This is a genomic window from Curtobacterium sp. MMLR14_002 (assembly GCF_001864975.1).
Taxonomy (GTDB): domain Bacteria; phylum Actinomycetota; class Actinomycetes; order Actinomycetales; family Microbacteriaceae; genus Curtobacterium; species Curtobacterium flaccumfaciens.
This window is the reverse complement of the sequence record NZ_MJGT01000051.1, coordinates 1-57,671: the sequence shown is the minus strand read 5'-3', so window position 1 is coordinate 57,671 and position 57,671 is coordinate 1. Positions and strand designations below refer to the sequence as shown.

The window sequence follows — 57,671 nt, the reverse complement described above, 5'->3', positions numbered from 1 at the left end:
TCGACACCGTGAAGTGCTCGACGAGCAGCCGGTGCAGCGAGGCGTCGTTCGGGTCCGGCAGCGCCTTGCCGTAGATGTCGCGGTGCGTCGTCACGTGCTCGACGACGGCGTTGATGCCGCGCCGGGTGATGGCCGCGAGCTCATCGGCTCCGGCGCCCCGATCGGCGGCGGCCCGGCGCTCGTCGGCGTCGTCCTGCCGGATGCGGTCGAGTTCCGGCGTCAGGACGTCGGCGAGCAGCGACCCGGGGGAGACGGCGTGCGAGTAGAACGTGGCCCGGTTGATGCCGGCGGCACGCGTGACGTCGGCGACGGTGATCTCCGAGACCGGTCGGTCCGCGGCGAGTCGCAGGATCGCCTCGCGCAGCGCTGCAGTGGTGTGCAGGATCCGGGCATCCACCATGACGCCCACCCCCTTCTGATCCGCTTCACCCGGAAGGCCCCCGAGCAACCCGACGCTACCGCATGGTCCGCGCCGGGCCGAGGGGCAGCACGAGCCGCTTCACGCGGGCGGCCGGCACCGGCGGCGCCGAGCAGGCACCGGCGACCGTAGGATGGTTCCGCGGACGAATCGATTCGATCGACCCGCGATCACCCCCGCCCCCTCATCGTCGAAGGACTCCTGTCTCGTGACCGCGCCCGCCACCACCGGTTCGCTCCGGGTCGTCCTGCACCCGGGAGACTCGCTCTCCCGCGGGCAGCGACTCGTCTACGTCTTCGTCCTGGGCGCCCTCACGGCGCTCGGGCCGTTCACGATCGACCTGTACCTGCCGGCGTTCCCGGCGATCAAGGACCAGTTCAGCGTCACCGACGGCGCGGTCCAGCTGACGCTCACCGCGACGACGCTCGGCTTCGCCATCGGGCAGCTCCTGGTCGGCCCGTGGAGTGACAAGGTGGGCCGCCGACTGCCGCTGATCATCGCGACGACGGTGCACATCGCCGCGTCGATCGGTGCCGCGACCGCGCCGGACATCGAGCTGCTCGCGGTGTTCCGCGTGCTGCAGGGCATGGGCGCCGCAGCCGGTGGTGTGGTCGCGATGGCGACGGTGCGTGACCTGTTCGGCGGCAAGCCGCTGGTGCGCATGTTGTCCCGCCTGGCGATGGTGAACGGCCTCGCGCCGATCCTCGCGCCGCTCATCGGTTCGCAGATGCTGCAGTTCACCAGCTGGCGCGGCATCTTCGTCTTCCTCGCCTGTTACGGCCTGGCGGTGGTCATCGCCTCGATCCTGCTCATCGTCGAGACCCTGCCGCCGGCCCGCCGGCACGAGGCGGGGCACTCCACCATCGGCCAGCGCTACAAGGCGCTGTTCTCCGACCGGATCTTCGTCGGCGTCGCGCTCATCGGCGCCATGGTGTTCAGCGGACTGTTCTCGTACCTCAGCGCGTCACCGTTCCTGTTCCAGCAGGTCTACGGGCTCGACGCGCAGCAGTACGGGCTGCTCTTCGCCGTCAACTCCGTCGGGGTCGTCCTCGGCGTGCAGATCTCGTCGCGGCTCGCCCAGCGGGTCGGTCCGCAGTGGATCCTGGCGTGCTCGACCGCGACCCTGCTGCTGGCGTCGCTCGCGATCATCGTCCTCGACCAGCTCGGGGCCGGTCTGGTCGGCGTGCTCGTCCCGCTGTGGTTCTTCATCGCCGCGTGCGGGTTCTCGTTCCCGCTCGTGCAGGTCATCGGTCTCGCCGCCCACGGGAAAGAGGCGGGAACAGCCGCCTCGGTGCTCGGCGCCCTGAACTTCGGCGTCGCCGGGCTCATCTCGCCGGTGGTCGGTTGGCTCGGCATCACGACGGCCACCCCGATGGCGATGGTGATGGCGTCGACCGCCGCCGTCGCGATCCTGATGCTCTGGTTCGTGGTCCGCCCCCGGACGGTCCCCGCGCTCACGCACTGACGACCCGGACCGCCGCGCGCTCCGGTCCCTAGGCTGTGCCCATGAGCGACGCGACGGAGCGGGCACGGGCGGCTGCCGAGGCAGCGAGACAGGCCGCCGACGAGGCACGTCGGCTCGCCGACGAAGCGGCGCGGCGAGCCGAGGAGCTCGCCGCCGCACTGGCGGCGGAGGAGCAGGCGGTCCTCACCGCGGACGCGGAACCCGCGGTCGTCGGGTCCCCGCCACCCACCGGCCTGGAGGCGCGGCTCGCGCCCGACGCGGAGCCCGCCCCTGCGGCCGCACCGGCTCCCACCACCCCTGCCGCGGCGGTCGACGCGACCGCCCCGGATCCGGTGGCGACGGCGGCGACCGGCACCGTGCCTCCCGTCCGTGCAGAAGCCGGCCCGCTCGGACCGGACGCGGTCGCGGCCATCCGTGACGGCTACGCCGTCGACGGCGGCGCGATCGAACTCGGTGCCCTGGTCAACGGCGCAGCGGTGCCCGAGGTGCAGGTCCGGATCCCGCTCGCGATGCTGAACCGGCACGGGCTGGTGGCCGGGGCGACCGGCACCGGCAAGACCCGCACGCTGCAGGTGCTCGCCGAGCAGATCGCGGCGAACGGGGTGCCGGTGTTCGCCGCCGACGTGAAGGGCGACCTGTCGGGTCTGGCCGTCGCGGGACAGGCGAACGACAAGCTGCTCGACCGCACCGCGGGCATCGGCCAGCAGTGGCAGGGTGTCGCGAGCCAGGCCGAGCTGTTCTCACTGGGCGGGCAGGGCACCGGCGTGCCGATCCGTGCCACCGTCTCCGGGTTCGGGCCGCTGCTGCTGTCGAAGGTGCTCGGCCTGAACGACACGCAGGAGTCCTCGCTCGGGCTGGTGTTCCACTACGCCACGCAGCAGGGTCTCGCGCTGGTGGACCTCGACGACCTGCAGAGCGTGCTGACGTTCCTGGTGAGCGAGCAGGGCAAGGGGGAGCTCGCCGAGCTCGGGGGCCTGTCGAAGCAGACCGCCGGGGTGATCCTGCGGGAGCTCGTCACCTTCGCCGACCAGGGGGCCGACCAGTTCTTCGGCGAGCCCGAGATCGACACGCAGGTGTTCCTGCGGACGGCGGCGGACGGGCGCGGGATCGTCAGCCTGCTCGAGGTGCCCGGTGTGCAGGACCGGCCGGAGGTCTTCTCGACGTTCCTGATGTGGTTGCTGGCGGACCTGTTCAACGAGCTGCCGGAGGTGGGCGACCAGGACGAGCCGAAGCTGGTGTTCTTCCTGGACGAGGCGCACCTGCTGTTCACCGGGGCGTCGAAGGACTTCACCGAGCAGATCGTGCGGACCGTGCGGCTCATCCGGTCGAAGGGCGTCGGGGTCTTCTTCGTGACGCAGACCCCGAAGGACGTGCCGAACGACGTGCTGGCGCAGCTCGGGTCGCGCATCCAGCACCAGCTCCGCGCCCACACCCCGGACGACGCGAAGGCGCTCCGGGCGACGGTGTCGACCTACCCGACGAGCGACTACGACCTGGGCGAGGTGCTCACGTCGCTCGCGACCGGCGAGGCGATCGTCACGGTGATGAACGAGCGGGGCGCGCCGACCCCCGTCGCGTGGACCCGGCTGCGCGCACCCCAGGGGTCGATGGACCCGATGCCGGCCGACGAGATGGCCGCACGGGTGCAGGCCTCACCGCTCCTGTCGACCTACGGCACCCGCGTCGACCCGGACTCAGCGCGCGAGGTGCTCGCGCGCCGGATGGAGTCGGCGGCCGCTGCGGCCGACGCCGCTGCCGCAGCCGACGAGGCCGCTGCTACCGCGGCGGACGCGTCGGCGGATGCCCAGCAGGAGTACGAGCGGCAGCAGCGGGAGTTCGAGCGGGCCGAGCGAGCGTCGGAGGCGCGGCGTTCCGATCGGTCCGGCGGCTCCGATCGGTCGGGCGGGACGCGGCGATCCGGGACGCAGCGGTCCGGGACGCGGCGAACCGCGGGTGACCCGCTGTCGGACCTGCTCGGCTCCGGGCTGGGCGGGACCATCGCGAAGGAAGTGGTGCGCGGGATCTTCTCGACGCTGCGGCGTCGGCGCTGACGGGTGCCGCGTCGACGGGTGCCGTGCTGACGGGTGCCGCGTCGACGGGTGCCGTGCTGACGGGTGCCGTGCGGTGGCCGCTGGCCGGTCCGCCGGTGGGTCAGCGGGCTTTGAGGCCGGCGAACTCGACGGCGAGCAGCCCGCCGACGACCAGCACGACGAGGCCGCCGACGAGCAGGAACGCCGACCGCTGCTCGTACCAGGCGCGGCTCGTCGGGTAGCGCTTCGCGAAGGTGCGGGCGGAGACCGGCCGCGACTCTTCGACGACCTGCACGCCGAGCGCGTCGACGACCCGGTCGAGCCCGTCGTCCCCCCACACGTCGGCGCGGAGCCGGAAGAGGTGGGTGCCGGTCCGGTCGAAGGCGACGAGTTCCCGGACGGTCCGGTCCACCGACGAGCCGAAGGTCGTGGCGAGCACCAGGCTGTGCACGCGCTCGCGGGGGATCCGCCGGTGCGCCGTGAGGACCCCGCGGATCGTCAGGCCGTCGTCGTCGATCCCGATGAACGCGGTGTGCAGTCGCACGAACACGATGCCGACGGCCGCGGCCATCGCGACGACGATGCCGGCGAACACGGCCCACGTGCGGAACGGGAACGAGACCCAGACCAGGGCGACGGCGAGCGGCACGGCCGAGAAGGCGATGCTCAGCGCGGTGGAACGGACGAGGGACCGGCGCGGACGGAGGACCGTGTCGAAGACGGCGGGCCGCACGGGCACTGCGGGCACGGTGGTGTCCCCCATGGCGCGTCTCCTCGTCCCCTCGGGTGTTCCGGGCACGCTGATCAGCACGCCCTCCGAGCGACGCCCCTGCCGCTCGATGCACCGCGGTCGGCTCGTCCCGGAGCCGTTCGCTCGGCCAGCATAGGCGACCGGCGGGTACCGGGGACAGCCCGTTCCACCCCTGGTCGGCGTTTCCCGGCCAACCGAGGGGGAACAGGGCACGCGCTCGTCCGCAGGGTGGGGGACCGATCGACTGTGGAACGACGAAGGACCCGCACCGACCGGTGCGGGTCCTTCGTGGTGGTTCGGTGTTGCTCGCTGCGGAGAATGGGGGATTCGAACCCCCGAGGGCTTGCACCCAACACGCTTTCCAAGCGTGCGCCATAGGCCACTAGGCGAATTCTCCTGACACCGTCTCGCGACGGCGACACCCAATGGTACAGGTTCTGCGCGGTGCTCACGACCGCGTGTCGTCGGCACCGGTGCTCCCAGATGTCGTGACATGTCCGGCGACTACCCTGGGCCTCGTGTCGACCCGCATCTACATCACGTCAGCAGAAGGGCACACGGGCAAGAGCACCGTCGCCCTCGGTGTCCTCGAGACCCTCGCCCGGTCCGTCGGCCGCGTCGGCGTGTTCCGGCCCGTCGCCCGCTCGGTCGTCGAACCCGACTACGTGCTCGAGTTGCTGCTGCAGCACACGGCCGTTGGCATCTCGTACGACGACGCGGTCGGGGTCACCTACGACGACGTGCACGCCGACCCCGAGGCGGCGCTCGGCACCATCGTCACCCGGTTCGCCCAGGTCGAGCGGCAGTGCGACGCCGTCGTGGTGCTCGGGTCCGACTACACCGACGTGGGCAGCCCCACCGAGCTGTCCTTCAACGCGAAGGTCGCCGCGAACCTCGGCGCTCCGGTGCTCCTCGTGCTCGGTGGCCGCGACGCCGCCGAACGAGCGGCCCGCACCCCCGAGGGCATGGCGCAGGTGGCGGACGTCACGACGAGCGAGCTGCGGGCGGCACACGCGCAGCTGTTCGGCGTCGTGGTGAACCGTGCCGACCCGGACGCCCTCGCCGCCATCGTGACGAGCGTCGAGCAGGCCGTGCACGACGACCACCCGGACGTGCCGGTGTGGGCGATCCCCGAGGACCGCGTGCTCGTCGCCCCGACCGTCCGCGCCCTGCTGCAGGCCACCGGCGCCACCCTGGTCCGCGGTGACGACGCCCTGCTCGACCGCGAGGCCCTCGGTACCGTCGTCGCGGGCATGAGCATGGAGAACGTCCTGCCCCGGCTGATCGAGGGCGGCATCGTCGTCGTCCCCGGTGACCGGAGCGACGTCCTCATCGCCACGCTGCTCGCCAACCAGTCCGAGACGTTCCCGAGCCTGGCCGGCGTCATCCTGAACGGCGGGTTCGAGATCGCCCCGCAGGTGTCGCGGCTGCTCGAGGGCCTGTCGAGCTCGCTGCCGATCGCGCAGAACGACCTCGGCACGTACGACACCGCCCTCCGGATCACCCAGACCCGTGGCCGCCTGGCAGCCGACTCGCCACGGAAGGCCGACCTCGCGCTCGCCCTGTTCGAGCAGCACGTCGACGCCGAGGCCCTGCGCGACCGCCTGCAGCTCGCCCCGTCCGGGGTCGTCACCCCGCTCATGTTCGAGCACGGCCTGCTCGACCGGGCGCGCAGCTACGGCAAGCGCATCGTCCTGCCCGAGGGCGAGGACGACCGCATCCTCCGTGCCGCCTCCACCCTGCTGCAGCGTCAGGTCTGCGAGCTCACGATCCTCGGCGACCCCGCCGCGATCCGGACGCGGGCGACCGAGCTCGGCCTCGACCTCGAGGCCGCGCAGCTCGTCTCGCCGTTCGACCCCGAGCTGCGTGAGCGCTTCGCCGAGGAGTACACCCGGCTCCGCGCCCACAAGGGGATGTCGATCGAGCTCGCCCGCGACACCGTCACCGACGTCTCGTACTTCGGCACGATGATGGTGCAGCTCGGGCTCGCCGACGGCATGGTCTCCGGCGCGAAGCACACCACCGCGCACACCATCCGGCCGTCGTTCGAGATCATCAAGACCCGTCCGGACACCTCGATCGTGTCGAGCGTGTTCCTGATGGCGCTCGCCGACCGCGTGCTCGTCTACGGCGACTGCGCGGTGATCCCGGACCCGACGAGCGAGCAGCTCGCCGACATCGCGATCTCGTCCGCCGAGACCGCGACCCAGTTCGGCATCGACCCCCGCGTCGCGATGCTCAGCTACTCCACCGGCGACAGCGGCTCCGGCGCCGACGTCGACAAGGTGCGCGCCGGCACCGCGTTCGTGCGGGAACGCCGGCCCGACCTGCTCGTCGAGGGCCCGATCCAGTACGACGCCGCAGCCGACCCCACGGTCGCGTCGACGAAGATGCCGGACTCCCCGGTCGCCGGGCGGGCGACGGTGTTCATCTTCCCGGACCTCAACACCGGCAACAACACGTACAAGGCCGTGCAGCGCTCGGCCGGCGCCGTGGCGATCGGCCCGGTCCTGCAGGGCCTGCGCAAGCCGATCAACGACCTGTCGCGCGGCGCCCTGGTGGGCGACATCGTGAACACCGTCGCGATCACCGCGATCCAGGCCGGCACCGCGACCGACGCGGCCTGACCGCCCGACCCGCACCGCGCCTCCAGGCCCGACAGAAAGTGACCACCCCGTGACCGCAGCCCTCGTCGTCAACTCCGGCTCGAGTTCGTTCAAGTACCAGCTCATCGAACTCGAGGACGAGCGCACGCTCGCCTCCGGGCTCGTCGAGCGCATCGGCGAGTCCGCCGGGGCCTGGAAGCACACCAACGCGCTGACGGGGGAGTCGTCGTCCAACGACGCCGCGTCGGTGCCCGACCACGCGGCCGGGTTCCAGGCGATGATCGACGCGTTCGCGAAGGTCGGGCCGTCGTTCGACGAGCACCCGCCCGCCGTCGTCGGCCACCGCGTCGTGCACGGCGGCACCACCTTCGACCGCGCGACGGTCGTCACGGACCAGGTCGAGCAGCAGATCGAGGACCTCAACAGCCTCGCGCCGCTGCACAACCCCGCGAACCTCGAGGGGATCCGCGCCGCGAAGCAGGTCTTCTCGGACGTCCCCCACGTCGCCGTGTTCGACACCGCGTTCCACCAGACGATGCCGCCGCACGCGTACACGTACGCGATCCCCGCCGACCTGGCCGCCGAGTACGGGATCCGCCGCTACGGCATGCACGGCACCAGCCACAAGTACGTCTCCGAGCAGGCCGCGGAGTTCCTCGACCGGCCGCTCGCCGAGCTCAAGACGATCGTGCTGCACCTGGGCAACGGCGCCTCGGTCGCGGCGATCGACGGCGGCAAGTCCATCGAGACCTCGATGGGGCTCACCCCGCTCGAGGGGCTCGTGATGGGCACCCGCTCCGGTGACCTCGACCCCGCGGTGCTCATCCACCTGCACCGCGAGGCCGGGATGACCTTCGACGAGCTCGACACCATGCTCAACAAGCGGTCCGGCCTGCTCGGCCTGACCGGCAACGGTGACATGCGGGACGTGCAGGACGCCGCCACCAAGGGCGACGAGCAGGCGGAGGCGGCGCTCGCCGTGTACCGCCACCGCATCCGTCGATACGTGGGTGCCTACACGGCGCAGCTCGGCGGGCTCGATGCGGTCGTGTTCACCGCGGGGGTCGGCGAGAACAACGCGCTGCTGCGGCGGCGCGTGCTCGCGGGGCTCGAGCACCTGGGCATCGAGATCGATCCGGACCGGAACGAGCTGGCATCGCGGGACGCCCGCCGCATCTCCACCGACGGCTCACGGGTCGCGGTGCTCGTGATCCCGACGAACGAGGAGCTCGAGATCGCCCGGCAGGCGGCTGCGGTCGCGCTCTGACGCGTGGCGCCGTGCCGCCGCGCGGCGCGGCGCGTCGCGGCGTTGCGGGGGCACGGTGCGGTGTTCGTGGGCTGGTGCGGGGTTGCCTGGTGGGTGCGCGCTTGTGGCGCGGCACGGGGCGTGGAAGTCCGCACGGGGTGAGTAGGTGCGCACGGTGCGCGGCCCGGCACCTTCGGCGAGGAGCTCGCACGGGGTGGCGAAGCGCGCACGGTGCGGGCGGCACCGACGGGTCAGGTGAGCGCGTTCAGCGCCGCGGGGATCGGGGTGTCGCCGCTGGTGACCTCGAACTGCACGCCGACCGCGGCGTCGTCGAGCAGGGCGTGCAGCACGACGGTCGCGACGTCCGCGCGGGGGATCGAGCCGCGCGGGACCGTCCTGCCGACGTGCACGGTGCCTTGCGGCGGCGTGTCGAGCAGGCCGCCGGGACGCACGATCGTCCAGCGGAGGCGTCGGGCCCGCAGGTTCGCGTCCGCCTCGGCCTTCGCCCGCAGGTAGACCTGGAACACCGCGGCGTCGTCCTGCGCGGGCACGACGGCGAGCTCGGGGTCGTAGGTGTCGGCCGCCATCGCGGAGATCATCACGTACCGCTCGATGCCGGCACGCTCGGCGGCGTCGGCGAGCAGGATCGCACCGTCACGATCGACGGTGAGCTTCCGTTCGGCGCCGCTGTTCGGCCCGGCACCGGCGGCGAAGACCACGGCATCGACACCGCGCAGGCGGAGCGCGAGGTCGTCGTCGCCGAGCTGCTCCAGGTCGGCGACGATCGCACGCGCCCCCTGTTGCTCGACGTCGGCCACGTGCGCGGGGTTGCGGACGATCGCGACGGCGTCGTGGCCGGCGTCGGTGATCTGGCGGGCGAGGAGCAGGGCGATCTGGCCGTGTCCTCCGGCGATGGCGATCTTCATGTGTTCGAGTCTGCCCGTCGCGTCCGGTAGACTTCTCGGCGGCTCCTCACGTGACGCCATCCAGGCCAAATCCCCCAGGGCGGAAACGCAGCAAGGGTAACCAGGCTCTGGCGGGTGCGTGAGGAGTCTTCTTCGTTCCGGGTCGAGTCGGCTCCCCGGTGTCGCCCCCCGTTCGGGAGGTCTCGCGTCCTTTTTCGTCGATGTTTGCGGACAGCTTCCTGATCGTGTGTAAAGATCTGCCTCAGGAATCCCCAACCAGGATTCCGACACTCCACCGCCTCACCAGCGGAGGAGCCTCCGCCGCCTCACCAGCGGTGGATTCCGAGGATCAGGTGGCGGGTGCGCCCGCCAGGAAAAGAGACACGCATGCGCAGGCACGCGTCGCTGCCCGGTACCCCCGTACCCTCCGCAGCGGACGAACGGACACGACGGATCACCCGCGCCGACGGCCGAGCTCGAGGACGAGCGACGGACGGTCGGCGGCTCCTCCTGCGCGGCGGCGTCGTCGCCACGGTGACGGCGCTCATCGCCGCCACCGTGGCGATCCAACCCGCTGCGGCCGCCCAGACCGACGTCGCCGAGGCCGAGGGGCTGCTGCTCAGCGGCTCCGGCATCGTGAACGCCGACGCGGTCGCCCAGCTCGGCGGCGCGTACTCCGCGCGGGGCGCGACCTCGGGCGGCGGCACCACGAACCAGCCGCTCAACCTGACGGCGCTCAACGCGGTCGGGGTGAACCTCGGCAACGACGTCAACCTGCTGGGCCCGAACGGCATCCTGACCCTCGGCGTCGACGGCCAGTACGCCACGACCTCGGCCACGGGTGCGACCGCGTCGTCGGGGCTCCTGACGAACGACGGCGGCATCGGGGTCGGCACGGGGTCCGGCACCGGCGCCGCGACGCTCGACCTCAACCCGCTGTTCTCGCGCGTCGGCGCCGACACCACGGTGCTGTCGAACGCGCAGCTGCGGGTCGGGGCCCTGGCGTCCCGGATCCAGGCGACGCGCGGCACCACGGTCGGGACGACGACGGACTACCGGATCGCCGGCGCGGACCTGAACCTGACGAGCCCGGCGGTCGCCGGACTCAGCACCGCGCTCCGGAGCGACCTGCGCACCTTCTCGGGCACGGTGAACTCCGCGGTCGGCGCGAACGGCGCCCTCGCCGGCACCACGACCGCCCTGACCGCCGAGATCCAGCGGCTGCTCCGTGGCACGACCCTCGGCCTGGTGAACGTCAACGGCACGAACGTCACCGCGGCCGTGGACCTGAACCTCGACGACACCCTGACCCGGGTCCTGCAGGAACCCCTGACCGACGGCGCCGTGACGATCACACCGGCGACGGGCGCGATCACGGTCGACCTCGACCAGCTGACCACGCTGAACGGCCAGCCGGCGAACACGCCGGTGCTGACCGAGGCGGCCGTGAGCTCGATCAACCGGAGCATCACGACGATCCTCGGCACGCAGCTGCCGACGTCCCTGCAGACCGCGGTCGTCAACACGATCAACTCGACCGCCGTGCGGGTGAACGTCACCGCGAACGTCAACGCGGCCGGCCTCCCGCTCGCCGGACTCGCGCTGCGCGCGGACACCACGCTCGGCGCCCTCGCCGGCACATCGCCCGCCACCGCGACGGTGACCGCGACCGGTGGCCCCCTCGGGCTGAACGCGCTCGGCACCCTGCTCGCCCCGGCGGTCAACACCGTGGTCATCCCGGCGCTGCAGACCATCGTGCGTCCCCTGGTGACGGGCACGGCCCTGACGAACCTCGGCACGACGCTCACGGCGACGACCTCGGCCGTCTCCACCCTGCTGAGCCCCGTCGTGCTGCTGCTCCGCCAGGTCATCGACCTCACCGTGAACGCGCAGGACACCACCGGCTTCCGCGAGCCCCGCGGGTACGACACCGGATCGCGAAGCGTGCACGCCCTGCGGCTCTCCGTGCTCCCCGGGGCGAACGTCGCCACCGTGGACCTCGCCACCTCGACCGTGCGCGCCGCGGCGTTCGCGGCTCCGACCATCACGGCACCCACGGCCGGACAGCAGTTCACCGTGCCGTCGGCGACCTCGACCCGCAGCGTCGTCGTGAGCGGGGCCGGCGAGCCCGGCGCCGCCGTGGCCGTCAGCCTCGGCGGCACCCTGACCGGCACCGCGACCGTCGCTGCCGACGGGACCTGGACGACGACCATCGCCGACGTCCCCACCGGTGCGTACACCGCGACCGCGACCCAGACGGTCGGCGGCACGGCAGCAGGCACCGCGACGCAGGACTTCTCCGTCGTCGCCCAGCGCGCACTGACGATCACCACCCCCACGGCCGGTCAGACCTTCACCACCACGGGGGAGACCGCCCCGGTCACCCTGACGGGCACCGCGACGGCGAACGCGCGCATCAACGTCGACCTCGGCGGCGGCGTGACCGCGACGGGCACGGCGGACGACGCCGGCGCCTGGAGCGTCACCGTCCCCGAGCTCCCGGTCGGCGAGCAGACGGCGAGCGTCACGCAGACCGTCGGCGACACGACCTCGGCACCCGTGACCCGGTCCTTCCGGGTCGTGGCCGCAGCCGGCCTGACCGTCGACACCCCCACGGCGGACCAGGACTTCCCGCTCGCCGGCGACACCCGGTCCGTCCCGTTCTCCGGCAGTGCCCAGGCCGGTGCCCGCGTGGACGTCGACCTCGGTGACGGCCTGACCGCCACCACCCGCGCGAACGCCGACGGCACCTGGTCGACGAGCGTCACGGACGTCCCGGCCGGGGAGTACTCGGCCGAGGTCACCCAGACCGTCGGCGGCACCACGAGCGCCGCGGTCACCCGGGACTTCACCGTGACGGCGGCCCCCGCGCTCACCATCGACGAGCCGGCCGACGGCAGCACCATCACCGTCGCCGACGAGCGCTCGACCACCCCGGTGACGGTGTCCGGCTCGGCCGCCCCGAACGCCCGGGTCACCGTCGGCATCGGTGGTTCCTTCACCGCCGCGGTCACCGCGGACGAGGACGGCGCCTGGACGACCACGTTCGTGGGGGTCCCGGTCGGCGACCGCACCGCCACGGCGCGTCAGAGCGTCGACGGCACCACGTCCGGCCCGGTGGAGACCACCTTCACCGTCGAGGCGGGCGACCCGCTCGCGATCACCGCGCCCGAGGACGGCGACGTCATCACCGTCCTCGACGCCGACACCACCACCGACCTCGACCTGGCCGGCACGGCCGAGGCCGGCGCCGAGGTGCGGGTCTCGCTCGGCGACGGGCTGACCGCCACCACGACGGCCGACGACGACGGCACCTGGACGCTCACCGTCACCGACGTCCCGGTCGGTCGGTACACGATCTCGGCGACGCAGACCGTCGGCGGGACCACCTCGCCGGCCGTCCGCCAGGTCGTCACGGTGCAGGCGGGCGCCCCGCTCGCCGTCACCGCTCCGGCGCAGGACGCCACCGTCACGGTCGCCACCGACGACTCCGTCGTCGACGTCACCGTGCGGGGCACCGCGCAGCCCGGCGCCCGCATCGAGGTCGTCCTGGACGACGGCGACGTGGTGTCCACCACGGCGAACCCGCAGGGCGCCTGGTCGGTGGTCCTCAGCGACGTCGGCACCGGCGACCACACCGCGACGGTCACCCAGACCGTCGACGGTGCGACCTCGGCACCGGTCGACCGTGACTTCGCGGTCGAGGCCGGCGACGAGCTCGTCATCGTGGCACCGGGTGACGCCCAGCAGGTCCCCGCCGGCACCGGCGGTCAGGCCAACGTGGTCGTCCGCGGCACCGCGGAGCCCGGCGCGACCGTCGCCGTCACGATCGACGAGGGCGCCCCCGTCGAGGTCGTCGCGGACACGGCCGGCAACTGGGAGCTCCCGACCACGCAGCTCGGCATCGGTGAGCACACCGTCGAGGCCGTGCAGACCGTGAACGGCACCGACGGCCCGGTGGTCACGCGTGACTTCACCGTGGTCCCCGGCAACGCCATCGTCATCGACACCCCGGCGAGCGGCGCACGCTTCGTCGTGGTCGACGCCGACGCCACCGCGACCGTCCGGATCACCGGCACGGCCGAGCCCGGCGCCGCGGTGACCGTCTCGGTCGGCCCCGGCACCCGGTTCACCACCACGGCTGACGACGACGGACGCTGGGCGGTCGACGCCACCGGTCTCGCCCCGACCGGCGTGTACACGGCGTCCGCGAGTCAGGAGGTCGAGGACGTCGTGACGAGCGCCGTCCCGATCACCTTCGAGGTCGTCACGGCCAACGCGCTGACGATCACCGGTCCGGCCACGGACCCGATCACGGTCGCCGGACCGGACGTCGTGCGCGACGTCACGGTCACCGGCACCGGCCAGCCCGGCGCCGCGGTCACGGCGACCCTCGCCGGCTCCGAGGACCAGGAGACGACGGTCGGTGCCGACGGCACGTGGTCGGTCACGTTCCCCGACCTCGGCGTCGACGAGCACAAGGTCGAGGTCACGCAGACCCTGGCCGGCACCGTCTCCGACCCGCGCACCTCCGACCCGGTCGAGCGCACGGTCACGATCGAGGCCGCCGACGCCGTCACGATCACCGCACCGGGGACCGACGCGGTCCTGCTCGTGCCGGACGCGGACGCGACGCGCGACGTCGTCGTCACGGGTTCGGCCGAGCCGGGCGCGCCGGTGACGGTGCGACTCGGCGACGACGAGGCGACCACCACCGCGGACGCGGACGGCGACTGGACGGTCACGTTCGGTGGGGTCGGTGTCGGCACCCCGACGCTCACCGCCAGCCAGACGGTCGGCGGGACCACCGCCTCCAGTCCGGACCAGACCGTCACGGTGCGGGCCGGGACCGCGCTCGCCATCGTGACCCCGGAGGACGGCGACGTCCTGACGGTCGCCGACACGTCCGGCACCGCCGACGTCGAGGTGACCGGTCGGGCGCAGCCCGACGCCGAGGTGACGGTCCGGATCTCGACCGGCGAGACCGAGACGGTGACCGCGGACGAGGACGGCCGGTGGGAGACCACCTTCCAGGACGTCCCGGTCGGTGACCACCGCGTCACCGCGACGCAGGTCGTCGGCGGGCAGACCTCGACGCCGGTGACGGCGGCGGTGTCGGTCCGTGCCGGAGCCCCGCTCGTCGTGTCCACCCCGCGGGGTGCCACCACCGTCACGGTGGCGGACGACGACGCCACCACCGGGGTCGACTTCGCGGGCACCGGTGAGCCGGGCGCGACCGTCACGGTCGACCTCGGCGACGGCGGGACCGCCACGGCGACCGTGGACGAGGACGGCCGCTGGGCGACCACGGTCGAGGACGTGCCCACCGGTTCGTTCACGGCCTCGGTCACGCAGGCCCTGAACGGCACCACGAGTGCGGCGGTCGAACGACCGGTGTCCGTGGTCGCCGCCGCGGACCTCACCATCCGTGAGCCCGGCGACGACCCGATCACGGTGGCCGACGGCGACGCGACGACGACCGTGACGGTCGCCGGTGACGCCCAGCCCGGCGCCACGGTGACGGTCACCGTCGACGACCGCGACCCCGTCGAGGTCACCGCCGGTGACGACGGCTCGTGGAGCGTCGACGTGCCGGACCTCGGTGTCGGCGAGCACACCGTCGAGGTGACGCAGACCGTGGACGGCTCGACCTCGACCACGCCGGTCGAGACGACCTTCGAGATCGAGGCGGGCGCGCCCGTCGTCATCACCGAGCCGACGGCCGACCAGGAGTACACGGTCGCCGACGGGGACGGCACGACGACGGTCGACGTCGCCGGCACCGCCGAGCCGGGCGCGACCATCGTGGTCGACCTGGGCGACGGTCGCACCGAGTCGACCACCGCGGACGACGACGGCGCGTGGAGCGTCTCGGTCCCCGGTGTGCCGGCCGGCACGACGACCGTGAGCGTCACGCAGCGCATCGACGGCACCGAGTCCGCGCCGGTGACGGTGGACGTCCGCGTCCTCGTCGCCGACCCGATCACGATCGCCACCCCGGCGGACGGCACCACGATCCGGGTCGCCCAGCGTGACTCCGTCGCGACCCTCACCGCCGCGGGGGCTGCCGAGCCCGGTGCCGAGGTCCGTGTCACGATCGACGGCGGCGACGCCCGGACCGTGACCGCGACCGACGCCGGTACCTGGAGCGTCGACCTGCCGGACACCACCGTCGGCGAGCACACGATCCGTGCGACCCAGACGGTCGACGGCTCGACGTCCACGGCGGTGCGCAGCACCTTCACCGTCGCCCCCGGTGCGGCGCTGACGGTCACCGCCCCGGCGGACGACACCACGTTCACCGTGCCGAGCACCGAACCCACCGCGACCGTCCCGGTCGGCGGCGAGGGCCAGCCCGGCGCGTCGGTCCGCGTCGTCCTCGACGACGCCGACCCGGTCGTGGTGCGTGTCGGCACCGACGGGCGGTGGGAGACCACGCTGACCGACGTGCCGGCGGGCGAGCACACGCTCGTCGTCACCCAGGTCGTGAACGGCACGACGTCCGACCCGATCGAGCGCGACGTGACCGTCGTGGTCGCCGCCGCGGACGCGATCGTTGTGACCAGCCCGGCCGACGGCACCGACTACCGGGTGCTCGGCGGTTCGACCGACGTGCGCGTGACCGGTACCTCCGCACCGAACGCCGCCGTCTCGGTCCGCATCGACGACGGCACCGCGGTCACCACGACCGCGGACGACGACGGTACGTGGTCCGTGACGGTGCGGGACGTCGCCGAGGGATCCCACACGGTCGCCGCCAGCCAGACGGTCGACGGTGCCACCACCGACGCCCCGCAGGTCGGCTTCACCGTGACGGCCGCGACGCCGGTCGTCATCTCGAGCCCGACCGACGGCCAGGCGTTCCCGACCACGGGGTCGACGACGTCGGTCCCGGTCAGCGGCACCGCCGAGCCCGGCGCGACCGTCACGGTCGACGTCGACGGCCGGACCGCCACGACGACCGCCGGCGACGACGGTTCGTGGACGGTCACGATCGGTGGTGTCCCCCTCGGGGACCACACGGTGTCGGTGACGCAGACGGTCGGCGGTCGGACCTCCGACCCGGTGACCGCCGACGTCACGGTCGTCGCCGCGCAGGAGACGGGCATCGTCATCACGAGCCCCGACCCCGGGCAGCTGATCCAGGCGGACGGCTTCGGGGACACCGGCTCGTTCACGGTGACCGGTCAGGCCACCCCCGGCGCCGCGGTGACGGTGACCCTGTCCACCGGGCAGGTCCGCACCACCACCGCCGACGACGAGGGTGCGTGGAGCGTCGTGTTCGAGCGCGTCCCCGAGGGGGAGTGGACGATCAGCGCCACGCAGTCGGTGAACGGCACGACCTCGGCAGCGCCGCAGGTGCCGATCGTGATCGACACCCTGGAGCCGCTCGCGGTCACCTCGCCCACCCCGGGTGAGCAGCAGATGGCGGACGAGGACGGCGGGGTCGACTGGATGGTCACTGGAACCGCCGAGCCCGGCGCGACCGTCACCGTGCAGCCGATGGGGCGCGACGCGGTCGCGACGACGGTCGACGACGACGGCGAGTGGGCGACCACCGTCTGGTTGCCGGTCGGCGTGCACATGCTGCGGGTCACCCAGTCGGTCGGCGGGTTCACCTCGCAGGCGCAGATGGTCCGCGTCATGGTGATGGACGACGCCGTCGACCCGGAGGAACCGGGCACGCCCGGCACCCCGGGGACGCCCGGAACGCCCGGAACGCCCGGAACGCCGGGTGCACCCGGTCTGCCCGGGACGCCGGGGACCGGCGGCGGCTCCGGCACCGGGACCGGCACCGGCATCGGCGGTGGCTCCGGGAACGGCTCCGGCACCGGGATCGGTGGCTCCGGCAACGGCACCGGTGCCCTCGCCTGGACCGGCGCGGACGTCGTCCCGATCGCCGGCACCGCGGCGGGCCTGGTGGCCCTCGGGTTCCTGCTGCTGGGGCTCTCCCGCCTCGCCGGCAGGCTCCGTCGCCGCACCCGCGGCTGAGTCCGCACCAGCGTCACACACCGCGCCTCCCGCCCGTCGACCAGACGGACGGGAGGCGCGGTGCCGTCCGGGCGCTCGGCCCACCGCCGACGGGTGGTCCGGCCCGGCGGGACGACCTGTGGACGGGCACGCGGGTTGTCGGTCGTGACGGCTACCCTTGTCGCGTGGTCACCGCCCTGTATCGCCGTTACCGGCCCGAGAACTTCGCCGAGCTGATCGGGCAGTCGCAGGTCACCGACCCGCTCCGCACGGCGCTCCGCACGAACCGCGTCAACCACGCCTACCTGTTCAGCGGGCCCCGTGGCTGCGGCAAGACGACCTCGGCCCGCATCCTCGCGCGCTGCCTGAACTGCGCCGAGGGCCCGACCGACACCCCGTGCGGCGTCTGCCCGAGCTGCGTGGAACTCGCCCGCGACGGCAGCGGTTCGCTCGACGTCATCGAGATCGACGCCGCGAGCCACAACGGTGTCGACGACGCGCGTGACCTGCGCGACCGTGCCGTGTTCGCCCCGGCTCGCGACCGCTACAAGATCTTCATCCTCGACGAAGCGCACATGGTGACGCCGCAGGGCTTCAACGCACTGCTCAAGCTGGTCGAGGAACCGCCGGAGCACGTCAAGTTCATCTTCGCGACGACCGAGCCCGAGAAGGTCATCGGCACCATCCGGTCGCGCACCCACCACTACCCGTTCCGGCTCGTCCCGCCCGCGGTGATGCTCGAGTACATCGAGCAGCTCTGCACGCAGGAGTCCGTGTCGGTGGCCCCCGGCGTCCTGCCCCTGGTGGTGCGTGCCGGCGGTGGATCCGTCCGTGACACCCTGTCGCTGCTCGACCAGCTGATGGCCGGCAGCGAAGACGGTGCGATCGCCTACGAGCGTGCCGTGGCCCTGCTCGGCTACACCGACGCCGCCCTGCTCGACGACGTCGTCGACGCCCTGGCCGTCGCCGACCCGGCGTCCGCGTTCGCCGCGATCGACCGCGTCGTGCAGACCGGACAGGACCCCCGCCGCTTCGTCGAGGACCTGCTCGAGCGCCTGCGCGACCTGATCGTCGTCGCGGCGACGAACGAGAGCGCCGCCGCCGTCCTGCGCGGGGTCTCGCCGGAAGAACTCGACACCATGAGCCGCCAGGCCGGGGTCTTCGGCGCGACCGGGCTCTCCCGTTCCGCCGACATCGCGAACCGGGCCCTCACCGAGATGACCGGCGCGACCTCGCCCCGGTTGCACCTCGAGCTCATGACGGCCCGGATGCTCGTGCCCGAGGCCGACGACACCCAGCGCGGAGCCCTCGCCCGCGTCGAGCGCCTGGAACGTCGTGTCGGGGTGGGCGACGTTGGCGGGCACGACGCCGGTGGACACCAGGCCGGCGCCGGCGAGCAGTCCGCTCCCGCCGTCGCCGCTGCACCGCGTCGTGAGCAGCCGGCAGCCGCGGCTCCCGCAGCGCCTGCTCCCTCCCTCGCCCCGACGCCCGCTCCGGCAGCGGCGCGTGCGAGGCCCGAGCGTCCCGTCGAGCAGCCCGCCGCGCCGCAGGCCGACTCCGGAGCCGTGGCCCGTGACGCCGCAGCGTCGTGGGCAGCGGTCGCTCCGAGCACTCCTGGAGCGCCCGGACAGACCTCGACCGAGCCCGCGAAGCCCGAGCCCTCGAAGCCCGCGGCCGAGCCGGTCAGCCCGTCGTCCACCGGTCAGGGCACGACGATCGGTGACGAGCCCGCCGTCCGGACCGTCGGTGCCGTCGGCTTCCAGCAGATGCGCGACTCCTGGCCGCAGATCGTCGAGCACGTGCAGCACGCCAAGCGTTCGGCGTGGTCGGTGGTCGTCACGGCGCAGGTCACCGCGCTCCGCGACGACGTGCTGACGCTGACGTTCCCGAGTCAGCAGGACGTCGCCTCGTTCAAGGAGATGTCCGACCCCTCGGCGAGCGTCAGCGAACTGCTGCGCGCCGCCATCGTGGACGTCCTCGGTCTGCGCGTGAAGTTCGTCGCCCGCGGGCCCGGACAGCAGCAGCGTCCCCAGCAGCAGCAGCAGTCGGCTCCGGCACAGCAGGCCGCACCGGCCCAGCGTCCGGCCTCCGCTGCGCCGGCGCCCGCCGCCGCCGCGACCCCGACCCCGACCCCGACCCCAACGCCCGAGCCCGCAGCACCGGAGTCCCCGGCACCGGCATCCGCTGGTGAGCCCACGCCGACGGCTGCCCCTGCCGCGGAGCCGAAGGCCGCGTCGGCAGCACCCGAGCCGAAGGCAGCCCCGGCGCCGACGGCAGCGCCGACCGCGTCCGCCCCGCAGCGCGGCCAGGCACCGGCCGAACCGACCCCCGCTCCCTCGGGAGCGCCGGTGACGGACTGGGCGGTCGCGACGATCCCCGCCAGCGACCCCACCTCCGACGCCGTCCCGGAGTCCGTCGAGCCCAGCTGGGCAGCACCCTTCGGCACCGTGCCGGCGTCCGCGCCGGTCGCCCCCGCCGAGACGAGCACGCCCCAGCCGGCCGAGTCGGCACCGTCGGCCGCACCCGCGCGACCGGGCGCTGCCACGGCCGGGCAGCCCGACGGCCCGACCACCCCGGGTCCGCAGGCGGCGTCCGGAGCGGGAGCCGTGCCTCCCGGCGGTCCCGTCGTGCCGGGCGTCCCGGTCGACGACTACCCGCTCGACGACGAACCGTACGACGACGGCGCCCCGTTCCCCGACCCGGGGATCGGACGCGTCGCAGCGCCAGCAGCACCCGCAGCCGCCGCGCCGGCAGCCCCCACGCAGCAGGCCGCCCCGCAGCGTGCGGCCCAGCCCGCCGCCGCTCCCGCGCGCACCGCACCGCCCGCACGCCGCGCCCCGGTCGCCGGCCGGTACGGCGAGGCCGTCGTGCGTGAGATCCTCAACGCCCAGTTCATCGAGGAGACCGCTCTCCACCAGGACGGTGCCTGATGTACGACGGGATCGTCCAGGACCTCATCGACGAGTTCGGTCGCCTGCCCGGCATCGGCCCGAAGTCGGCGCAGCGCATCGCCTTCCACATCCTGCAGACCGAGTCGTTCGACCCGAGCCGGCTGTCCGAGCTGCTCGCCGACGTCAAGGAGCGGGTCCGCTTCTGCGAGATCTGCGGCAACGTCACCGAGAACGTCCAGTGCAGCATCTGCCGCGACCCGCGCCGCTCGCCGGCGACGATCTGCGTCGTGGAAGAGGCGAAGGACGTCGCGGCGATCGAGCGCACCCGGGAGTTCCGCGGGCTGTACCACGTTCTCGGCGGGGCGATCAGCCCGATCGACGGCATCGGTCCGGACGACCTCCGCATCCAGCAGCTCATGACGCGCCTGGCCGACGGCACCGTGGCCGAGGTCATCATCGCGACCGACCCCAACCTCGAGGGCGAGGCGACGGCGACCTACCTCAGCCGGCTGCTCGTCCCGATGGGCATCCGCACCACCCGGCTCGCGTCGGGGCTGCCGGTCGGCGGCGACCTGGAGTACGCCGACGAGGTCACGCTCGGTCGTGCCTTCGAAGGGCGCCGCGTCGTCGGCGGCTGACCGCCACGCAGGATCCTTGCGTCGGGGCCCGCTCGCACGCAACATCCCCGAAACACCGACTACCATTGTGAGACCGCGAGACCTCGCGGTGTCGCCGTCTCCGGGAGTACCAGCCAGTGGCCTTGATCGTGCAGAAGTTCGGTGGTTCATCCGTCGCGGACGCCGAGAGCATCAAGCGCGTGGCGAAGCGGATCGTCGAGACGAAGAAGGCCGGCAACGACGTGGTCGTGGCGGTGTCGGCGATGGGCGACACCACCGACGAACTCGTCGACCTGGCGCACTCCGTCACGCCGATCCCCGCCGGCCGTGAGCTCGACATGCTCCTGACCGCGGGGGAGCGCATCTCGATGGCGCTGCTCGCGATGGCGATCAAGAGCCTCGGGGTCGAAGCGTCGTCCTACACCGGCAGCCAGGCCGGCATGCTCACCGACGCCCAGCACGGCAAGGCCCGCATCGTCGACGTCACCCCGAAGCGCGTGCGCGAGGCGCTCGACTCCGGCCACGTCGCGATCGTCGCCGGGTTCCAGGGCTTCAACCGCACCACGGGCGAGATCACCACGCTCGGCCGCGGCGGCTCGGACACCACCGCCGTCGCCCTCGCCGCAGCACTCGACGCCGACGTCTGCGAGATCTACACCGACGTCGACGGCATCTTCACCGCCGACCCCCGCGTCGTACCGAAGGCCCGCAAGGTCGACCGCGTCACCAGCGAGGAGATGCTCGAGCTCGCAGCCTCGGGTGCCAAGGTCCTGTACATCCGCGCCGTCGAGTACGCCCGGCGGCACGGCGTCACCCTGCACGTCCGGTCCTCGTTCAACAACAACGAGGGCACCATCGTCTACAACCCTGCCGAGGGGGAAACCGTGGAAGAACCGATCATCACCGGGATCGCCGGAGACCTCTCCGAGGGCAAGATCACCGTCGTGGGGGTCCCGGACCAGCCGGGCAAGGCCGCCGAGATCTTCACCAACGTGGCACGCGCCGGGGCGAACATCGACATGATCGTCCAGAACGTGTCGGCGGCGTCGACCGGGCGGACGGACATCTCGTTCACCCTGCCGAAGGACCAGGGCCAGACCGTGCTGACGGCGCTCGAGGTCGCGAAGGCCGACATCGGCTACGAGAGCATCCAGTACGACGACCAGATCGGCAAGCTCGCCCTGGTCGGCGCCGGCATGCGCACGAACGCCGGCGTCTCGGCGCAGCTGTTCCGCGCCCTGCACGATGCGTCGATCAACATCGAGATGATCTCCACGTCCGAGATCCGCATCTCGGTCGTCACCCGCGCCGACACCCTGAACGAGGCGATGCGCGTCGTGCACAGCGCGTTCGGCCTCGACGCCGACGCCGAGGCCGTCGTCTACGCCGGCACCGGCCGCTGACGCCCGCCGACCCGTCGATCCGCTGAACCACCAGGAGCACCGCATGAGCACCCTCACCGTCGCCGTCGTCGGCGCCACCGGCCAGGTCGGCGCCGTGATGCGTCGCCTGCTCGAAGAGCGCGCGTTCCCGGCCGACCGGGTCCGCTTCTTCGCGAGCGCCCGTTCCGCCGGCACGACGCTGCCGTTCCGCGGCGAGCAGATCGTGGTCGAGGACTCCGAGCTCGCCGACCCGTCCGGCATCGACATCGCGCTGTTCTCCGCCGGGGCCACGGCCTCGCGGGCCCTCGCGCCGAAGTTCGCCGCCGCCGGGGCACTCGTCGTCGACAACTCGAGCGCCTGGCGCATGGACCCCGACGTCCCGCTCGTCGTGAGCGAGGTGAACCCGCACGCCATCGACCAGGCGCCGAAGGGCATCATCGCGAACCCGAACTGCACGACCATGGCGATCATGCCGGTGCTCAAGGTGCTCGACACCGAGTCCGGGCTCCGCCGACTCGTCGCCACGACCTACCAGGCGGTCTCGGGTTCCGGGCTCGCCGGGGTCGAGGAACTCCTGGGCCAGGCGAAGGCCGCGCTCGAGCAGGACACCGCGGCGCTGACGCACGACGGATCCGCCGTGACGTTCCCCGAGCCCGTCAAGTACGTCCGCCCGATCGCCTTCGACGTCGTGCCGCTCGCCGGCAGCATCGTCGAGGACGGCCTGGGCGAGACCGACGAGGAGAAGAAGCTCCGGAACGAGAGCCGGAAGATCCTCGAGCTCCCCGACCTGCTCGTGGCCGGCACCTGCGTGCGCGTTCCCGTGTTCACCGGGCACTCCATCTCGGTGCACGCCGAGTTCGAGCGTCCGCTCTCGCCCGAGCGTGCGACCGAGATCCTGTCGAGCGCACCCGGAGTCGAGCTCTCCGACGTCCCGACCCCGCTGCAGGCCGCCGGCCAGGACCCGGCGTTCGTCGGCCGCATCCGCGCCGACCAGTCCGCGCCCGAGGGCCGCGGCCTCGTCCTGTTCGTCAGCAACGACAACCTGCGGAAGGGCGCCGCGCTCAACGCGGTGCAGATCGCTGAGACGATCGTCGCGCGCCGCTCCGTCGACGCGTAGCGCGCCCCGAGCGCGACCAGCAGACGGACAGGAGGCCCGTGGCGACACCGCCACGGGCCTCCTGTCCGTCTGTCGGGTGCCGCCGGTAGGATCGACGGGTGGCAGAGCAGCAGGTGGACCCCATCGACGTCGTCCTGATCGGCGGAGGCATCATGAGTGCCACGCTCGGGGCCATCATCCACAAGCTCGAGCCCAGCTGGAAGATCCGCGTGTACGAGCGGCTCGGCACGGTGGCGCAGGAGTCCTCGAACCCGTGGAACAACGCGGGCACCGGGCACTCGGCACTGTGCGAGCTGAACTACACGCCGGAACTGCCGGACGGTCGCGTCGACATCGCGAAGGCCGTCACGGTGAACGAGCAGTTCCAGGTCTCGCGGCAGTTCTGGGCGCACCTCGTCGAGACTGGTGTGCTGCCGGAGCCGTCGAACTTCATCAACCCCACGCCGCACATCTCGTTCGTCTGGGGCGAGGCCAACGTCGCCTACATGCGCGCCCGGTACGAGGCCATGCGGGACCACCCGCTCTTCGCGGGCATCGAGTTCTCGGACGACCCGGCGCAGATCCGGAAGTGGGCACCGGCGCTCATCCCCGGCCGCAAGAAGGACCAGCCGATCGCGGCGACCTACTCGGCAGCCGGCTCGGACGTCGACTTCGGGTCGCTCACCCGCCAGCTCTTCGACCAGCTCGAGATCGACGGTGTCGAGTTCGAACCCTCGCACCAGGTCACCAACCTGACCCGCTCGAAGGTGTCCGAGGGCTGGGTGCTCAACGTGCGCAACGAGATCGGCCGGTCGACGCAGCGCATCGCCGCGAAGTTCGTCTTCGTCGGCGCCGGTGGCGGAGCCCTGCACCTGTTGCAGAAGTCCGGCATCCCGGAGATCCGCGGCTACGGCGGCTTCCCGGTGTCGGGCGAGTTCCTGCGCACCGACGACCCCGAGGTGGTGCAGAAGCACTCCGCCAAGGTCTACGGCAAGGCCAGCGTCGGTGCCCCGCCGATGTCGGTGCCGCACCTCGACACCCGCATCGTCGACGGTGGGTCGTCGCTGATGTTCGGGCCGTACGCCGGGTTCAGCCCGAAGTTCCTGAAGCAGGGCTCGGTCCTCGACCTGTTCCGCTCGATCCGACCGCACAACCTCCGCCCGATGCTGAGCGTCGCGTTCTCGAACTTCGACCTGGTCCGCTACCTGGTCGGCCAGCTCCTCGCGTCGAAGCACACCAAGTTCGAGGCGCTCCGCGACTTCATGCCGAGCGCCGAGCCCGAGAACTGGCACCGCATCACCGCGGGGCAGCGCGTCCAGGTGATCAAGCCCGACAAGGACAAGGGCGGTGTGCTGCAGTTCGGCACCGAGGTCATCACCGCCGCCGACGGCTCGATCGCCGGCCTGCTCGGAGCGTCGCCGGGTGCCTCGACCGCCGTGCCGATCATGCTCACGATGCTGCGCCGGTGCTTCCCGGACCGGTGGGACAGCTGGCAGGACGACGTCAGCGCGATGGTGCCGACCTACGGGCAGGACCTCGGGGACGACCCGGCTCTGGCCGACGCCACGCTCGAGCGCACCGCGAAGGTGCTCGGCCTGCACCACTGAGGCCTGTCGTGGCCCGCGCCGGTTTGCGGTCTGTTCGAACGTGTGTTCGAATGGCGGCATGCGGTGGAGTGGACAGGCGATCGACGCCGAGCAGAGCGACGCGCTGCCCGGGATGGAATCGAACAGCGGGTTCGTCCGGAGCGTGACGACGCCCGAGTTCGCCGGGGTGACCTTCCACGAGGTCCTCGCGAAGAGCGCCCTGAACCGGGTGCCGAGCGCGGACGGGTCGGGCACGTACGGCTGGACGATCAACCCGTACCGCGGGTGCAGCCACGCCTGCGTGTACTGCTTCGCCCGCCCGACCCACACCTACTTGGAGTTCGACGGCGGCGCCGACTTCGACCAGCAGATCGTGGTGAAGACGAACGTCGCCGACGTGCTGCGTCGTGAGCTCGGCAAGCCCTCGTGGGACCGCCACCCGGTGGCGCTCGGCACGAACACCGACCCGTACCAGCGGGCCGAGGGGCGGTACCGGCTGATGCCCGGGGTGATCGAGGCGCTGGCGGAGTCGCGCACCCCGTTCAGCATCCTGACGAAGGGCACGCTGCTGCGCCGAGACCTGCCGCTGCTGGCCGAGGCGGCGAAGGTGGTGCCTGTCGACCTCGCGATGTCGATCGCCGTGTACGACGACTCGCTGCAGCAGTCGGTCGAGTCCGGCACCCCGACGACGTCGGCCCGGCTGGCGACCGTGCGGGCCATCCGCGACGCGGGGCTCGACTGCGCCGTGTTCCTGATGCCGGTGCTGCCGTACATCACCGACACCCGGGCGCACCTCGACGACGCCATCGGTCGGGCGACCGCGGCCGGCGCGACGAGCATCATGTACTCGGCGCTGCACCTGCGGCCGGGCGTCAAGCCGTGGTGGTTCGAGTGGCTCGGCCGCGAGCGACCCGACCTGGTGCAGCGGTACCGCGCGATGTACCTCGACAACACCTACGCGCCGAAGGACTACCGACTGTGGCTGTCGGAGCGCATCCGCCCGATCCTGGCGGCGCACGGGGTCGGACTGGGGCGAGTGGACCCGGCGACGGGGTCGATGGGCTTCTCGGAACCGCGGACGCTGCAGCCGGGCGTGCCGCAGGGGCTGGGCACGGGCGGGCCGCAGGCGCTGCCGCAGGAGCAGTCGGTGCCGACGGTGTCACCGCTGAAGCGCGCCGACCCCGGGTTCGACCAGCGGCTGCTCCGGCCGGCTCCGGCGCAGACGCTGTTCTGAGGGGCGTCCGTCCGGGTCGTGTCCGGTCCACGTTCGGGGGACAGCAAGACCCCGGTCCGGGCCGCTATCATCGTGCGGGTCGCCGCACGGCCCCGGATTCGGGGTACACGGCCGCTGCTCCGGTGGTTGGATCGTGGACGGCGCCCTCGCCACCCGGAAGGATCCACCTCGTGCTCGGCATCCCCACGCACCTCGCACCGCGAGTGAACGCGTGGTCGACCGTGCGCGCATTCCACGCCGGCGCCATCGGCTCGCTGTTGGCCGCGGCCATCACGCTCGTGCTCTACGGCCTGTCCGAGCCCGGGGTGCAGGTCGTCGGCACGGCGCTGGCGGTCGTCCCGATGCTCGCCATGATCGGCGTGCACGTGCAGTTCGGCAACCGCGTCTCGGCGATCGCCTTCCTGGCCGTCGGCGGTGTCTGTGCCTGGTGGTTCGCCGTCGGGGTCCAGCAGCAGGTGCCGACCGGGTGGGTGACCTCGTACCTGATGTCCCTCGTCGTGATCCCGCTCATCCTGGTCGGGGGAGCAGGCGCCGTGCCGAGCCGCGTCGTGCTGTGGTCCTTCGTCGGCTTCCTGACCGGACGACTCGCCACGTGGATCGCCATCGTGCAGGCCGATCAGTCGCCCCGTCCGCTCATCCTCGCCTGGGTCACGCTGGGCTTCGTGGTCGCGCTCGTGCTCTTCACGACCCGCAGCACCGGGCGGAGCGAACGGGTGCAGCCCGAGCTCCTGCGTTCTGCCCGTGAAGAACACGTGTCCGCGTACCGCGCGGGGGTCGAGGCCGAGGCGTCCGCGATCCTGCACGACACCGTGCTCAACCACCTCGGCGCGATCGCCCTCGCGCCGGACGGCCCGATGGACCCGCACCTCGCCGAGACGGTCGACGCCGACGTCGCGGTGCTCACCGGCAAGGGGTGGCTCGCGCCGGCCGCCCGCCCGCGTCCCGGGGCCGCGGCCGAGGCGTTCGGCACCATGGTCGACGAGCACCGGACGCTCGGGCTCGACGTGACCGTCTCGGGTGACACCTCCGCGCTCGAGCGCCTGGACCAGCGTGCGCTGTCGGCGGTGGTCCGGGCCGTCGGCCAGTGCCTGGCCAACGTGCGGAAGCACGCGGGGACCGACGCCGCAGAGGTCAGCGTGTTCGACGACAGCGCGTCCTGCACCGTCATGGTCGTCGACGACGGTCGTGGGTTCGACGAGGACGCCACCGGAGCCGACCGGATGGGCCTCCGCGGTTCGGTGCGAGAGCGGATCGGCCGGGTCGGCGGTGACGTCCAGATCTGGTCGTCGCCCGGTTCCGGCACGAGCGTGATGATGACCGTGCCGTACGGACCGGTCACCGGCGCGGTCACCGTGCCGGCGGTCAGCGACGGCCGGGGGACCGAGCGATGACGGCGGCTCGGCAGCGCGGGTCCCGCCGCACCGCGCAGCAGTACGACCCGCTCGGCGCGATGGGGTCGCGACCCCTGGCCGTCGTGCTCGGGGCCGGCAGCGTCGTCTGGGCCCTGCTCGTGTCGATCTTCGACCGCGACGTCGTGGGCAGCCCCACGCTCAGCGCCCTCACCGTGCTGCTCGTCGCGGCCTCGGCGGTGGTGGTGCTCGCTGCCTCGAGCCCGTTCCGTGCGCCCTTCCCGCGCTCGGCGTTCGTCGCGCACGTCGGGTTGCTCGGCCTGGCGTCGGTGACGAGCGTCGCCGCGCAGTGGGGACCGGACCGCAGCGCCCTGAACGACTTCATGTCCCTGATCACCGCGACCGGCATCGTCATGGTCGCGCCGTACCGTCCGTGGACCGACCTGACGATCGGCGGGCTCGTGCTGGCCGCGGTGAACGCCGTGACCTGGGGTGCCGGTGCTGCGGAGTTCCCGCACGAGGTGCCGGTCGCCGTCGCGGCGTTCCTGGCCGCGGCCCCGACGCTCGTGCTGACCGCCGCGTCCGCGGTGTTCGCCTGGACCTTCGCGGGGCTCGCCGAACGGGTGCAGATCCGTGCCGGGTCGTACTCCGTCGCACGCGCCGAGCGGGACGGCATCGCGGCGAGCGTGCAGCAGGACCGCTCGACGATCCTGTCCCGCGACGTCGCCCCGTTCTTCGCCGAGCTCCGCACACGCGACGTCATCACCGACGCCGACCGTGCCCGTGCCCGCGCGATCGCCGACGGCATCCGCGCGTCCATGGTCGCCGACGCCGACCGCACCTGGTTCGAGCACGCCGTCCGGGTCGACGGCGGCCAGGCGCCGGTGGTCGACGACCCCGACGGCCTCATCGCGACGCTCGACACCGACCAGCGGGCGGTCGTCCGCACGTTCGTCCGTGCGGCCCTCCGTGCCTCGACCGTCGACCCGGCCGGCTTCCGCGCGACGGTGCGACGAGCGGACACTCCGGCGGGCCCGGCGCCCCAGGCCCGCCCGGCGGACCACGCGGCCCCCGCGGCCCGGGCAGCCCTGGCGGCCCGACCCGCGCAGGCACCCGCACCCGCTCGTGTGTCCGTCGAGATGGAGCTCGCCGTGGCGGACTCCGACATCGGCATCCACCGCACCTTCGACCCCTACTTCGCCGTCCTCCGCGTGACGTTCCCCGACCTCGACGTCGCGGTCCGCCCTTCCGCCCTCGCACTAAGGTTCTCCTATGACCAGCACTGACCCGAACAGGCTCTCGGAGGGGTCGCCGTCCCTCCCGAACCCGGGAGCACGACGTGTGCGGCTGGCCATCCTCGACGACCACGAGGTGCTGCTGGACAGCCTGTCGAGCTGGATCGCGGTGAACGCGTTCGACTTCGACCTGGCCCTGACCGCGCACACCTGGCTCGAGATGGTCCACAGCGACAGCTTCCCGACCGACCTGGTGTTCCTGGACTTCCAGCTCAAGGAACCGGTGTCCATCGAGGCCCGTGTCCGCACCTGCCGTGCCGCCGGGGCGAAGGTCATCGTGCTCTCGAGCGTCGACAGTCGCGAGTCCCGCGACCGCGCCCTGGCCGCCGGCGCCGCGGCGTTCCTGTCGAAGTCGCTCCCGATGCGCGAGGTCATGGACGTCGCCCGCGAGATCATGGGCGTCGCCCGCGAGACCCCGCAGCCCCGTGAGTGGCGTCCGCTGCCGACGGGTGCCGCCGCGCACCAGCGGCCGAAGCTCAGCGCCGGCGAGGAAGAGGCGCTGCGGCTCTACGTGTCCGGCTACTCGACGAACGAGGTCGCCGCGCAGATGAACGTGCAGTACGAGACCGCCAAGACCTACCTGCGTCGCGTGCGCGAGAAGTACAGCAAGGTGGGCCGCCCCGCCTCGAAGAAGTCCGACCTCATCCGTCGGGCCGCCGAGGACGGGTTCCTCGCGTAGTGGCGAAGCTCTACTTCCGCTACGGCGCGATGAACAGCGGCAAGAGCACGGGCTTGCTGCAGGCCGCCTACAACTACGAGGAGCGCGGGCACCGGGTGCTGCTCGCCAAGCCCGCGGTGGACACCAAGGGCGACCGTGAGATCGTCTCCCGCCTCGGCGTCACCCGGACCGTCGACATCGTGTTCTCGCCGGACGCCGACGTGCGCCAGGCGGTGACCGCCGCCGGGGCCGTCGACCCCGAGTCGGACCGCCTGGACGGCATGGTGCGGCCCGTCAGCTGCGTGCTCGTCGACGAGGCGCAGTTCCTCACCCCGCGGCAGGTCGACGACCTGCTGCGCATCGCGGTGCTCGACGAGATCCCGGTCATCACCTACGGCATCCGCACGGACTTCCGCACCGAGGCGTTCCCCGGCAGCGCCCGCCTGCTCGAGGTCGCGCACTCCCTCGAAGAGCTGAAGACCATCTGCCGCTGCGGCCGCAAGGCGGTCTTCAACGCCCGGACGGTCGACGGCCGGTTCGTCTTCGACGGCTCCCAGGTCGCGATCGACGGCGTCGACGTCGCCTACGAGTCGCTCTGCGCCAACTGCTACCTGACGGAGTCCGGCGGCCGCCTCGACGGCGCCTGACCGCTCGTGCCGGCTGGTGACGACACGCGCTCGGATTCGTAGAGCGGTCGCGTCACGTCGGGTGATGCGCCCTGATCGCGTCCGCCCGCCGGTCACGACACCCCGCTGGGGTTCGCCGACCGGTCACGCCGCGTTGGCGGTGCGTCCGTCGAGCGACCGGACGTGACCGGTCTGCGAGCCGCGCGCGGCACGTCGTGACCGCTCGGCGTCCGAGACGGAACCGAAAGGCGGCCGGGAGGCGCGGCGCGGCCCCGCCACGGGCCTCCCGGTCGCCGTGCCGCGCGTCCAGGGCGCCCCGCATGCGTCAGCCGGGTGGTCACGAACTGTCGCTGCCGTCGCGTCCAGCCGACGGCTGTTGACCTGTCGGCGACCGTGCGACGGCACGTCCTGACCGCTCCACGTACCGGTCTCGGGTGGAATGCACGTGCGTCGACGCGCGTTGGTGACCACATGACCGACGACACCCTGCACCTGTCCGTCCTCGACCTGGCCACCCGCGAGTACGGCCAGTCCAACACCGAGGCCCTGCAGGGGTCCATCGACATGGCCGTGCACGCCGAGCAGCTCGGGTACGAGCGGTTCTGGGTCGCCGAACACCACGGGATGCCGGGCATCACGTCCTCGGCCCCGGCGGTGCTGCTGAGCGCCGTGGGCGCGGCCACCTCGACCATCCGCATCGGATCCGGTGGCGTCATGCTGCCCAACCACGCGCCCCTCGTCGTCGCCGAGCAGTTCGGCACCCTCCGTGCGCTGTACGGCGACCGGGTCGACCTCGGGCTCGGGCGCGCTCCCGGCACCGACGGTGCGACGGCGATGGCCCTCCGCCGCACGGACCGACTCGACGTCGACGACTTCCCGGACCGCCTGGCCGACCTGATCGGGTTCTTCACCGGCATGGGCGCGGAGAACCCGCTCGCCGGCATCCGCGCCGTTCCGGGCTACGGCGACGTGCCGGAGTTCTGGCTGCTCGGGTCCTCCGGCTACAGCGCCCAGGTCGCCGGTGCGCTCGGCATCTCGTTCGCCTTCGCCCACCACTTCGCGTCGGACAACACCGAGGCGGCACTCGCCCTGTACCGCGATTCGTTCCGTCCGTCGCGCTTCCGCCAGACGCCGAACGCGCTGATCGGTGTGCAGGTCGTCACCGACGAGGACCCCGCCGTCATCGACGAGCAGAGCGCCCCGGGCATGATCTCCTTCATCCGGATGCGCTCCGGCCGGAAGCCCGAGCCGGTGTCGATGGACGAGGCGCGCGCGTACGAGTTCAACGACCTCGAGCGTCGGTTCATCGCGGCCCGCACCGAGCGTCAGGCCTACGGCAACGCCGAGCAGGTCGCGGAGAAGATCAACGCGCTCGTGGCGTCGACCGGGGCGAACGGCGTGATCGTCGCGCCCGGTGCCGCGCAGGCACGGTACCGGCACCAGGCGCTCGACGTCGTGGCCGGGCTGCACGCCGCCGGCAAGCTCGTGCCCGCGGGTGCGTCGGTCTCCGTCTAGGTCGCTTCGTGAGCAGGAATGGTCGGGTGTCCGCTGGGCACCCGACCATTGCTGCTCACGAAGTTCCGTGGCGCTTCAGCTGAGCAGGCCCAGGCGCGTGGCTGCGGCGACCGCCCCGACGCGGGAACCGACGTCCAGCTTGCGGAAGACGTTGTAGACGTGCCGCTTGACGGTGCCGATCGCGAGCTGCAGGTCGGCGGCGATCTCGGCGTTGGTGCGCGCGGCGGCGAGGAGCCGCAGGACCTCGAGCTCGCGGTCGCTCAACGGTGAGCCGGCTCGGGCCTCGGTCACCAGGTCGACGGGGAACGTGACGGGTGCCGCATCGGCGTGGGCTGCGCGGGCGATCCGGTCGACGAGTTCGCGGCTCGGGGTGTCCTTCGTGACGAAGTCGACCGCGCCGGCATCGAGCAGGGTGCGGCGGAGGACGGCATCCCGGTGCATCGTGAGCACCACCACCCGGATGTCCGGGCGGGTGCGGCGAACCGTGGCGATCGTCGTCCGTGCAGGCGGGCCGTCCAGCTCGACGTCGAGCAGCAGGACGTCGATCGCGGCGGCCTCGGGGGAGTCGAGCACCTCGGCCGGTCGCTCGCCGTGCGCCACGACGCGGATCGTGGGTACCGCGGCCAGGATCGTGGCGAGTCCTTCGCGGAAGAGCCGGTGGTCGTCGACGATGGCGACGTGGGTGACGGTCACAGGGTGCCACTCGGGATGGTCAGGCGGACGGTGGTGCCGTGGTCTCGGCTGCCGCGGACGCTCTCGACGTCGAGCCGGGCGCCGATCACCGCGGCGCGTTCGCGCATGGTCTGCTGGCCGAGTCGGCCGTCGGCGTCGCTCTGCACGTCGAACCCCGGTCCGTCATCGGCGACCGTCACCACCAGTGCTGCGGGGGACCACGCGAAGCGCACCGAAGCCGTCGAACCGGGAGCGTGCTTGCTGCGGTTCGTGAGCGCTTCGAGCAGGATCGTCAGCGCTTCCTCGGCCTGCCAGTTCGGCAGGGGACCGGCCACACCTGTCGACTCGATGGACAGGAGGTCGTCGTCGGGGAACAGATCGCGCACGTGCCGTCGGAGCGCGTCGTCGAGCAGGGCATCCCCGACCCGGGCGTGCAGGCTCACTGCGAGGTCCTGGACGTCGCCGAGTGCGCTCCGGAGCAACCGCGCTGCGTCGTCGAGCTGATCGGCTCGTTCGTCCGCCGGCGGGTCCGTCAGCAGGACGAGGTCGAGGCGCTGCAGCCCGGCGAGGATGCCGTGGGCGACGCGGTCGTGCAGGTCCCGCGCGATCTGCGTGCGGGAGTCCAGGTGCGCCGTGGTGAGGCGTTGGCGCAGTGCCTCCGTGTACGCGACCGCCCCGGCCGGGAACCGGCTCCAGATGCCGGCGTGCAGGGCCCTGGTGGCGCGCAGGACCTCGGCGGTGGACGCCGCGCCGACCTCGTCGACGAAGACGGGCAGGTAGGCGTCGAACAGCATCTCCGCCGCGAGCATGGCGCCGGCCGGGTGCTGGGCGTGCTCGGCGTGCAGACTGCCGGTCGCCAGGTGCTCGGGGTCGAGGAACGCGTGGCTCACGACGCTGCCGTCGGTTCCCGCGGCGTAGCGCTCGTGGGCCTCGGCGATCATCGACGAGACGTTCTCGGTCAGGCTCTGCGCCAGCGCCGGGTCGTCCGCGATGTCGGGGAACTCGGCGGTGATCGCGGCGAGCACGGCGGCGAGGGGATGGTCGTTCTGCATGGCGCTTGCGAGCGTAGCGGGAGGGGCTGCTCGTGATGGGGCGGGGACCGGCTGACTGGGTCGTGCGACCCATCGGGCGGCCGAGATGCACCCGGGGAAAGCAGAAGGCCCTGGTTCCGGAGAACCAGGGCCTTCTTCGTACTGTCTCAACACAGTGTCGGGGTGACAGGATTTGAACCTGCGACCTCCTCGTCCCGAACGAGGCGCGCTACCAAGCTGCGCCACACCCCGCGGTGTGATCACTCCGTACCGGAGCAACCAGACAATACTATCCGATGATCGGGGATGCTCACGACCATCCGGTGAACTCCCGGGCGCGTCGGCTCAGGAAGCCCGTGCGGTGAGGGTGACCACGACGGCCTCGGGCCGGCAGGCGAACCGGACGGGCGCGTAGATCGAGGTGCCGAGACCGGCCGAGACCTCGAGCCACGACCAGTGGTTGCGGTGCTCCCACTTGTGCAACCCGCTCGCGTACCGGCGGGGGAGGTCGCTGTTCGTGACGAGCGCGCCGACCCCGGGGACCGCCACCTGACCGCCGTGGGTGTGCCCGGCGAAGATGATGTCGGCACCCTGGGTCACGAAGGCATCGAGCACGCGACGGTAGGGCGCGTGCGTGACACCGATCGCGACCGGAGCGGGGCCGTCCTCGTCCTCGGACCACGGCACGTCGCTGCGCATCTCGTCGACGTTGGTGGGGAGCAGGTCGAGGCGGTCCCAGTCGCGGTGCGCGTCCGAGGTGCCGAACAGCTCGAACCGGGAGCCGCGGAGTTCGATCGCGTGCGCCTGGTCGTTGAGGTCGAGCCAGCCGAGCGACTCGAAGAACGCCGTCTGCCGATCGATGTCGAGACCGACGGGCTCCGCAGCCTTGTGCATCCGGCTCGGCCCCGAGAAGTACTTGAGCGGGTTGCGCGGGGACGGCCCGAAGAAGTCGTTCGACCCGTAGGCGAAGACACCGGGCACCCCGCGGAACGGCTCGAGCGCGTACTCAACAGCAGCGTTCGCGGTCGCGTGGCCGAGGTTGTCCCCGGTGTTCACGATGAAGTCCGGTTCGACCAGGCTCAGGTCGCGCAGCCACTGCTGCTTGTCGGCCTGCCACGGGGCCATGTGGATGTCGGAGAGGTGCAGGACGGTGACGTCACGGGAACCGGGCGGGAGCACCGGGACGGTCTCCCACCGGATCCCGAAGCGACGACGCTCGACGAGCGAGCCCCACGCCGCCGAAGCAGCTCCGACGGCCGCGCCGGCAGCGAGGACGCCGAGTGCGGTGCGACCGCGGGTCACTTGCAGTCCTTGGGCGCCTTGCCGTTCTTGTCGCCGTAGAGCTGGATCGTCACGTTGTCGTTCTTGTTCGCCGTGGCGTTGATCGCCGGCTCGACCGCGGCGACCTTGCAGGTCTTGCCACCGCCGCCCTTGGCGTAGCTGTCGGCGAGGTTGACGCTCGTGAACCCGGCATCGTTCAGGGCCGAGCGGGCGTCCCCGAGGGAGTCGCCGCCGATCTCCGGAACGGTCGCCTGGGTGCCGTCCGACGTGTAGACGGTGACGCTCGAGCCCGAGGACAGGAGCGCACCCGCCGCCGGGGACGTCGAGGTCACGGAGCCGGGGTTGCCCGGGCCGGGGCGCGCCCCACCGTCGACGTAGGTGAACCCGGCGCCCGAGATGGCCGCGCGGGCCTCGTCCGCCGTCTTGCCCTGCAGGTTCGGCAGTGCCTTGGCGTTGCCGCGGATCGCGTTCTGCTGCGGGTCGGTGAACGGGCCAGCGGGGTAGATCGCGTTGATCGGGGTCATCGCCTCGCGCCAGACCTTGGCGCGGTCTCCGGCGTACGTTCCGCCGACACCATTGCTGTAGTGACGGAGGTTGTTCTTCTTGCCGTCGGTGTTGCCCTGCCAGTAGGCGGTGGCGACCCGCGAGCTCGCGCCGACGAGCCAGATCTGGTCAGCCTCGTCGGTGGTACCCGTCTTGGCGAACAGCTGGGTGCCGTCGGGCGTCTGCGCGCCCACTGCCGTACCGCTCCTGATCGTGCCCTTCATCGCGTAGATCGCTGCCTGGGCGAAGGCCGGATCAACGGCCTGCTGGCAGTCCTTGGTCTGGCCACCGAGCTTCTTGCCGGACGGCGAGGTGATCTCGTCGATGGCGATCGGCTTGCAGTAGATGCCGTTGTTCGCGACGGCCGCATAGGCCGCGGCCATCGTCATCGGAGCGATCTCGTTCGTGCCCAGGATCGCGGAGGGGTTCTGGTACTGCAGCTCTCCGCCGTCCGCACGGTGGACACCGAGCGACTGCGCGATGTCACGGATGTCGCAGAGATCGAGCTTCTGCGCCATCGAGGCGAACGCACCGTTGATCGACCCCGCCGTGGCTCCCATAACGCTCCAGTTGCCGCCCTCGCCGGGAGCGTCGTTGGACACCGGGAAGGGGGTTCCGACCGTCTGGCCACAGATGGTCCAGGGGGACACCGTTCGTTCGGCACCGCTCACGGTCTCGTTCAGGCCGTGTCCGGCCTTGACCCAGTCGAGCAGCGTGAACAGCTTGTACGTCGACCCCGTCTGGAAGCCGCCCGAGCTGCCGTACTTGTAGTCGACGCTGTAGTTGATGCTGGTCGACGTGGGTGCGGACTTCAGCGACTCGTCGAAGTCCTTGTTCTGCGCCATCGTGATGATGCGCCCCGAACCCGCCTCGATCGAGTTGAGCGTCGACCCCAAGGCCAGGTTCGTCTCGGCCTTGTTGTCGTAGGTGTTCAGCAGGCCCTTCTGCTCGGCGTTCAGGTCGATGTTCAGCGTCGTCTGGATCTTGTAGCCGCCGTTGCGCCACGCGGTGTCACGTGCCTTCTGCGACGAGCCGAGCTGCGACATCTCGAGTACGACCTTCTTGGCGTAGTCGCAGAAGAACTGCGAGCCGTCACCGACCGAGGACCGGCAGCCCTGCGAGGGCTGCGTCAGGTGCACGTAGTCCGCCGGCTTCGACTGGCGAGCCGTTCGGTACTCGGCCTCGGTGAGGTTCTTCTGGTCGTACATCGAACGGAGCACGACGTTGCGTCGGGCGACGTTGGCGTCGTACTTCTTCGGGCTCGACAGGTTGCGCGCCTCGGGGTACTGCACGATCGCGATGAGCGAGGCGGCCTCGGCCGGGGTCAGGTCGGTCGCGCTCTTGTTGTAGTAGTGCTGCGCCGCGGCCTGCACGCCGTAGGTCTGGTCGCCGAAGTAGGCGATGTTCAGGTAGGCGGTGAGGATCTCCTTCTTGGAGTACTTCTTCGCCAGCCCGATCGCGAGCTTCATCTCCTCCAGCTTGCGGGGGATGGTCTGCTCGACGGCCTCGTTGTAGGCCTTCTCCTGCTCCTTCTTGGTGGGGAGGTTCAGGGCTTCGTTCATCTTGATGTTGCGGACGAGCTGCATGGTCAGCGTCGACCCACCGCCCGAGTCGCCGAGGCCGCCCGCGATGCTGCCCACACCGGCGCGGATGAGCGACGTCATGTCGACGCCGCCGTGGTCGTAGAAGCGCTTGTCCTCGCCGTCGATCGCGGCGTTCTTCAGCTGGTCGCTGATCTGGTCGAACTTCAGCTCTTGGCGGTTCTGGTCGTACAGGGTGGCGAAGTGCACGGACTTGCCGCCCGAGTACGCGTACAGCTCGTTGCGCTGCGGCAGGTCACCGATCTCGATGTACTCCGGCAGGGACTCGAACACACCGATCGTGGACGTCGTCGTGACACCGGCGACGGCGATGGCCGGCGTGACGCCGATCGTGACGAGCAGGCCGGCGAGGGCACTGAACCCGACGAATCCGATGAAGGCGCCGACTGCTGAGACGGGCTTGGTCCGCGATGCAGACGTCTTCTGGGCAGACATAGGATGCAGCCTAAACGACACCCCCGACTGAAAGGCTGGCAAGGAACCGCATGACTCGCTGGGAGTACTTCACCACGCCGCTGATGATCCACAACACCACCGCGATCCTCAACAACTACGGGGACGAGGGCTGGGAGCTGGTCCAGATCGTCACCGGGCCCGAGGGCGGTCTCGTCGCCTACCTGAAGCGCCCCAAGGCCGACGCATGAGCGTCTCCGACCGGCTCGCCGAACTCGGCCTGACGATCCCCGCGGTCGCCGCGCCCGTCGCCGCCTACGTGCCCGCCGTCGTGACGGGCCAGTACGTCTACACGGCGGGCCAGCTGCCGTTCGTCGACGGCGCCCTGCCCGTGACCGGCAAGGTCGGCACCGACGTCGACGCCGAGACCGCCGCCGCGCAGGCTCGCGTGGCCGCGCTGAACGCCCTGGCCGCCGTGCAGTCGGTCGCCGGTTCGCTCGACCGCGTGGCCCGTGTCGTCAAGGTCACGGTCTTCGTCGCGTCTGACCCGTCGTTCACCGGCCAGCCCGGTGTCGCGAACGGCGCGTCGACCCTGGTCGGCGAGGTCTTCGGCGACGCCGGCGTCCACGCGCGGAGCGCGGTGGGCGTCGCCGTGCTCCCGCTGGACGCGCCGGTCGAGGTCGAGCTGGTGGTGGAGCTCACCGCCTGACGGCAGCGACCGACGGAACCAACGCGAGCAGGGCCTCCAGTCCGGATCTGACTGGAGGCCCTGCTTCCGTCTGGCGGGACTACATGAGTTCCGCGATGGTCGCCATGATCGTCGGGTCGGCGAGCGTCGTCGTGTCGCCGATGCGGCGGCCCTCGGCCGCGTCGCGGAGCAGGCGCCGCATGATCTTGCCGGAGCGCGTCTTCGGCAGCTCCGGCACGATGACGACCTGGCGCGGCTTCGCGATCGCGCCGATCCGCTTGCCGACCCAGTTGCGGAGCTCCGCGGAGGCGGTCTCGCGGTCGACGTCGGCGGCGGCCTCGGCCGTCAGGATGACGAAGGCGACGACGGCCTGCCCGGTGGTCTCGTCGGCGGCCCCGACCACGGCCGCCTCGGCGACGCCCTCGTGGCCGACCAGGGCGGACTCGATCTCGGCCGTCGACAGCCGGTGTCCCGAGACGTTCATGACGTCGTCGACGCGCCCCTGCACCCAGATGTCGCCCTGGCCGTCGAGCCGCGCTCCGTCGCCGGCGAAGTACCGGCCGGGGAACCGCGACCAGTACGTCTCGACGAACCGGTCCGGGTCGCCCCAGATGCCGCGCGCCATCGACGGCCACGGCTCGGTGATCGTGAGGTAGCCGCTCTCGCCGGGGTCGGCGCGGTTGCCGTCGTCGTCGACGATCTCGGCGACGATGCCGGGCAGCGGCGTCTGTGCGGCGCCGGGCTTGAGCTTCGTGACGCCGGGCAGGGCGGAGATCATGATCGCGCCGGTCTCGGTCTGCCACCACGTGTCGACGATGGGCGTGCGGTCGTGGCCGATGACCTGGCGGTACCACTGCCACGCCTCGGGGTTGATCGGTTCGCCGACGCTGCCGAGCAGGCGGAGGGTCCCGAGGCTGCGCGCTTCGGGGATCTCGCGGCCGGCCTTCATCGCGGCGCGGACCGCCGTGGGTGCGGTGTAGAGGACGGTGACGCCGTACGCGTCGACGAGGTCCCACCAGCGGCCGGGCTTCGGCTCGTCGGGGGTGCCCTCGTAGAGCACCTGCGTGACGCCGTTGGCGAGCGGGCCGTAGACGACGTAGGAGTGGCCGGTGATCCAGCCGATGTCTGCGGTGCACCAGTAGACGTCCTTCTCCGGGTGCATGTCGAAGACGTTCTTGTGCGTGTAGGCCGCCTGCGTCAGGTACCCGCCCGAGGTGTGCACGATGCCCTTCGGCTTCCCGGTCGTGCCCGAGGTGTACAGGATGAACAGCGGGGTCTCGGCGGGGAACGCCTGGGCCTCGTGGGTCGGCGCCGCCTTCGCCAGCTCGTCGTGCCACCAGACGTCGCGGTCGTTCCAGGCGATGTCGTTGCCGCCGCGCTTGACGACCAGGACGTGCTCGACCGTGTCCGTGCCCTCGCCGGTCAGCGCCTCGTCGACTGCGGGCTTGAGCGGTGAGACGGCACCGCGCCGCCACCCGCCGTCTGCGGTGACGACGAGCTTCGCGCCGGCGTCCTCGATGCGGGCACGGAGGCTCTCCGCGCTGAACCCGCCGAAGACGACCGAGTGCACGGCGCCGATACGGGCGACGGCGAGCATCGTCACGACGGCCTCGGGGATGAGCGGCAGGTACACGACCACCCGGTCGCCCTGGCCCACGCCGAGGTCGGTGAGCATGTTCGCGGCGCGCTGCACCTCGGCGGTCAGCTCGGCGTAGGTGATCCGGCGCGTGTCGCCGGGAGCGCCCTCGAAGTGGATCGCGACCCGGTCGCCGTTGCCGGCGCGGACGTGCCGGTCGAGGCAGTTCTCGGCGACGTTGAGCGTGCCGTCGGCGAACCACTTCGCGAACGGGGCGCCCGACCAGTCCAGGGTCTGCGTGAACGGGGTGCGCCAGTCGAGCAGGGAGCGGGACTGCTCGGCCCAGAACGCCTCGCGGTCGGCTGCTGCTGCGCGGTGGAGGTCCTCGCCGGCGACCGCGTCGGCCACGAACTCGGGCGGCGGTGCGAAGGTCGCTCCGTCGTCGCCTCGGGGGTCGGTCTGGGTCGGAGTGGACATCGATGTCCTTTCGCGTCGTTGCGGCCTCTGGTGGCATCCGTCGCCGGTGCCTGCGTGCATCCGGAGACTACCCCTCGGTCGGGTCGGGGCGCGGCACGCCCGGAGGTCGTGTCCGGGGTTGCCCTTGAGGGCCGATCGTGGGGTACAGTAGATCCCGCTGGACTCGTTTCCGGCGGCATCGAATCGGATTCCCCCCAATCCCTCGATGTCAAGGCGGCACCTGTTCCCCCCAACCGGTGCCGCCTCTTCTGTTTCCCGGGGTCCGACTCGAGCGATGGTGGCTCGTCGGGCTCCGCCGTGTGCCCCGATCCGCGCAGGCACGCCAGTCGCGTGGACAGACCGGTCCATGCTCGTGCATGCATTCTGCATGTTCTTGCGTAGCAGGTGCTACGCACAGTCCGGCCGGGGGGAGCGGGGGTGGTGGGTAGCCCCGAGCGCGTCGGTGTCGCATCATCGACCGGGGTACGGCTTTCCGTTTCGGGGGACAAACCGGTCCGTTGGTGGGGCACTCCGACGTTGTCCACAGAAGTGGGGACCGTCTCGGCTGAAGGTCGACGTGCTCCCTACCGTCGGCGGCATGCCCCTGCACCGTGCTCCACTGCTTCCCCACGCCTCGGCGCCGTCCGCGTCGACATCGCCTGCGTTCTCGGCGCCGGCGCGGGCGCGTGCTCCGTCGGCGCCGTTCCTGCCCGGAGCAGCGCCTCCGGTTCGTCGCCGGGCGTCCGTGGTCGTCGAGTTCGAGGAACTCGCCGCCCTGGTGGCTGATGCCACCGTGACGGACGTCCTGGTGGTCGGTGGCGTGGGGACGTGGGTCGACCGCGGCACCGGCCTCGAAGCCGTCCAGCCGCGACTGACCGAGGCGCGTGCCCGCGAACTCGCGACCCGGCTCGTCGCGCTCGGCGGTCGCCACGTCGACGAGACCACCCCCTGCGCGGACGTCCGGCACGGGGACGGCATCCGGGTCCACGTCGTCCTCGCCCCGGTGTCCGTCGGGGGCACCGCCGTGTCGATCCGACTGCCACAGGTCCATCGACCCTCCCTCGCCACCCTCGAACGCGGCGGGACCTTCGCGTTCGTCCCACGGTCGGTCGTCGAGGACGCCGTCGCCGCGCGCCGGAACGTCCTGGTCACCGGCGCGACCGGCAGCGGCAAGACCACCCTGCTCGCGGCGATGCTCGGGAACGTCCCCGTCGACGAGCGGATCGTGACGGTGGAGGACGTCGCGGAGCTCCGGATCGCCCATCCGCACGTCGTCGCGCTCGAGGCGCGGCAGGCGAACGCCGAGGGGGTCGGCGCACTCGGCCTCGACCGACTCGTGCGCGAGGCGCTGCGGATGCGCCCCGACCGGATCGTCGTGGGGGAGTGCCGCGGCGCCGAGGTCCGTGAACTCCTCTCCGCCCTGAACACCGGGCACGACGGGGGAGCCGGCACCGTGCACGCCAACGGCATCGCCGACGTGGCCGCGCGCCTCGAAGCACTCGGTGCGCTCGCCGGCCTCGGTGCCGAGGCGCTCGCCCGGCAGGCCGTCAGCGCGTTCGACCTGGTCCTGCACGTGGAGCGACGCGCAGGCCAGCGGGGGCTCGGTGGCGTGGGCACGTTGTGCGTCGGCCCGGACGGGAGGCTCGAGGTGCGCCCGGTGGACGGGCTGCGGTGAGACGACCCACACCCGACGGCCCGGCGCGGGTGGCCGGGGTGCTCGACCGGGTGGCGACGCTGGTCGCGGCAGGCGTCCCGCCGCCGCGGGCCTGGCGGCTCGTCGGCGGGCTGCCCGGGGGCGGAGGACCCGCCCAGCAGGACATCCTCGTCGTCCTCCGCGTGGCGGACCGGACGGGAGCTCCCGTCGCGGAGACGCTCCGCGGGCTCGCCGGCGCGCTCCGACGAGCCGCGGCATCGGACCGGGCGATCCGGGTCGCCCTGGCGGGCCCGCGGACGAGCGCCCGGGTCGTGCTCGCGCTGCCGCTCTTCGGGTTGGGGCTCGGTGCGGCCTGGGGTGCCGGTGCCGTCGAGGTCCTGGTCGGTTCACCGGCCGGTTGGGCGTGCTCGTGCACCGCGGCCGTCCTCGTCCTGGCAGGGCGACGGTGGACCGCCCGGCTGGTCCGTTCCGCGACCCCCGACGGCCGGGTCCCCGGGGTGCTCCTCGACGCCTGGGCCGTGGCGGTCGCCGGAGGCGGGTCGTGGACCACCGCCGGGCAGGCAGTCGCCGAGGCGTGCGCGGGAGCCACCCCGCCCGCCGGGGACGTGCACCGGCTGCAGGAGGTCCTCGACCTCGCCCGGCGTGCGGGGGTGCCCGCCGCGGGGTTGCTCCGCCGCGCCGCCGAGGACGTGCGTGACGAGGCCGCTGCCGCCGGGCTCGTGGCGGCGGAACGACTGGCCGTCCGACTGGTGCTGCCGCTCGGGGTCTGCATCCTGCCGGCGTTCGTGCTCGTGGGGGTGGTGCCCGTGGTGGTCGGGGTCCTCTCCTCCACGGTGGGCGGGGCCGCGTGACCTGTCCACAGATGGCGCCGAGGCCTCCTCGTCGACACCCCAGCCAGGACACGCTGGTCCCACCGAACAGAAAGGACGGACTCCATGAGCACCACGCCATCCCCCGACCGCCGCACCCGTCGGGCCATCCGCCACCACCGTCGCCCGCGTCCCCTCGTCGCCCGGTGGTCGTCCCGGCTGCGGGACGACCGGGGATCGGCCACCGCCGAGTACGCGGTCGTCATCCTCGCCGCCGTGGCCTTCGCGGGTGTGCTCGTCGCGGTCATGCGCTCCGGCGAGGTCCAGACCATCCTCACCGACCTCGTCCGTGGCGCGCTCTCGCTGTGAGCGCGGCTCGGTGACCGTCGAGTTCGCGGTGGCGCTCCCCGTGGTGGCGATCGTGTTGACCGCCCTCGTCGCAGCCGTCCTCGTCGTCGACGCGCAGGGCCGTCTGCAACTCGCCGCAGCCACCGCCGCCCGGGCGATCGGGCGTGACGACGAGCACCAGGGCCGGTCCGCGGCCGACCGGATCGCTCCGGGGGTCTCGGTCGTCGTCCGGTCGGACGGTGACCTGGTCTGCGTCGACGCCACGCGCGGCGGGACCGGTCCCTTCGCGGCGCTCCCACTGACCGCGACGGGGTGTGCCGCGGCCCGAGGGGGCTGACGTGACGATCCCCGACGGCCAACGCGGCTCGGCGACCGTGCTGCTCGTGGCGGTCCTCGGCGTTGGGGTCCTCGTCGGGTCCACGGCGCTCGCCGCCGCCGGCCACCGCACGCAGGCCCTCCGCGCCCAGGGCGCCGCCGACGCCGCCGCCGTGGGCACCGCGGCGGCCGCCACCGGGCTGGTACCGGGGGAGCCGTGTGCGGTCGCGACCCGGATCGCCACGGCGAACGGGGCCGCCCTCGACGCCTGCGAACTCGTCGCCACCACGGCCCGCGTCCGCGTGGTCGTGGGCACCGGACCGTTCGTCGTCGGCGCACTCGCGGTGGCCGGTCCGGCAGGCGACCCGCCCGAACACTATGTGTATGGTGTGCCTGTCGGCCCGCGGTCACCGATGTCCCGGTCGACCCGGACACGCTCGTGGCCAGGGCCGATCAGCACCATCGATCAAGGAGACACGTGCCAGGCACGAAGAAGCTCGTGATCGTCGAGAGCCCTGCGAAGGCGAAGACGATCGCGCAATACCTCGGTGACGGATACGAAGTCCAGGCCTCGGTCGGACACATCCGCGACCTCGTCGAGCCGAAGAACCTGCCGCCCGAGCTCAAGAAGGGCTCCCTCGGCAAGTTCTCGGTGGACGTCGACAACGGCTTCGAGCCGTACTACGTCGTGTCCGACGCCAAGAAGAAGACCGTCTCCGAGCTGAAACGCGCCCTCAAGGACGCCGACGAGCTCTACCTCGCAACAGATGAAGACCGCGAGGGTGAAGCGATCGCGTGGCACCTGCTGCAGGTCCTGAAGCCGAAGGTCCCCGTCAAGCGGATGGTCTTCCACGAGATCACGAAGGAGGCGATCCAGCGCGCGCAGGAAGCCACCCGTGAGCTCGACACCGCCCTCGTCGACGCGCAGGAGACCCGCCGCATCCTCGACCGTCTGTACGGGTACGAGGTCTCCCCGGTCCTGTGGCGCAAGGTCGCCCCCGGTCTGTCCGCCGGCCGTGTGCAGTCCGCCGCCACCCGTCTCGTCGTCGACCGCGAGCGCGAGCGCCTGGCCTTCGTGTCCGCCAACTACTGGGACCTCTCCGCCCGGTTCGAGAAGGCCGGCGAGTCCTCCTTCTCGGCGCGACTCGCCCGGATCCACGGCACCCGCGTCGCCTCCGGCCGTGACTTCGACGACCGCGGCACGCTCAGCGGTGACGTCGTCCGGCTCGACGAGGCCGCTGCCGCGTCGCTGACGACGGTCCTCGAGCGCGCCGGTGACGCCACCGTCCGCAGCGTCGACTCGAAGCCGTACACGCGACGCCCGGCCGCGCCGTTCACCACGTCGACGCTCCAGCAGGAAGCCGCGCGCAAGCTCCGTCTGTCCCCGCGACAGACGGCTCGCGCTGCGCAGACCCTGTACGAGAACGGCTACATCACCTACATCCGTACCGACTCGGTCTCGCTCTCGAAGCAGGCCATCGACGCGGCCCGCAAGCAGGCAGCGGACCTGTACGGCTCGGCCACCGTGCCCGACAAGCCCCGCCTGTACGCGAGCAAGAGCAAGAACGCGCAAGAGGCGCACGAGGCGATCCGTCCCGCCGGCGACTCCTTCCGCACCCCGCAGGACCTGCAGGGCACCCTGACCGGTGTCGAGTGGCGCCTCTACGACCTCATCTGGAAGCGCACCATCGCGTCCCAGATGGCGGACGCCAAGGGTTCGACCGCGTCGATCGTGCTCGGCATCTCCTCCACCGAGTCGGTCGAGGGCATCGCCTCGACGGCGAACGGCACGGATGCCGAGTTCACCGCATCCGGCACCGTCATCACGTTCCGCGGCTTCCTCAGCGCCTACGAAGAAGGCCGTGACGAGGACCGCCACGAGTCGTCCGAGCGTGCGGGCCAGGACGTCGCCCTGCCGAACGTGGCCCAGGGTGAGCACCTCGCGGTCACCGACGTCGAGGCGAAGGGGCACGACACCACCCCGCCGCCGCGCTTCACCGAGGCGAGCCTCATCAAGACGCTGGAAGAGCTGGGGATCGGGCGTCCGTCGACCTACCCCACGATCAGCCCGACGATCATCGACCGCGGCTACGTCTCGCTCCGCGGCACGCAGCTGGTGCCGAACTGGATCGCGTTCAGCGTCGTGCGCCTGCTCGAGGAGTACTTCGGCGAGCTCGTGGAGTACGACTTCACCGCCGAGATGGAAGAAGACCTCGACCGCATCGCTCGCGGCGACGCCGACCGGGTGGACTGGCTCAAGGGCTTCTACTTCGGTGGCGGCGACGACGACCAGCGCGGCCTGCGGACGGTCATCGACAACCTCGGTGAGATCGACGCCCGCGAGATCAACTCGGTCGAGCTCGCTCCGGGCCTCACGCTCCGGATCGGTCGGTACGGCCCCTACATCGAGGTGCCGAGCGACGACCCCGAGAAGCCACGGCGCGTCAACGTGCCCGAGGACCTCGCTCCCGACGAACTGACCGTCGAGAAGGCGAAGGAACTCGTCGACGCACCGGTGATCGGCGACCGTGTCGTCGGGATCAACCCGGAGACCGGCAAGGAGGTCCTGGCGAAGGACGGCCGCTTCGGCCCCTACGTCACGGAGCGCACCCCGGAGCCCGAACCCACCGTGGACCCGAAGACCGGCGAGGTCGTCGAAGCGCCCGCAGCGGCAGAGGCCCCCGTGGCCGACGCGGCTGCTGCGACCGCGACGAGCGAGACGGCATCGGCGACGGCGACGGCGAAGAAGGCCCCCGCCAAGAAGGCGCCTGCGAAGAAGACGACGAAGAAGGCCGCGGCGCCGAAGGAACGCACCGCTTCGCTCTTCAAGTCGATGGACCCGCAGACCGTCGACCTCGAGACCGCGCTGAAGCTCCTCGACCTGCCCCGCGTCGTCGGCCAGGACCCGGAGACGGGCAACGACATCACGGCGCAGAACGGCCGGTACGGGCCGTACCTGAAGAAGGGGACCGACACGCGGACCCTGCCCGGCGAGGACGCGATCTTCGACATCGACCTGCCCGGTGCACTCGAGCTGTTCGCGCAGCCGAAGTACGGCGGCAACCGCACCGCGAGCGCCGCGCTCAAGGAGTTCGACGCCGACCCGGTGTCCGGCAAGCCGATCAAGATGAAGGACGGCCGGTTCGGGCCGTACGTCACCGACGGCGAGACGAACGCGACCATCCCGAAGGGCGAGGACGTCGAGGCCGTCGACCACGCCCGCGCGGTCCAGCTCATCGCCGACAAGCGTGCCAAGGGGCCGGTCAAGAAGAAGACCCCGGCCCGTCGGACGGCGGCCAAGAAGAAGTGACCGGTCGCTTCATCACGCTCGAGGGCGGCGACGGCGCGGGCAAGACGACCCAGGCGGAGCTGCTCTCGGCGTGGCTCGGTGCGCACGGTCGGACCGTTGTCCGCACCCGCGAGCCCGGCGGCACCGACCTCGGCGTCCAGATCCGGCAGATGGTCCTGCACGAGCGGGGCCACGTCGCACCCCGGGCCGAGGCGCTCCTGTACGCGGCCGACCGAGCCCAGCACGTCGAGACGGTCGTCCGTCCGGCGATCGCACGCGGCGAGGTCGTCCTGCAGGACCGCTACATCGACTCGTCCGTCGCCTACCAGGGCGTCGCGCGCGGCCTCGGCGCCGAGCAGGTCCGGTCCGTCTCGGAGTGGGCAGCGGACGGTCTGGCACCGGACCTCACCATCCTGCTCGACCTCGACGTCACCGTCGGACGCGCCCGGGTGGCCGCGGCGCGGGGCGACACCTTCGACCGTCTCGAGTCCGAGGCTGCGGCGTTCCACGAGTCCGTCCGTCAGGCCTTCCTCACGATGGCCGAGGCCGAGCCGGCGCGCTTCCTGGTGGTCGATGCCTCGGCCCCGACCGACACCGTGCAGGACGAGGTCCGACGAGCGGTCGCCCCGCTCGTCGGGATCGACCCGGCATGACGGTGGTCACTGACAGGATGGTCCCGTGAGCGTGTGGGACGGCCTGACCGGGCAGGAAGAAGCGGTCGCGTCGCTGCGCAACGCGGCCGAGTCCACCGACGGCACCGGTGGCATGACGCACTCGTGGCTCATCACCGGCCCGCCCGGGTCGGGACGGTCGAACGTGGCGACCGCCTTCGCGGCGGCGCTCGTGGGCAACGGCCCCGACGACGACCACACCCTGCGGCAGATCACCGCGAAGACCCACCCCGACGTCTCGGTGCTCACGACCCAGCGTGTGATCATCACGATCGACGAGATCCGGCAGCTCGTCACCTCGTCGTACTACTCGCCGTCGGTCGGCCGCTACCGCGTCGTCATCATCGAGGACGCCGACCGCATGACCGAGCGCACCTCGAACCTGCTGCTCAAGGCGCTCGAGGAACCCCCGGAGCGCACGGTGTGGATCCTCTGTGCCCCGAGTGAGGCCGACCTGCTGCCGACGATCCGGTCGCGCGTCCGCTCGGTCCGCCTGCGCGTGCCCGGCATCGAGTCCGTCGCCGACCTGCTCGTCGCCCGCACCGGTGTCGACCGTGCCCTCGCGATGGATGCTGCTCGTCAGGCGCAGAGCCACATCGGCATGGCGCAGCGTCTCGCCACGAGCGAGCCGGCCCGTGACCGTCGCCGCCGGACCCTGACGACCGTGCTCGGTGTGCGGAGCGTTGGTGACGCCGTCATGGCGGCCGCCGAGCTCCTCGCCGTCGCCGACGAAGACGCGAAGTCCATCACCGAGCAGCGCGACTCCGAAGAGCGCGACGCGGCCCTGCGCTCGCTCGGGGTCGAACCCGGCGGGACGATCCCGCCGGCGCTCCGGTCGCAGCTCCGCGCCCTCGAGGACGACCAGAAGCGCCGGGCGACCCGGAGCCTGCGCGACGGGCTCGACCGGATCCTGGTCGACGTCTCGTCCCTGTACCGCGACCTGCTCCTGCTGGGGCTCGGAGCCCCCGCGGAACCGGTCAACCTGGCCATGCAGGACCAGCTCGAACACGCGTTGCCGACGACACCGCCGGCTGCCGCGCTCGAGGTCCTCGACGCCGTGGCCCTGGCGCGCCAGCGCATCGCGGCGAACGTGGCGGCACTCCTGGCGCTCGAAGCACTGCTCGTCACGATCGCCCGCGCCCGCCGCTGAGGCCCGGCGTGCGACAATCACGGCATGCCCGACGCTGAACCCGGCCTGCGCGAACGGAAGCGCCGCGCCACCCGGCGCGCCATCCAGCAGGCTGCGCTCCGGATCGCCATCGAGGACGGCCTCGGCGCGGTGACGGTGGACGAGATCTCCCGGCGGGCCGACGTCTCGCCCCGGACGTTCTTCAACTACTTCCCGAGCAAGGAGCAGGCGATCCTCGGGGACGACCCGCAGCTGCCCGACGACGCGGCGTTGCAGGCGTTCGTCGACGGTGGTCCGAGCGGTGACCTGCTCGCCGACATCGGCACGCTGCTCGTGCACTCCACGCGGGAACTGATCGAGGAGCGCGGGCTCATCGAGGAGCGGCAGCAGGTGCTCCGCGCGAACCCGGAGCTGTTCAGCCGTCGCATGGCGTCCATGAAGGAGTTCCAGGCGGAGCTGCAGGCGGCCGTCACGCGACGGCTCGAACACGCCGAGCCGGAGCTCGCCGCCGACGCCGAGGCACTCCGCCGCCGCGCGGGTCTCGCGGCCATCGTCGCCCTCGCCGCCCTGCGCCACGCGTGGTGGGAGTGGTCGGGTTCCGAGGCCGGAACACACCTGGTCGACGAGCTCGAACGGTCCTTCTCCGAGCTCGGCGTGCTGGTTTCGCGTTCACTCGTCTGAACCTGTATAGTCATTGCTCGTGCCACTCCGGACATGGAGTGTGCGCCGCCTTAGCTCAGTCGGTAGAGCGATTCACTCGTAATGAATAGGTCGTCGGTTCGATTCCGACAGGCGGCTCCGTGAACACCCCGGTCAGACCCACTCGAAGTGGCTCTGACCGGGGTTTTCGTATTCCGGACGAAACCCGTGTCCCTCGCCCGAGGGACAGACGTCGGGCGCGTTCGCGGGCTAACCTTGTCCGCGAAACGGGGGACACGATGACCGACCACCAGCCCAGCGCTCCACCGGCGGTGCCGCCGTGCTGAAGCGTGTCCTGGTCATCGTCGTGGTCGCTGCCACCGCCGGAGCCCTCGCGGTCACCGCGGCAGCCGTGCCAGAGTCCCGTGCCACGTCCGCCTCGACCTCGTCGCCGAGCACCGGTCCGTCCGCGACCCCGACGGCGTCCGCGACCGGCCCCGCGTACCTCGCGGACCGCGAGCCGACCTTCTCCGAGGACTTCGACACCCCCGCAGCAGCGGGCGGCCCCTTCGCCGAGACCTACCGGAACTCGTGGCAGCCGTACCCCGACGGTACGGGCGGCAAGTACTACTCGGACAAGCTCATCAGCGCCCACGACGGCTACCTGGACGTCGCGATGGACGGGGAGCACGGCGCTGCCGGAACGTTCGGCACGCCCACCGGCGCCTGGTCACACGTCGGCGGCACCTTCAGCATCCGTGCGCGGGCGACCGGTGGCGACGGCAACGGGATCGCGGTCATGCTCTGGCCGACGTCGAACGCCTGGGCGGACGGCGAGCTGAACTACCCGGAGGGGCAGTTCAACGGCTCACCGCGCGTCTTCCACCACTCGATGCTCCAGGGGCTCGAGAAGCGGACCGAGCACTACAACACCCGGGTGTCCTGGAACGACTGGCACACCTACACGACCGAGTGGGTGCCGGGGAAGATCATCCGGTACTACCTCGACGGCAAGCTCGTGTTCACGGTGCCGCGCAACGTGCCCACCACGCCGCACCGCTACATGTTCCAGATCGGCAACTGGGGCGACCCCGGGCACGTGCAGATCGACTGGGTCCGCACCTACGACACGGAGTGACCAATCCCCCCGGACGGGGGCTCCGAATCAGTCCGGTCGTACGACCCGACACCCGTGTGCTCGCGTCGATGACCCGAACCTCGACGCGGGTGCGCGGGCGGGAACGATCCCCGTTCTGGGGCTGCCCGACGGCGTCGGTGCGGTCCACGATGAGAGGGAACCCGTTCCGTCGTCACCGAGAGGTCGTCATGCTGCTGTCCCTGGTCTACATGAGCGCAGCGAACGAGGTGTTCGACCAGGAGCGGCTCGACGCACTGCTCGAGCACGCACGGGTCCGCAACACCGCGTCCGGCCTGTCCGGTCTGCTCGTCTACAAGGACGGCCGGTTCATGCAGCTGCTCGAGGGCCCCGAGGCAGCCGTGCTCGAGACGTACCAGCGCATCATCGACGACCCGCGGCACACCGACGTCGGCCTGCTCGTCGAGGAGCGTATCCACACCCGGCGTTTCGGCGAGTGGAAGATGGCGTTCCACCGGGAGGCCGAAGCCGACCTGCCCGACGGCTTCGACTCGTTCCTCGCCGAGGGCGATGCGAGCGCCGACACGAGCCGTGCCCGTGAGCTCCTGCGCTGGTTCCGGAACCACCCGATGGCCGCTCCGGACGCCGCGCTCGGCAAGCACCGCCGCTGACGACCCGAGGCGGGGCCCGCCGCAGCCCACCCCGCGCTGGTAGACAGGACCCATGACGGTTCGCTGGGGAGTCATCGGCACAGGCGGCATCGCACGGTCCTTCGTGGGTGACTGCACCGCGGCCGGCATCGTGTTCACGGCCGTGGGCAGCCGCACCCGCGAACACGCCGAGGCCTTCGCCGCCGAGTTCGGCATCGAGCGGGCCCACGGTTCCTACGAGGACCTGGTGGCGGACGACGACGTCGACGCGGTCTACGTCGCGACCCCGCACGTCCGGCACGCCGAGGACGCCCTGCTCGCGATCCGCGCGGGCAAGCACGTCCTGGTCGAGAAGGCCTTCACGATGACCGCGGACGAGGCCCGGACGGTCGTCGACGCCGCGAGGCAAGCCGGTGTCGCGGTGATGGAGGCGATGTGGACCCGCTTCCTGCCGCAGATGGCGATGATCCGCGAGATCGTCGCCGAGGGACGGATCGGCCGCCCGCTGGTGGTCGAGGCGACCCACCACCAGGCCCTCCCGACGGACCCCGGCCACCGGTTGCGCGACCCGGCACTCGGTGGGGGAGCGATGCTCGACCTCGGGATCTACCCGGTGTCCTTCGCGGTGGACGTGCTCGGGGTGCCGACCGCGCTGGTCGCAGCCGGGACGCTGAGCGAGCAGGGCGTCGACGAGCAGATGGGCCTTGTGATGACGCACGAGGGCGGTGCGCAGTCGATGATCCACTTCGGGATGGACCTGCGGAGCCCGAACACCGCGTCGATCATCGGCGAGACCGGCCGCATCGACCTCGACTCCACCTGGTACACGCCGACCACCTGGCGGATCCGTGACCATGACGGTGCCGTTGTCGAGGAGTTCGACGGTCGCGAGGAGCTCGCCGGCTACGAGCACGAGGCCCGCGCCTTCGAGACGATGATCACGTCCGGCCGCCACGACGGCGGCCCGATGGACCCGGACGAGACCGTCGCGATCATGGCGGTGCTGGACGAGGCACGACGCCAGGTCGGGGTCCGGTACCCGGCCGACGGTCCCGTCACAGCTCCCTGATCCGGCTCCCGTCTGCCACGGATCCCGGATCCGGCCTGGAGGCTCCTGCCGCAGTTCCGTAGGATCGGTCGCGATGTCCGAGCAGCAGCCCACCCCGCGTTCCGTCCCGGAGAGTTTCCGCGCCGCCGTCACCGCGGTGCGCGCCTCCGCCGCGCGACGCCCGGTCCCCTGGATCGCCGGTGGCCTCGCGGCGCTGCTCGTGGTCGGTTCCGGTGGGGCCGTCGCCGTCGCGGCGGCCACGACCCCGGACTCCCGGACCGCTGCGGCGCCGAGTCCGACCCGGACCGCGTCCTCGGCTCCGGACCGGACGACCACCACGAAGCGCCCGACCACGAAGCCGTCGCCCACCCCGACCGCCGATGCCCGCGCGGTGCCGGACGACCTCGCCGGTCCGTCTGCCCTCCGGACCTGCTCGATCGCGACGGCTGCGTCGGCGAGCGGCCTCGGCGACTTCGAGGGGTACGTGATGGACGCGAAGACGGGCAAGGTCCTGTTCTCGAAGCACGGCGAGCGGGCCGCCCAGACCGGCAGCGTCATGAAGACCCTGACCTCGGCGACCGCGCTCTCGGTGCTCGGGGGCGACCACCGCATCCCGACGACCGTCGCACGGGAGTCCGCGAACACCGTCGCCCTCGTCGGTCACGGCGACGCGACGCTGTCCGCCGGCGGTGGCACCGTCTACCCGGGTGCCCCGACCCTCGCGCAGCTCGCGCAGCAGGTGAAGGCGAAGGTCGGCGACACCCCGGTCACCACGATCGTCACGGACGACTCGTACTGGAGCGACGCCGACGCCTGGGACCCCACGTGGCCGGTGTCCGAGCGCACCATCGGGTACCAGCCGGAGGTCACGGCGCTCATGGTCGACGGTGACCGGGCGAACCCCGCAGCGGCGACCTCGCCCCGGTCGGAGGACCCGGTCGGACGCGCGGGCATCGCCTTCCGGACGGCACTGGCGAACGCTGGCGTCGCTGGCGCCTCGTCCGCGCAGATCGTCAAGCGGGCGACCACCGGCACCGAGACGATCGCCACGGTGTCGTCGCAGCCGGTGTCGACGCTCATCGGGCAGATGATCCCGAACTCGGACAACACCCTGGCCGAGATGCTCGCCCGGGTGTCCTCGAAGGAGTCCGGCTCGAACGGCTCGGCGGCGTCGCTGTCGTCCGTGTACCAGTCGGCACTGCGCTCCTACGGCCTCGACCCGGCCGGCATCGTGATCAAGGACGGCTCGGGCGAGAGCGCCTCGAACGCCGTGTCGCCGGAGTTCGTCGCACGCCTCATGGTGCAGGTCGCCTCCGGCGCGAAGGGCCTCGGCACGCTCGCGAACGCCCTGCCGGTGTCCGGCCAGTCCGGCACCCTGGCCAGCCGGTTCACCGGCGCGAACGCGGTCGCCCGCGGCAAGGTGCACGCCAAGACGGGCTGGATCGACAGCGCGAACACCCTCGGCGGCTACATCGACGCCGCCGACGGGTCGCGGCTGACCTTCGCCTTCTACGCCATCGGTTCGCCGCGTGCAGCGGCACTGCCGGCACTCGACGCGGTGACCGCCGCGACCTACTCGTGCGGGAGCAAGCTCACCGGCTCCTGAGCCGACGGGTGTTGGATGGACCCATGGCAAGAGCACTGCTCGTCGTGGACGTCCAGAACGACTTCACCGAGGGCGGTGCGCTCGCGGTCACCGGGGGAGCGGCGCTCGCGAAGCGCATCACCGCGTTCCTCGGTCGGCACGGGGACGAGTACGACCTGATCGTGGCGTCCCGCGACTGGCACCACGGCGACGACGACAACGGCGGACACTTCGCCGGACCCGACGGACCCGACTTCGTCGACACGTGGCCGGTGCACTGCGTCGCCGGCACGCCCGGCGCCGATTACCACCCCGATCTCGACACCGCACTGATCGACGTCGACGTCCGCAAGGGGCAGGGCACGCCGGACTACTCGGCGTTCCAGGCCCGGACCGAGGCGGGCGTCCCGCTGGCCGAGGTGCTCGCCGAGCGCCGCGTGCACACGATCGACGTCGTCGGCATCGCCACCGACCACTGCGTCCGTGCCTCGGCGCTCGACGCCCGTGCCGCGGGCCTCGACGTCGCCGTGTACGAGGACCTGGTGGCCGGCGTCGACGTCGAGCGCAGCGCCCGGGCGCTCGACGAGATCCGGGCGGCCGGCGGACACGTCGACCGCAGCGACATGGACGAGGGCCTCGCGAACCCAGGAGGAGCACGACTGTGACCGACACCACCACGAACGAAACCACCACCACAACCACCACCGTCGCTGACGAGCACGTCCGCGTCGAGAACGTCCCCACCGGACTCTTCATCGGCGGCACCTGGCGCGCCTCGTCGAGCGGGTCCACCTTCGCCGTGCACGACCCGTCGACCGGTGCCGTCCTGGCCGAGGTCGCCGACGCCACCCCTGAGGACGGCCTCGCCGCCCTCGACGCCGCCGCCGCGGCGCAGGAGTCGTGGGCAGCGACGGCCCCACGCACGCGCTCGGACATCCTGCGCCGGGCCTTCGACCTGGTGCACGAGCACGCCGACGACCTCGCGGCCCTGATGTCGCTCGAGATGGGCAAGCCCCTGGCCGAGGCCCGCGGCGAGGTCGTCTACGGCGGCGAGTTCCTGCGCTGGTTCTCGGAGGAAGCCGTCCGCATCACCGGCGACTACCGCACGAACCCCGAGGGCACCGGCCGCGCGATCGTGCTGAAGCGTCCGGTCGGCCCCGTGTACGCGATCACCCCGTGGAACTTCCCGCTCGCCATGGCGACGCGGAAGATCGGCCCGGCCCTGGCCGCCGGGTGCACGGTGGTCGCGAAGCCGGCCGATCTCACCCCGCTGACGACCCTGTTCCTGGTCGAGCTGTTCCGCCGTGCCGGGCTGCCGGACGGCGTGCTCAACGTGATCCCGTCGAGTGACGCCAAGGAACTGTCCGAGCCGATCATCGCCGACCCGCGCCTGCGGAAGCTGACGTTCACTGGTTCGACCCCGGTCGGTTCTGCGCTCCTCAAGCAGGCGGCGGACAACGTGCTCAAGACGAGCATGGAGCTCGGCGGCAACGCTCCGCTGCTCGTGTTCGACGACGCCGATCTCGACGAGGCGGTGGACGCGGCGATGCTCGCGAAGTTCCGCAACACGGGCGAGGCCTGCACCGCCGCGAACCGGTTCTTCGTGCAGGACGGCATCGCCGATGCGTTCGTCGCGGCCCTCACCGAGAAGGTGGACGCCCTGCGCGTCGGCCGGGGCACCGAGGACGGCACGACGCTCGGACCGCTCATCGACGACCGTGCCGTGGACAAGGCTGCCTCGCTCGTCGACGACGCCCTCGGCCGCGGTGCCCGGCTCGTCACGGGCGGCCACCGGATCGACCGCCCGGGCACCTTCTACGAGGCGACGGTGATCGACGACGTGCAACCCGGCTCGGAGATCATGACGACGGAGATCTTCGGACCGGTCGCCTCGGTCACGCGCTTCAGCACCGAGGACGAGGGGATCCGGCTCGCGAACGACACCGAGTACGGGCTCATCGCCTACGCCTTCACGACCGACTTCCGGCGCGGCCAGCGGCTCGCCGAGCGCCTGGAGACGGGGATGCTCGGGCTGAACACGGGCGTCGTCTCGAATGCGGCGTTCCCGTTCGGCGGTGTGAAGTCCTCCGGCCTCGGCCGCGAGGGGTCGCACGAGGGCATCGAGGAGTACCTCGAGACCGTCTACGTGCTGACGCCGGACCCCTTCGCCGCCTGAGCCAGAGCCTGACCCCGAGCCTGACCGCGAGCCCGGATCGACCGTACGGCCGCGGTGCACGCGGCCGTACCGGCACTCACACGAGCAGCTGGTGCTTCGCCAGGTCGCGGTAGAGCGGCGTCGACTCGACGAGCTCGGAGTGCGTGCCGCTGCCGACGACGCGGCCGTGCTCGAGCACGACGATCACGTCGGAGTCGACCACCGTCGACAACCGGTGGGCGATCACGAGCAGGGTGCGGTCCTCGGCGACGGCGTCGATCGCGAGCCGCATCTTCTGCTCGTTGACCCCGTCGAGTGACGACGTCGACTCGTCGAGCAGCAGGATCGGGGGAGCGGCGAGCAGCGCGCGGGCGATGGCCAGGCGCTGCCGTTCCCCACCGGAGAGCATCACGCCGTCCTCACCGACCTGCGCGTCGAGACCGCGGGGGTCGCGGTGCAGGACCTCGCCGAGGTTGACCGCCTCGAGCACCCGGACGCAGTCGTCCTCGGTGGCGTTCGGCGACCCGAGCAGCAGATTGGCGCGGATCGTGCCGGCGAGGACGGGTGCGTCCTGCTCGACGTAGCCGATCTGAGCCCGGAGCTCGTCGCGGTCCATGCCGCGGACGTCGATGCCACCCAGGCGGATCACGCCGTCGGTGGGGTCGTAGAACCGCTCGATCAGCGCCAGGGTCGTCGACTTGCCGGCACCGGACGGACCCACGAGTGCAACACGCGAGCCGCGGGGCACCCGGAACGACACGTCGTGGAGCACCACGTCGTCGGCCGGGCGCTCGTCGTCGACGCGATCCGGGCCTCCTGGACGGTCCGCGGGGTCGGACGCGACCGCGCCGTCGGCACCCGAGGCGTCCGCCTGGGCGCGGTACCGGAACGAGACGTGCTCGAACGCGATGGCGTCGTCGGTGGCGACCGCTGCGGCGGGCCGGACCGACTCGTCGTCCTGGGACTCCGTCGGCAGGTGCAGGATCTCCTCGATCCGGCCGAGCGCGCCGAGCGCCTGGGCGACGGCCACGGCCGCGCCCATCGCCTGGCCGAGCGGCATGATCATCATGAAGAGCAGCAGGATGAACGTGATGAGCGTCGCGATGGTGATGGTGCCGGCCGCGACCTGTGCCCCGCCGACGCCCAGGACGGCGATGAACGCGACCTGCATGACGATGCTCGCGACGGGGACGACGAACGCGGACATCTTGGCGATGTCGAGGCCCCGCTTGTAGGCCTCGGTCGCGTGGCCGTCGACCTCGCGCACCTCGCGTTCGGTGGCGCCGGCCGCGCGGATGGTCCGGACCGCGCCGATCCCGCGTTCGACGGCGGCAGTGAGGTCGCCGACCTTCTCCTGCGCACGCTTCGAGGCGACCCGGATGCGTCGGCTCAGCCCACCGACGACGACGATGGCGATCAGGACGATCACGATCACGATGCCGAGCAGCAGCGGGTCGATGATCGCCATCGCGATGATGGCGCCGATGAACGTGAGCGCGCCGCCGATCGACTCGATCAGTCCCTGGGTCAGGACGGCCCGCAGGAGCGTGGTGTCGCTGCCGACGCGGGACACCAGGTCGCCGGTGCGCCGCGTGTCGAACTCCGAGATCGGCAGGTTGAGGATGCGGGCGATGAGCTTGCGGCGGGTGGAGAGCACGACGCCCTCGCCCGCACGCTGCAGCAGGAAGTGCTGCACGCCGTTCAGCACCCCAGCGACGATGACGAGCCCGACCAGCAGCCACACGAGCGTGCTGAGGGTGTTGCCCTGCTGCACCGCGGTGATGACCTGGTTGACCAGGAGCGGCTGCGCGAGCGAAGCCCCCGCACCGAGGACACTCAGCACGATGATCACGACCATCGCGGGCTTGTTCTCGAACAGGTAGGACAGCAGGCGACCGAACGTGGCGCGGGGGCCGTCGGAGGTCTTCGGGCGTGCGAAGGGGAAGCTCATCGTGTTCCTAGTTTCTGCCGTACTTCTTGTGCACTGCCTGTCGGCTGACACCGAGCAGCGTCGCGATCTCCTGCCACGAGGCGCCAGCGGTGCGGGCACGTCGCGCGGCGAGCTCTTCGGTCCGGTCGAGCTCACGGCGCAGCTCCCGCACGTTGGCGAGGGCGGAGAACGGGTCGTCCCCTGATGCTCCGGCCGCGAGGCTCGTGATGGTCGGTCGGTCCATGCCTGTCAACCTACATTGACGCACCGACATCCGTCAACCTGCGTTGACGGCGCGAGCCGCGCAGCATCGGGTGCGCAGACGCCGGCGTCTTCGTTCGACGCCGCCACGCGCGCGAGACGCCGCGAATCCGGCGGCGTCTCGTCGGCCAGGCGGCGTCCCGCTGACACGACGGCGTGTTGCGCGGGGAGCAAGGCGCGCGCACGACGAACGGGAGGCCCGGTGCCAGC

The 57,671-nt window shown here is 71.9% G+C and carries 43 protein-coding genes, 3 tRNA genes and 1 other RNA gene (1 of these 47 running past the window's edge); 35 read left to right on the top strand and 12 right to left on the bottom strand.

Annotated elements, in window-relative coordinates:
- On the bottom strand, positions 1 to 400 hold the 5' portion of the coding sequence (locus tag BIU91_RS08285) for a TetR/AcrR family transcriptional regulator (RefSeq protein WP_138803833.1). 182 nt of this gene lie to the left of the window's left edge; only the first 400 of its 582 coding nucleotides appear in the window; it begins with the start codon at positions 398 to 400; the stop codon falls past the left edge of the window.
- Between the two features lie 226 nt (positions 401 to 626).
- Here BIU91_RS08285 and BIU91_RS08280 point away from each other — a divergent pair, with 226 nt between their 5' ends.
- Positions 627 to 1,883 (top strand): multidrug effflux MFS transporter, encoded by a 1,257-nt coding sequence (locus BIU91_RS08280; RefSeq protein ID WP_051596893.1) that lies wholly within the window; start codon positions 627 to 629, stop codon positions 1,881 to 1,883.
- Positions 1,884 to 1,924: 41 nt separating this feature from the next.
- Entirely contained in the window at positions 1,925 to 3,934 is a 2,010-nt protein-coding gene (locus tag BIU91_RS08275) for a helicase HerA-like domain-containing protein (RefSeq protein ID WP_071405022.1), read from the top strand.
- Positions 3,935 to 4,034: 100 nt separating this feature from the next.
- Here BIU91_RS08275 and BIU91_RS08270 read toward each other — a convergent pair whose 3' ends face one another.
- Both BIU91_RS08270 and BIU91_RS08265 read right to left on the bottom strand, forming a co-directional pair.
- The gene (locus tag BIU91_RS08270; RefSeq protein ID WP_071405021.1) at positions 4,035 to 4,676 is read right to left on the bottom strand and encodes a hypothetical protein; all 642 of its coding nucleotides are present in this window, start codon (positions 4,674 to 4,676) and stop codon (positions 4,035 to 4,037) included.
- A 300-nt stretch (positions 4,677 to 4,976) separates the two neighbouring features.
- Positions 4,977 to 5,061 (bottom strand) — tRNA-Ser (locus BIU91_RS08265).
- 121 nt (positions 5,062 to 5,182) lie between these two features.
- Here BIU91_RS08265 and pta point away from each other — a divergent pair.
- Together pta and BIU91_RS08255 are read left to right on the top strand one after the other, a co-directional pair.
- Positions 5,183 to 7,291, top strand: a complete 2,109-nt coding sequence (pta, locus tag BIU91_RS08260) for a phosphate acetyltransferase (RefSeq protein ID WP_071405020.1) — start codon at positions 5,183 to 5,185, stop codon at positions 7,289 to 7,291.
- Positions 7,292 to 7,340: 49 nt separating this feature from the next.
- Positions 7,341 to 8,537: an acetate kinase gene (locus BIU91_RS08255; RefSeq protein ID WP_071405019.1), complete on the top strand. Its 1,197-nt coding sequence runs from the start codon at positions 7,341 to 7,343 to the stop codon at positions 8,535 to 8,537.
- A gap of 230 nt (positions 8,538 to 8,767) precedes the next feature.
- Here the strand turns inward: BIU91_RS08255 and BIU91_RS08250 are convergent, their stop codons facing one another.
- Positions 8,768 to 9,442 (bottom strand): SDR family oxidoreductase, encoded by a 675-nt coding sequence (locus BIU91_RS08250; RefSeq protein ID WP_071405018.1) that lies wholly within the window; start codon positions 9,440 to 9,442, stop codon positions 8,768 to 8,770.
- A 37-nt stretch (positions 9,443 to 9,479) separates the two neighbouring features.
- On the opposite strand from BIU91_RS08250, the gene ffs reads away from it, so the two are divergent.
- From ffs to BIU91_RS08185, 13 genes are all read left to right on the top strand, one after another.
- Positions 9,480 to 9,576: signal recognition particle sRNA small type (gene ffs, locus BIU91_RS08245), an RNA gene on the top strand.
- Positions 9,577 to 9,808: 232 nt separating this feature from the next.
- Positions 9,809 to 17,413, top strand: a complete 7,605-nt coding sequence (locus BIU91_RS08240; protein ID WP_071405017.1) for a choice-of-anchor G family protein — start codon at positions 9,809 to 9,811, stop codon at positions 17,411 to 17,413.
- 164 nt (positions 17,414 to 17,577) lie between these two features.
- The gene (locus BIU91_RS08235) at positions 17,578 to 20,322 is read left to right on the top strand and encodes a DNA polymerase III subunit gamma and tau (protein WP_071405016.1); all 2,745 of its coding nucleotides are present in this window, start codon (positions 17,578 to 17,580) and stop codon (positions 20,320 to 20,322) included.
- Entirely contained in the window at positions 20,322 to 20,921 is a 600-nt protein-coding gene (recR, locus tag BIU91_RS08230; protein WP_017888680.1) for a recombination mediator RecR, read from the top strand. Before BIU91_RS08235 ends, recR begins: the two co-directional genes overlap by 1 nt.
- A 116-nt stretch (positions 20,922 to 21,037) precedes the next feature.
- Positions 21,038 to 22,303, top strand: coding sequence for an aspartate kinase (locus BIU91_RS08225; RefSeq protein WP_017888681.1), 1,266 nt, complete (start codon positions 21,038 to 21,040; stop codon positions 22,301 to 22,303).
- A gap of 43 nt (positions 22,304 to 22,346) precedes the next feature.
- Positions 22,347 to 23,399: an aspartate-semialdehyde dehydrogenase gene (locus BIU91_RS08220; protein WP_071405015.1), complete on the top strand. Its 1,053-nt coding sequence runs from the start codon at positions 22,347 to 22,349 to the stop codon at positions 23,397 to 23,399.
- Positions 23,400 to 23,497: 98 nt separating this feature from the next.
- Positions 23,498 to 24,985, top strand: a complete 1,488-nt coding sequence (locus BIU91_RS08215; protein WP_084740886.1) for a malate:quinone oxidoreductase — start codon at positions 23,498 to 23,500, stop codon at positions 24,983 to 24,985.
- A 58-nt stretch (positions 24,986 to 25,043) separates the two neighbouring features.
- Complete coding sequence (locus BIU91_RS18505) at positions 25,044 to 26,198, top strand: Rv2578c family radical SAM protein (RefSeq protein WP_071405014.1); 1,155 nt, start codon at positions 25,044 to 25,046, stop codon at positions 26,196 to 26,198.
- 170 nt (positions 26,199 to 26,368) lie between these two features.
- Positions 26,369 to 27,589, top strand: a complete 1,221-nt coding sequence (locus tag BIU91_RS18500) for an ATP-binding protein (RefSeq protein WP_071405013.1) — start codon at positions 26,369 to 26,371, stop codon at positions 27,587 to 27,589.
- Positions 27,586 to 28,833: a hypothetical protein gene (locus tag BIU91_RS18880; protein WP_071405012.1), complete on the top strand. Its 1,248-nt coding sequence runs from the start codon at positions 27,586 to 27,588 to the stop codon at positions 28,831 to 28,833. The genes BIU91_RS18500 and BIU91_RS18880 overlap by 4 nt, the downstream gene beginning before the upstream one ends.
- Positions 28,820 to 29,521 (top strand): response regulator, encoded by a 702-nt coding sequence (locus BIU91_RS08195; RefSeq protein WP_035808846.1) that lies wholly within the window; start codon positions 28,820 to 28,822, stop codon positions 29,519 to 29,521. Before BIU91_RS18880 ends, BIU91_RS08195 begins: the two co-directional genes overlap by 14 nt.
- Positions 29,521 to 30,147 carry a thymidine kinase gene (locus tag BIU91_RS08190; protein ID WP_071247330.1) on the top strand — a complete coding sequence of 209 codons (627 nt, stop codon included), beginning with the start codon at positions 29,521 to 29,523 and terminating at the stop codon, positions 30,145 to 30,147. The genes BIU91_RS08195 and BIU91_RS08190 overlap by 1 nt, the downstream gene beginning before the upstream one ends.
- A 450-nt stretch (positions 30,148 to 30,597) precedes the next feature.
- Positions 30,598 to 31,641 (top strand): LLM class flavin-dependent oxidoreductase, encoded by a 1,044-nt coding sequence (locus BIU91_RS08185; protein WP_071405011.1) that lies wholly within the window; start codon positions 30,598 to 30,600, stop codon positions 31,639 to 31,641.
- A gap of 75 nt (positions 31,642 to 31,716) precedes the next feature.
- Here the strand turns inward: BIU91_RS08185 and BIU91_RS08180 are convergent, their stop codons facing one another.
- From BIU91_RS08180 to BIU91_RS08160, 5 genes are all read right to left on the bottom strand, one after another.
- The gene (locus tag BIU91_RS08180; RefSeq protein ID WP_071405010.1) at positions 31,717 to 32,334 is read right to left on the bottom strand and encodes a response regulator transcription factor; all 618 of its coding nucleotides are present in this window, start codon (positions 32,332 to 32,334) and stop codon (positions 31,717 to 31,719) included.
- Entirely contained in the window at positions 32,331 to 33,365 is a 1,035-nt protein-coding gene (locus tag BIU91_RS08175; protein WP_071405009.1) for a histidine kinase, read from the bottom strand. The genes BIU91_RS08180 and BIU91_RS08175 overlap by 4 nt, the downstream gene beginning before the upstream one ends.
- A 157-nt stretch (positions 33,366 to 33,522) precedes the next feature.
- Positions 33,523 to 33,596: transfer RNA gene (locus BIU91_RS08170), tRNA-Pro, on the bottom strand.
- 93 nt (positions 33,597 to 33,689) lie between these two features.
- Positions 33,690 to 34,646, bottom strand: a complete 957-nt coding sequence (locus BIU91_RS08165) for a metallophosphoesterase (protein WP_071405008.1) — start codon at positions 34,644 to 34,646, stop codon at positions 33,690 to 33,692.
- Positions 34,643 to 37,204 (bottom strand): transglycosylase domain-containing protein, encoded by a 2,562-nt coding sequence (locus BIU91_RS08160; protein WP_071405007.1) that lies wholly within the window; start codon positions 37,202 to 37,204, stop codon positions 34,643 to 34,645. Before BIU91_RS08160 ends, BIU91_RS08165 begins: the two co-directional genes overlap by 4 nt.
- 50 nt (positions 37,205 to 37,254) lie before the next feature.
- Here BIU91_RS08160 and BIU91_RS18490 point away from each other — a divergent pair, with 50 nt between their 5' ends.
- Complete coding sequence (locus BIU91_RS18490) at positions 37,255 to 37,413, top strand: DUF4177 domain-containing protein (protein WP_017888699.1); 159 nt, start codon at positions 37,255 to 37,257, stop codon at positions 37,411 to 37,413.
- Entirely contained in the window at positions 37,410 to 37,871 is a 462-nt protein-coding gene (locus tag BIU91_RS08155) for a RidA family protein (protein WP_071405006.1), read from the top strand. Before BIU91_RS18490 ends, BIU91_RS08155 begins: the two co-directional genes overlap by 4 nt.
- A 79-nt stretch (positions 37,872 to 37,950) precedes the next feature.
- Here the strand turns inward: BIU91_RS08155 and acs are convergent, their stop codons facing one another.
- Positions 37,951 to 39,903 (bottom strand): acetate--CoA ligase, encoded by a 1,953-nt coding sequence (acs, locus tag BIU91_RS08150; RefSeq protein WP_071405005.1) that lies wholly within the window; start codon positions 39,901 to 39,903, stop codon positions 37,951 to 37,953.
- A gap of 724 nt (positions 39,904 to 40,627) precedes the next feature.
- On the opposite strand from acs, the gene BIU91_RS08145 reads away from it, so the two are divergent.
- From BIU91_RS08145 to BIU91_RS08070, 16 genes are all read left to right on the top strand, one after another.
- A complete protein-coding gene (locus BIU91_RS08145; protein ID WP_071405004.1) occupies positions 40,628 to 41,557 on the top strand; it encodes an ATPase, T2SS/T4P/T4SS family in 930 nt (309 codons plus the stop codon).
- Positions 41,554 to 42,387, top strand: coding sequence for a type II secretion system F family protein (locus BIU91_RS08140; protein WP_071405003.1), 834 nt, complete (start codon positions 41,554 to 41,556; stop codon positions 42,385 to 42,387). The genes BIU91_RS08145 and BIU91_RS08140 overlap by 4 nt, the downstream gene beginning before the upstream one ends.
- Positions 42,388 to 42,471: 84 nt before the next feature.
- A complete protein-coding gene (locus BIU91_RS08135; RefSeq protein WP_084740880.1) occupies positions 42,472 to 42,714 on the top strand; it encodes a DUF4244 domain-containing protein in 243 nt (80 codons plus the stop codon).
- A 10-nt stretch (positions 42,715 to 42,724) separates the two neighbouring features.
- Positions 42,725 to 43,030 (top strand): TadE family type IV pilus minor pilin, encoded by a 306-nt coding sequence (locus BIU91_RS08130; protein WP_181431568.1) that lies wholly within the window; start codon positions 42,725 to 42,727, stop codon positions 43,028 to 43,030.
- Between the two features lies 1 nt (position 43,031).
- Positions 43,032 to 43,511 (top strand): hypothetical protein, encoded by a 480-nt coding sequence (locus tag BIU91_RS18145; protein ID WP_110863361.1) that lies wholly within the window; start codon positions 43,032 to 43,034, stop codon positions 43,509 to 43,511.
- Complete coding sequence (gene topA, locus BIU91_RS08120) at positions 43,487 to 46,318, top strand: type I DNA topoisomerase (RefSeq protein ID WP_071405000.1); 2,832 nt, start codon at positions 43,487 to 43,489, stop codon at positions 46,316 to 46,318. Before BIU91_RS18145 ends, topA begins: the two co-directional genes overlap by 25 nt.
- A complete protein-coding gene (tmk, locus tag BIU91_RS08115; protein WP_071404999.1) occupies positions 46,315 to 46,950 on the top strand; it encodes a dTMP kinase in 636 nt (211 codons plus the stop codon). The genes topA and tmk overlap by 4 nt, the downstream gene beginning before the upstream one ends.
- 25 nt (positions 46,951 to 46,975) lie before the next feature.
- Positions 46,976 to 48,118: a DNA polymerase III subunit delta' gene (locus tag BIU91_RS08110; RefSeq protein WP_071404998.1), complete on the top strand. Its 1,143-nt coding sequence runs from the start codon at positions 46,976 to 46,978 to the stop codon at positions 48,116 to 48,118.
- Between the two features lie 24 nt (positions 48,119 to 48,142).
- Positions 48,143 to 48,778 carry a TetR/AcrR family transcriptional regulator gene (locus BIU91_RS08105; RefSeq protein ID WP_071404997.1) on the top strand — a complete coding sequence of 212 codons (636 nt, stop codon included), beginning with the start codon at positions 48,143 to 48,145 and terminating at the stop codon, positions 48,776 to 48,778.
- A 44-nt stretch (positions 48,779 to 48,822) separates the two neighbouring features.
- Positions 48,823 to 48,895: transfer RNA gene (locus BIU91_RS08100), tRNA-Thr, on the top strand.
- Positions 48,896 to 49,076: 181 nt separating this feature from the next.
- Positions 49,077 to 49,874, top strand: a complete 798-nt coding sequence (locus BIU91_RS08095) for a glycoside hydrolase family 16 protein (protein WP_071404996.1) — start codon at positions 49,077 to 49,079, stop codon at positions 49,872 to 49,874.
- Between the two features lie 188 nt (positions 49,875 to 50,062).
- A complete protein-coding gene (locus BIU91_RS08090; protein ID WP_071404995.1) occupies positions 50,063 to 50,503 on the top strand; it encodes a BLUF domain-containing protein in 441 nt (146 codons plus the stop codon).
- Between the two features lie 52 nt (positions 50,504 to 50,555).
- A complete protein-coding gene (locus BIU91_RS08085) occupies positions 50,556 to 51,551 on the top strand; it encodes a Gfo/Idh/MocA family oxidoreductase (protein ID WP_071404994.1) in 996 nt (331 codons plus the stop codon).
- Positions 51,552 to 51,624: 73 nt separating this feature from the next.
- On the top strand, positions 51,625 to 53,136 hold the full coding sequence (gene dacB / locus BIU91_RS08080; RefSeq protein WP_071404993.1) for a D-alanyl-D-alanine carboxypeptidase/D-alanyl-D-alanine-endopeptidase: 1,512 nt from the start codon (positions 51,625 to 51,627) through the stop codon (positions 53,134 to 53,136).
- 23 nt (positions 53,137 to 53,159) lie between these two features.
- A complete protein-coding gene (locus BIU91_RS08075; protein WP_071404992.1) occupies positions 53,160 to 53,780 on the top strand; it encodes an isochorismatase family protein in 621 nt (206 codons plus the stop codon).
- An 89-nt stretch (positions 53,781 to 53,869) separates the two neighbouring features.
- Positions 53,870 to 55,291, top strand: coding sequence for an NAD-dependent succinate-semialdehyde dehydrogenase (locus BIU91_RS08070; RefSeq protein ID WP_071405030.1), 1,422 nt, complete (start codon positions 53,870 to 53,872; stop codon positions 55,289 to 55,291).
- Between the two features lie 76 nt (positions 55,292 to 55,367).
- Here BIU91_RS08070 and BIU91_RS08065 read toward each other — a convergent pair whose 3' ends face one another.
- Together BIU91_RS08065 and BIU91_RS08060 are read right to left on the bottom strand one after the other, a co-directional pair.
- On the bottom strand, positions 55,368 to 57,221 hold the full coding sequence (locus tag BIU91_RS08065; RefSeq protein WP_071404991.1) for an ABC transporter ATP-binding protein: 1,854 nt from the start codon (positions 57,219 to 57,221) through the stop codon (positions 55,368 to 55,370).
- Between the two features lie 7 nt (positions 57,222 to 57,228).
- Positions 57,229 to 57,444, bottom strand: a complete 216-nt coding sequence (locus BIU91_RS08060; RefSeq protein ID WP_027466417.1) for a hypothetical protein — start codon at positions 57,442 to 57,444, stop codon at positions 57,229 to 57,231.
- Positions 57,445 to 57,671 lie beyond the last annotated feature (227 nt).

Excerpts from the sequence above, each read along its gene's own strand:
- BIU91_RS08275 (WP_071405022.1), top strand. The coding sequence starts at position 1,925 with ATGAGCGACGCGACGGAGCGGGCACGGGCGGCTGCCGAGGCAGCGAGA.
- BIU91_RS08270 (WP_071405021.1), bottom strand. The coding sequence starts at position 4,676 with ATGGGGGACACCACCGTGCCCGCAGTGCCCGTGCGGCCCGCCGTCTTC.
- BIU91_RS08250 (WP_071405018.1), bottom strand. The coding sequence starts at position 9,442 with ATGAAGATCGCCATCGCCGGAGGACACGGCCAGATCGCCCTGCTCCTC.
- BIU91_RS08240 (WP_071405017.1), top strand. The coding sequence starts at position 9,809 with ATGCGCAGGCACGCGTCGCTGCCCGGTACCCCCGTACCCTCCGCAGCG.
- recR (WP_017888680.1), top strand. The coding sequence starts at position 20,322 with ATGTACGACGGGATCGTCCAGGACCTCATCGACGAGTTCGGTCGCCTG.
- BIU91_RS08220 (WP_071405015.1), top strand. The coding sequence starts at position 22,347 with ATGAGCACCCTCACCGTCGCCGTCGTCGGCGCCACCGGCCAGGTCGGC.
- BIU91_RS18505 (WP_071405014.1), top strand. The coding sequence starts at position 25,044 with ATGCGGTGGAGTGGACAGGCGATCGACGCCGAGCAGAGCGACGCGCTG.
- BIU91_RS18880 (WP_071405012.1), top strand. The coding sequence starts at position 27,586 with ATGACGGCGGCTCGGCAGCGCGGGTCCCGCCGCACCGCGCAGCAGTAC.
- BIU91_RS08195 (WP_035808846.1), top strand. The coding sequence starts at position 28,820 with ATGACCAGCACTGACCCGAACAGGCTCTCGGAGGGGTCGCCGTCCCTC.
- BIU91_RS08185 (WP_071405011.1), top strand. The coding sequence starts at position 30,598 with ATGACCGACGACACCCTGCACCTGTCCGTCCTCGACCTGGCCACCCGC.
- BIU91_RS08175 (WP_071405009.1), bottom strand. The coding sequence starts at position 33,365 with ATGCAGAACGACCATCCCCTCGCCGCCGTGCTCGCCGCGATCACCGCC.
- BIU91_RS08160 (WP_071405007.1), bottom strand. The coding sequence starts at position 37,204 with ATGTCTGCCCAGAAGACGTCTGCATCGCGGACCAAGCCCGTCTCAGCA.
- BIU91_RS18490 (WP_017888699.1), top strand. The coding sequence starts at position 37,255 with ATGACTCGCTGGGAGTACTTCACCACGCCGCTGATGATCCACAACACC.
- BIU91_RS08155 (WP_071405006.1), top strand. The coding sequence starts at position 37,410 with ATGAGCGTCTCCGACCGGCTCGCCGAACTCGGCCTGACGATCCCCGCG.
- acs (WP_071405005.1), bottom strand. The coding sequence starts at position 39,903 with ATGTCCACTCCGACCCAGACCGACCCCCGAGGCGACGACGGAGCGACC.
- BIU91_RS08135 (WP_084740880.1), top strand. The coding sequence starts at position 42,472 with ATGAGCACCACGCCATCCCCCGACCGCCGCACCCGTCGGGCCATCCGC.
- BIU91_RS08105 (WP_071404997.1), top strand. The coding sequence starts at position 48,143 with ATGCCCGACGCTGAACCCGGCCTGCGCGAACGGAAGCGCCGCGCCACC.
- BIU91_RS08090 (WP_071404995.1), top strand. The coding sequence starts at position 50,063 with ATGCTGCTGTCCCTGGTCTACATGAGCGCAGCGAACGAGGTGTTCGAC.
- BIU91_RS08085 (WP_071404994.1), top strand. The coding sequence starts at position 50,556 with ATGACGGTTCGCTGGGGAGTCATCGGCACAGGCGGCATCGCACGGTCC.
- dacB (WP_071404993.1), top strand. The coding sequence starts at position 51,625 with ATGTCCGAGCAGCAGCCCACCCCGCGTTCCGTCCCGGAGAGTTTCCGC.
- BIU91_RS08075 (WP_071404992.1), top strand. The coding sequence starts at position 53,160 with ATGGCAAGAGCACTGCTCGTCGTGGACGTCCAGAACGACTTCACCGAG.
- BIU91_RS08065 (WP_071404991.1), bottom strand. The coding sequence starts at position 57,221 with ATGAGCTTCCCCTTCGCACGCCCGAAGACCTCCGACGGCCCCCGCGCC.
- BIU91_RS08060 (WP_027466417.1), bottom strand. The coding sequence starts at position 57,444 with ATGGACCGACCGACCATCACGAGCCTCGCGGCCGGAGCATCAGGGGAC.